The sequence below is a fragment of the Phocaeicola sp. ICN-14070 genome, assembly GCF_037892625.1.
Lineage (GTDB): Bacteria > Bacteroidota > Bacteroidia > Bacteroidales > Bacteroidaceae > Phocaeicola > Phocaeicola plebeius.
On sequence record NZ_JBBKBF010000033.1, the window covers coordinates 1 to 42,501 of the forward strand.

Sequence of the window (42,501 nt, forward strand, 5' to 3'; positions counted from 1 at the left end):
AATACCGTTTGTACCATCGGATTGCCCATACCCATACTTTCGAAAATACGTGGTGCAAAATAAAGTACGGCGTTGATACCCACTGCCTGCTGGAATACACTCAGCATGATACCGATAAAGATAACCATCCAGCCGTAAGTGAACAGCTTTTCTGTCTTTTCATGGGCAGTAGCCTTGATTTCCTGCAGAATTTCTTTTCCTTGTGACAGTCCGTTGATATGGCTTAATACAAACAGGGCTTTTTCGTCACGACCGGTCATAGCCAGGTAACGAGGTGTTTCTGGAACAAACAAGACTAAGAGAGTAAACAATCCGGCTGGAACGGCCTCACTGACAAACATCAGTCGCCATCCGGTTTCAATACTCCAGGCAGCAGCTTCCGGATTCATGATGCGGTTGACGCCATCCACTATTTCTACTACCGGATTCAGGTGATCGCCTAAGATGAGGAAGTTGACAAAATAGACTACCAACTGGCCGAAGATAATGGCAAACTGGTTCCAGGAAACTAACGTACCGCGGATACTGCTCGGGGCGATTTCAGCGATATACATCGGGCAGATGGCAGAAGCCAGTCCCACACCTACACCGCCTATGACGCGGTAAAAATTGAACGCTAACAGAAGCGAATAGGAGGGTTCTCCGTACGGAAATATCAAAAATTCCGGATAGTATGAGCCTAAAGCAGATAAAAAGAACATGACACCGGCCATCAGTAAAGAAAGCTTTCTTCCGAAACGGGAAGCAAAAAAGCCTGATAAAGCACTACCGATAATACAGCCTAAAAGGGCGCTTGAAGAGGTTATTCCATGCCAGGAGTCAGTGTAAACAAAGTCATCTGCTCCCATGAAGAAGGTTTGAAGACCTTTTTCCGCACCTGAAATAACAGCGGTATCGTAGCCGAACAGCAATCCTCCTAAAACGGCTACCAGTACGATGGAAAACAGATAGCTTCTGCTTCCTTTTTCTGTGTAATTCATGATAATAGGTTTTTAGAGAAATAAAAAACCGGCATACCCGGTCGGGAAAGAGACTTTCGCCGACGGGCATGCCGGTCGGATACTGATAAATCAGCGTATTAGCAATACATATTTACAATAGCCTCATACAGTTCTTGTTTTCCACTGGTCTGTTTCGGTTCACCTACAGTCTTAGCGTATGCTACTACATCTTCCAGTGTCAGCTTGCCTTCTTCAAATTCTTTACCTTTTCCGTTGTCGAATGAAGCGTAGCGGTCAGCCAGCATTTTCTTGTAAGGAGATTCTTCCAGCAGGCGTGCTGCATTTTCCAAAGCACGTGCCATGGCATCCATACCAGCGATGTGAGCGATGAAGATGTCTTCCAGGTCAGTAGAGTTACGACGAGTCTTCGCATCGAAGTTTGTACCACCGTTGCCCAGACCACCACCACGGATAATCTGCATCATAGCCTGAATCAGTTCATAGTTGTCGATAGGGAACTGGTCAGTATCCCATCCGTTCTGGTAGTCACCACGGTTAGCGTCGATAGAACCCAGCATGTTGTTGTCTACAGCTACTGCCAGTTCGTGTTCAAATGTGTGACCAGCCAAAGTAGCGTGGTTTACTTCGATATTTACCTTGAAGTCTTTGTCCAGACCGTGTGCTTTCAGGAAGCCGATAACAGTTTCAGTATCTACGTCGTACTGGTGCTTGCTTGGTTCCATCGGTTTCGGTTCAATCAGGAAAGTACCCTGGAAACCTTTGCTGCGTGCATAGTCACGAGCCAGTTTCAACATCTGAGCCAAGTGTTCTTTTTCACGTTTCTGGTCAGTGTTCAGCAGTGACATGTAACCTTCACGGCCACCCCAGAATACGTAGTTTGTACCGCCCAGTTCGATAGTAGCATCGATGGCGTTCTTAATCTGTACGGCAGCACGAGCTACTACATCAAAGTCAGGGTTAGTAGCTGCACCGTTCATATAACGTGCATGACCGAATACGTTAGCAGTACCCCACAACAGTTTGATACCAGTTTCAGCCTGTTTCTGTTTCAGGTAAGCTACTACTTCTTTCAGGTTAGCTTCGTATTCTTCGATAGTAGCTGCTTCGTCGCACAAGTCTACATCGTGGAAGCAGTAGTATTCGATACCGATTTTCTGCATGAATTCAAAACCTGCATCTACTTTATCTTTTGCAGCCTGTACTTTGTCAGGATTTCCTTTCCATGGGAAGCTCTTTGTTCCGCCACCGAACTGGTCGCCACCTTCAGCGCACAATGTGTGCCACCATGCCATAGCGAATTTCAACCATTCTTTCATCGGTTTGCCCAGGATGACTTTTTCTGCATCATAATAACGGAAAGCCATCGGGTTTTTGCTTTCTACACCTTCAAATTTGATTTTTCCAATACCCGGAAAGTACTCTTTTGTTGCCATAATATCTTTGTTTTATAAGTTAATGAATTGTTATATTTAATTGTTTGTTGATTTTTCGAGACATTCTTTCCAACGTGCGTATGCGTCGGCGTATGCCGCTTCGTCGGCAGCCTTCGGTTCAATGACAGCCAGTTTGTCGAGAGTGGCAAAAGCTTCCACATTGTTACGGTAGATGCCTGCACCCATTCCAGCTCCTTTGGCAGCTCCTACCGAACCGTCGGTGTCATAGAGTTCGATGGTAGCACCTGTGACTCCGGCCAGCGTGTCGCGGAATAGCGGACTCAGGAACATGTTGGCATGTCCGGCGTGAATTTTCCGTACATCCATTCCCATACCTTTCATGATGTCGATACCGTAGCGGAAGGAGAATACGATGCCTTCCTGAGCGGCACGAAGCAGGTGACTGCGGTTATGCAAGTTGAAGTTGACACCCTGAACGGAACATCCGGTTTCCTGGTTCTGCAGCATGCGTTCAGCTCCGTTGCCAAACGGAAGGATACTGATGCCGGCAGCACCGATAGGAGCCTGAGCGGCAACCTCGTTCATTTCTGCATAGCTTAGGTCGGAAGCTAATGTGCGTTTCATCCACGAATTGAGGATACCCGTACCGTTGATGCAGAGCAATACGCCCAGACGAGTCTGTGAAGCAGTATGGTTGACGTGTGCAAATGTATTGACGCGTGACTTAGGGTCGTAGTTGACACTACCGTTCACTCCGTATACCACTCCGGAAGTGCCAGCTGTAGAAGCAATTTCACCCGGATTGAATACATTCAGCGAAAGAGCGTTGTTCGGTTGGTCACCGGCGCGGTAAGTTACCGGAGTACCGGCTTTCAGTCCTAACTCGGCAGCTACTTTTTCCGTTACTTTACCCTGTTCGGAGAAAGTCGGACGGATGTCAGCCAGCAAGGATGCGTCGATACCGTAATAATCCAGTAAGAAATCAGCTACTTTGTTTTCCTTGAAATCCCAGAACATACCTTCCGACAATCCGGAAACTGTCGTGCAGATTTCTCCTGTCAGTCGCATGGCGATATAGTCACCCGGAAGCATCACCTTATAGATGCGTTCATAAACTTCCGGTTCGTTTTCCTTTACCCAAGCCAGTTTGGAAGCCGTGAAGTTGCCCGGTGAGTTCAACAAGTGTGACAAGCATTGTGCTTCTCCCAATGTCTGAAATGCTTTCTGACCGTAAGGTACAGCTCTGGAGTCACACCATATAATAGAAGGACGTAGCACCTGCTGGTTCTTGTCCACGCAGACCAGACCGTGCATCTGATAAGAAATACCGATGGCCTTGATTTCTTCTGCTTTTGCACCAGAAGCGGTGAGAACGGCTTGTGTAGCCAGTTTCAAATTATCCCACCAGCTCTGCGGGTCCTGTTCAGCCCATCCCTGTTTGACAGCGAGGATAGGCGCTTCTGTTTTCGGGAAAAAGGCAGATGCGGCACATTTTCCACTTTCTACATTGACCAGACTCGCCTTTACTGACGAGCTTCCTATGTCATAACCTAATACATACATCGTTATATAGTCTTTTAAAATTATCTTCTTGTTTTGTTGTAGATTTTCCGGTCAAACCGATAATACCTTGCGGCCCGGTGAGATACTCCCTGTTCGTATTCTTCCGTCGGCACGATGTATTCCATCATGGAAATCTTCTTATGGAAGTTGCGTACATCCAGTGCCTTGCCGTAAATCACCTCATACAGCATTCGCAGTTGCAGAGCGGTAAACTTCCGAGGAAGCAGTTCGAAGATGCATGACGGGTTGAATTCGATGTGCTGCCGGATAAACTTCATGGCTTCTGCAATAATCAGATTGTGGTCGAATGCCAGGTCCTTCACTTCTTCCAGTGCCACCCATTCTGCCTTGTATTCATCCAAGTTCTTGTTGAGGGTCTTGTCTATTTTTACCATGGCAAAGTAGGCGATAGTTACGATTCGTTCCACTTTGGCCTTTTCTGCTCTTTCCAGCCAGTGAACATCTTTGGGATTCTTGGTACGGTCCTTTGAACCGAACGCCTTGAACTGCATCAGGTCTACGTTCTTGAGTCCAGTCAAATCACGAAGCACTCGTTTGGCTGCATCATCCAAGTCCTCATCCATATAGATAAGGCTTCCGGGGAGTTTCATATCGTGGAAAACTTCTCCACTTTCTTCCCCCATTCTTTTTACGAGCAACACCTTTAGTTTCTCTCCATCGAATCCGATGACCACGCAGTCTACTGAGATGTGATTATTGGCTAATTGTTCAGTGTATTCCATAAGCATTTTTCTGTCTACACCGCAAAGGACGTTTTTTTTATTGATATATGCAATAGGTTTTTTGTGGGTTGTAAAACCTTATTGTTCAATAGGGTAAATATCTTATTTGATACAATATCGTGATGCGATGTTTTTGTAGTTCATACAATATGTGTAAAAGGTAATTTCCCGTGTAGGCTTATTGGCAAAAGTACAACAACCCGAAAAATCGAATTTTCAATATCTTACGTGAGGAATAGGAAAAGTCTCCTGCAAGGGACTTATTGTATTTTATGTTTATGTTGAAATCTCAGTGCTTTATTTTGAGGAAAGAAGGGGATAGTGGTAAGAATACTTATGTGTTAAAAAAATAAAAGCAGGAAATTTGTATCTTTGTCTTGTGCCGGGAGGATAAATACTTTTTAGTGGATGCCGGAGGAGGCAACGGCATTCTGTCGCAGTTGCAGAAAGCACATATCCCGTTGTCGGGCATTCATGAGATATTTGTGACGCATGCACACACCGACCATATACTGGGTGTGATATGGATGATTCGCATGGTGGCTCAGGCTATTCAGAAGGGAGAGTACCAGGGCGAACTGCGCATATATGGGCATGACAAGGTGGTACAGGTGCTCGATTGGATTTGCCGGATGACTTTACCCAAGAAGATTGTGGCACGCTTAGGAGAAGATATACTGTTGTGTGAGGTGAAGAGCGGAGAAAAATTTCAGGCCATCGGCCTGGAAGTGGAATGCTTTGACATCGCTTCTACAAAGGAGAAACAGTTTGGTTTCCGTACCTGTCTTCCTGATGGACAATCGCTGGTTTGCCTGGGTGATGAACCCTATAATGCATGCAACCAGATGTATGTGGAAGGAGCCGACTGGCTGCTGTGTGAGGCGTTCTGCTTGTATGAAGACCGGGAGCGGTTCAAACCCTACGAGAAGCACCATAGCACGGCTTTGGATGCCGGACGGTTAGCAGCCCAGCTTGGAGTGAAGAATCTGCTGCTGTATCACACGGAAGACAAGACACTGGCGACCCGTAAAGAGCGCTATACGGCAGAAGCAGCTTCGCAGTTTAACGGCAAGGTCTATGTGCCGGAAGATTTGGAGGAAATTTTACTACGTAGTAATGAATGAATTACTACGTAGTAGTCGGTCTGTTACTACGAGGTAACGGAGGAACTACTACGTAGTAGTTTTTTACTTGCAAATATAAAAAAGCAACCGCCATTCCTGAATAGGTAGGCGGTTGCTTTTATGTTAGAATTCTATGTCTGAACGCTTGTTGACAAGTAACTGATATTTAATATATCCTCCTGATTTGGAAGAATACTTCGTGTAGATGGCTGTGATGGCTCCTGTAGCTCCATTTTGAGGAAGGGCATCCAATGCAAAATTTGCATATCCGCTTACGCGTACAATCAGATTACCTTTTTTGTCCGTTTCGTCTGTAGCGTCATAGGTGAACAGAGAAGACCCGTAATACCTTTGGTTCTGATAGTTATAGGCATAGGTAGGAGTCAGGCCTTCATCTTTGAAATATTTGTTCGTGTAGGTTGCCTCAGTGGCATTGTTGAGGTAAACCGTTTCCAGGTATTGCGGGTAACGGTCGCCGTCAAAGTTACCTTCCTTATAGGTCAGTCCTTCAAAGCGAACGAGGCGCCCCAGATACTCATCAGTCAATGTCGTTTTGTAATTTTCCCGGGTGATGACAGGCAGGTTTTCTTCCGTGAGCTGTCCGAGCTCTCCCATAAAGATGTGTGCATCTCTTTCTACTTGGGTGTCAAGGTTCCGGTTGGCATAGTTCTTGGCAATGTCTTTTTCGCTGGGAATACCTCCTACGCTGAGCATATATCTGTAATTACCTATTGCGAGTCCTTTTAATTTTACGTAGAGAGTTTGTCCCACCTGATAGTACACGTAGTTGCTTACCATAAGCTTCAATTCGATGCCTGCTGTACCATCGTCTATATATACCGATTTATATACATTCCCAGCCTGATCGCTGGATATTACCTTTCCTTTTATGATATAGTTGTCGGTAATCTCCTTGTATTGGGCCAGCCCTACACCGGCACACATGTCTTTAAGTGCTTTTATGGTGATGATTTCCCCCCCATCGGTCGTAAAGTCAGCATCAGTCCAGACTTTGGCTGGAGCCGGTTCGTCAAAATCACTGTAGCAGCTGGTGGTGCAGAATGCCATGGCTGCCATTATTCCGTAAATCAATAATTTATATTTCATGATTATCTTTGGTTTAGTAGTATTAGAAACGGAAATATACGTTCAGGTAATAATTCGTACCGAACATGTAGAAATATTTGGCATCAAACGGTTCATACGTAAGCGTACTTTCCTCTTTGTTCTTGAGCAGACGGATTTGTTCGTAACCTCCGGTTTTAATACCCTGGTTGTTGAGCAGATTGTCTACGCTCAGGCTGAATCCGAGTGTGTAGGCACGGTTTATGTACCAGTTCTTTCCGATGCTGGCATTCATGACGTATGCTGCATCAAACTTCTCCTGACCTCTGATTGCGTTGAGCATTTCCGGATTTTCGAGCATGGGCTTTGTCAGTACGGCATCCGTACGGTAAAGCGGACTCATGGACAAGTACATGTTGTTGTAGTAATTCATGTCGAGCGACAAGAACCAGTTGTTTCTGCTGCGGTATGACAATCCGATGTTAGCCGCTGTTTGAGGAGTGCTTTCCACCCGTTTGTTTTTCCAATACACCTTTCCCTGGTTGATGATAGCTGCACTGTTGTCCTGAATCTGTACGTAGTTAGGATTGTTAGAGTAAGTGTACTGTCCCCAGCTGAGTGCTCCTTTCAATGCCAGTCCTTCATAAAGAGGAATGGAAGCAGCCACTTCCAGTCCGAAGTGCTGTTTGTTGATTCCACTCATGGCAAAGTTGGAGAACGTAGCTTCTACGTCATCGTAGTAGGAAATGACTTTGGTCTGGTCCTTGAAGGTGGTGTAGTAACCTGAGATACGTGCCTTGAAGTCACCGATACGCAGGTTGTAGGATGCGTCTACTCCGAATATCTTTTCTGCTTCCACACCAGGTGTTACGTCGTTGCGGGTACGTGGAGATACGAATGCCGACTGGAAAGAAGGTGCATCCTGCATGTAAATGATATTGGCTTCGAAGTTATGGGCCGATGAAAGCACATACCTGAAGTTTGCCTTGGCCTTATAAGTAAGGTAATTCAAGGTTTGAGAGTTTCCTTGTGAATTGTCCATGAACAATCCTTTTTTCCAGATACCGTCGCGCCACAAGAAAGCGTATCCAATTTCTCCTCCTAATTTTACCTGAAGGTTGTGTATAAGGTTGAAATCATACTGCAGCCATCCTCTTGTGTTGAACACATTTCCGTAATAGTCATAGCTGTATTTGTCGCCTTCGCGTACGATAGGTGCCTTACCGTATTTTTCGTAATAGTCCATATTGTTCTGATACGAAATGATGTCAATTCCGAGGTCTCTTTCTGCGAACTTGTCGATATCTACCCAGTAATCACCTCCTAACAGGTCTTTCACTTTGCTGTAGTATTCTGTCCGGTTGCGTCTGATATTCATACCTCCGTTCAGCTTGCTGTTGTTCTTGAACAAATGTGAGAACTGTGTGTAGAAGTTCCAGTCCATTTGGTCGGTATGTCGTTCTTCTACCATATTGATGGAACGGTGACCATCTCCATAATTAGGGTTGACCGGCTGATTGCGGTTGATCATGTACAGATTGTCCCAGTTGATGTGCCGTATGTTGTCGGTGTTCGATAGCCATGCTTCTTCAAGCCATGCACCGGTGGTCGTACCTTGGTAGTAACTTGGCAGATAGCGGTAATAATCCGGTCTTGGGTCGGGACCTCCGTACCATGTCAGTGCAGAGTAACCGTTCTTTCCGAATCGCAGTGAAGTGGCAAGGTTAAGTTGGGTCCGGTCTGTAATGTCGAAGGTGTAATTCAACAATGCAAGCGGTTCATGGTAATCGCGTACTCTGGCATTGCGTCGTTTGCCAGCTTGCCATCCCCAGTTTGGATTGTAGTAATTGTTTCCCACCAGATCGTATGCCTCCTGAGTGGATGCCTGTTGTGCACCTCTTTCCGTAGGAGCTCCCAGTAAGGTCAGGCTCAGTCTGTGCTGCGCATTGAATTGTTTTTCCACGGCAGCAAAATAGCCGAAGGCATTGTAGTAAACTCCGTTGACGTACGCATTGTTTCCTTGTCGCGTAGATATGGAGAATGCATACGACCATCCGTTGTCCTGCACGCCCGATGCATACGTAAGCATACCTCTGAAACGGTACATGGAATTAGAGTTCACTAGGCTGGCTCTGAACCCTTTTCTCATTTGTGAAGGACGTGTATTGATGTTGGTTACTCCACCAATACCGCCAATTCCCATTTCTCCCATTTGCAGTCCGGTAGTAACTTCCTGATTTCGGGTAGCATCGTTGAGGCCGCTCCATAAAGACCAGGGGGTATAACCGGTCATGGCATCGTTCAGCTGGATACCGTTCATGTACACATCCGAGAATTGTGAGTCATATCCTCTGACGTTAAACCGCATTTCACTGAACTGATAGGAGGCGATGTTGTTGAATACATCTTTTGAGGCGGAGAGAGAGGTCGGGAGAGACTGTGCGTCTTCCATTGTTTCAGTGTCAAACTCTGCGAAAATGGCATCGTCCATCGCCTGAGAACGGTTGGCCGGAATCATGATAACCTTCAGCTCGCGCATGTTTTTCCCTACTCTGACGGGAAGAGTCAGGTCTTCAAATTCGGCTGTTTCGAAATGCAGTTCATATTCACCAGGAGCTACCGTTTCAAATAAGAACTCACCTTGTTCGTTGGTGACAGCAGTGCGGTCACCCGGTGTCAGCACGATGTTTACTTTGTCTATCGTGGCCCGGGTAGTGCGTGATACGACGACACCTTTTATGCCCCCTCCGGTTTGAGAGAAAGCGCTGAGGCTCAGCATCGAAATCAGCAATATCAATAATGTTTTCTGTTTCATAAGATATAGATTTAATGTTACTTACCTATATAGATATACACGGGGAAGTGGTCGCTGAATCCTCCCTGGAAGTTATTGCCCACATACGTTCGTAGAGGATAGCCTTTGAACTGTCCCTCTTTCTGTACCATATAATGGCGTTTGAAAATGTGACCGTAGAATTTTGAATTATCGGCTTTTTTCAGTTTGAGCTGGTCTTTGTCCTCATTTATCAGGTTACCACTGACTACGATGTTGTCAAAGATGTTCCAAGCGTCTCCGTAGGCTAACGTGCCATAACCGGCTTTTAGTAAAGCGGCAAAAGGTGCATAATAGTCTGCGGGAGCAACCTCTTTCACCTTGATTTTGGCTCCTATTCCCTTTTCCCCGGATATGCTTTCATCCGTAGGGTCATCGTTAAAGTCTCCCATCATGACGACTTTGGTCGAAGGCCGGAGGGCTCTTACCGAATCGGCAATGTGTCGCATCTGGTTTCCTACGGCAATACGTCTGAGTGCAGAAGCTTCTTTTCCTCCTAACCGTGAAGGCCAGTGAGCTACCATAAAGAAGAAATCCTCCTGGTCAATCTTGCCCCACATGGTGACAATGTCTCTGGTTTTAAAATCGGGAAGAGAAGGGATGACCGTACGTATGGCCTTGGAACCTTCCAGTTTCAGTACATCCGGTCTGTACATGAATGCAGCGTCCACTCCACGTAATTCCGGAGAGTCATAATGCACAATCCGGTAGTTGGCAGGCGAAAGCTTTTGGGTAGCCACAATATCCTCCAGCACGTTGCGGTTCTCTATTTCGCACACGCCGATTACGGCAGGATAGTCTTTGTTGATGGCGGCAATGTCGAAAAATACTTTTTCAATGTTGCTGAGTTTCTTGTCATATTTATCCTTGGTCCATTTTTTAGGGCCTTCAGGGGTAAATTCATCATCCAATACGTCGGGGTCATTTTCCAGGTCAAAGAAGTTTTCCAGGTTATAGAATACTACCTTGAAAGGCTTTTGTGCATATCCTGACGCATAGAACGAAAATAAAGTAAGTAAGATAGTAAATAAGTGCTTCATACTTCGTTCATTTTAATTTAGGTTCCAGTCTATTGCATTGAAGTCATTCTTCACTTCGGCAGGAATACCGGGGAAGAATGTAAATCCGGTCAGGTTTTCAATTTCTGAAACCTTCTTGCAAATGGCTTTTGTAACCTTCGTTTCACTGTAAGCTTTGTTTTCCAGCCAGAAACCGATGGTTTGGAGGTCTGAGGCTTCACATTGGTTTACCCATTTGCCCGTCATGCCGGATTTGGTTCTTAGCAAGACTTTAAAATAGTGTGTCGGTACGTCTACTTTCACCCCGTTGTTATCGGTGGCTTTTGTATTATAGTTGGCAAAATAAGCTCCCGTCACTACGTAAAGAGTGTCCGAACAGGTATAGTTTTTTCTGATAACCTCTTCCAAATTTTGCCAGATGCCCTGATTAAGTTTTTGACCGATTTGCGGTGTTTGGTTAGTAAAATAGAATGTCTGTGCATTCATGTCCCGAGTAGAGTTTCTGTCAGCCGATGGAATTTGATGTCCCCGGTCGTATGTGGGATATTCCTTGTAGGCCTTTTTCACATAAATTTGATATTCGTTGCCTATTTCTGGGTCATATATCCATTCGTTAGTTCGGTCTAAACCACCCAAATAGCATTTGTGCAGAGGATAGGCCACCCACAAAGCCGTTTTATGCGATTTGTCGTAGCAGATGGAATAGTTACGCACAGCTGTTCCGTTTAACTCGGTAAGGTGTGTCACATACTGGTAGTTCGGGTTTTCCTTATAAGCAGGAATCTCGGCCCAGGCATTTGCAGACTGCGGCTTTGTGCCAGTTCCGGGTTCTGTTCCGGGAGATTTCTTCTGGCCGTCTTGCGTAAGTGTCAATGTGGTTGTTTCCCCATTTCCTATTTTAATGGAGATGCGGGCATTTCTGGCCTCTTCGCCGGTGTTTTCTGTGAAATACACATACAGCACGGTGATTCCGTCAATCAAGGTGCCTTCTTTGTCAGAAGTCGCACTTGACAGGGCAAACGAACACCATTCTTCTCCTTCCGTGATGTGGGCGTACCATTGGGTTCCCGGATTACCTTGCAGCTGTATGGCGGTATTCCCCTTCTGGGAAGAAACCGGAGCGGTGTCTTCCCATTGGGCTGTTCCCACAAGATTATTATTCTCTTCGTCTTTGTGACAAGAAAAGAGAAGCATGGACACTATGAATAGTGTGATGTAACGTAGTCTCATGGTTGTAGCGGGTTAAGATTATTATTCGTAGAGAAGTTCTAATTTGGTAAGTTGTGTATTATAACTATTATTCACATATAGTCTATAATTAGTATTTATAGAAGTACCAGACAGGTTATATATATATGTGAAATCTGTTGTATTATTCCATTTTTGAGCTTCTCCTCCTGTGATAAAAGAGTTATTGGTATCTGTGATACCGACCTCAACGTTAGTAGATGCCCCAGTTCTACTTATAGCTTTAACTTGTGTAAGTCTTTTATCTTTAATATTAGGGAATTCAATGTAAGCGCCAGCTTTCCCAATTAATAAATAAGATGAGTCACCACTTTTTGCTTTATAATATCCGGAACTTTCTCCCATAATAGCAATTTCTACATTGTCTATGGTGAAATTTTCTCTTTGTTGTTTCTTTTGAGTAGATGATGACGGAAAATCTGCCGGATAAGAATTGTCTAAAGTGAAATCTATGGTTAAAGTCTCTTGATTTCCTGAGGTTGGTTCGCTCACAGTTACAGGGACTTCAACTGATTGCTCAGTTCCTTCAATTTTTATGGTGAGGGTTTGTTTGACAGCTGCCTCTGTTGTATTAGGATTTGCCGTAACTGTAACAGTCGTTCCGTTTACTGTGGCTGATAAAATTCCTGACAATCCAGAAACTGTCAATGATTTACCCTCTGCATTTGCGAGTGTGACCTTTATATCTTGGTTTCCTCCCTTGTCTGTAAAGGTTATTGTTTTAGGATCAACGCTTGTTATTGCAGGTTCATTCGATACGAAGTCCTTTAAGTCCTCCAGATTACGTGGCATTAACTGAGCTTTCTCTTTGAAAACTGTTACAATACCGGTAATGGAACCTGTGCCAGCCTTGTAGGGTTGTCCTACAATGGAGGTGGCATTTTTATTGAAATAGACTGTCAGGTCACCAAAATTATAGGTTTTTGCTTCCCAGACTCCCGCTTCACTGATTGTTACATTACTTATGGTAGCAGGCATTCCCGCATATTCCGCCAATTTGTCCGTTGTTGTTTGAATAGGGACTACTGCATTGTTCTTGCTGACAACGGTTACATCACTAATTTCCCAGTCTGTGATTTGAGTGATTCCGTTGTAGTTTCCAAGTTTTACTTTGTCAGCCTTTAAGGAAACCTTCACCTTGTCTCCCAATGAGAAATTAGTCTGAATTTGCTCATTCAATGCACCATTGTATAATACAATACCTTCGTTGGCTGCTGTGGCATTCGGTGTCATGAGGTTCAGTGTACCGGCAGAAGCATTGTTAACTTTAGGGTCTCCGCACACGATGGCTTCAAACTCCATATTTTCAGTTAGTTTCGTCTGTCCACCTTTTTGCAGGTTGATAATTTTATTGATAGCTGTACCGCTTCCTTCTTCAGGAGGAGTGGTAGTTCCTTCTTCCAAGTTTACTTCCTGACCTCCATAACCGGTAGAAAGACTGATGTCGTCCAGACGGAATACAGAACTTTCGGATGCTGTGAAACGGATGTAAAGTTCAGGTACGGCTTTCTTTAGCGTAAAGTTGGCAGTAGCCAGTATCCAGTAAGGATGGTCGGCATCTCCATTATTCTTTTCATAAGTGATTTCTTGCCAGGTCGTTCCGTTGGAGCTTACAGAAACCTTGAAGGTTTCAGGGGTAAATGAATTGTCAAAACTATTTTCGTTTTTTTTAGAACGGCTGGCTCCGAATGTCAGTTTGAGGTTGGTCTGTCCTTCTGCCAAAGCAATCTTGTTAATGTCAAAAGTAGCCGGAGCGGTGCCAAAGAATACCACATTCGGTCCGGATGCACCTTCGTAAGCGTCTGTATTGGTTAGACCAGAAGAACGGATGTCAGTTTTATTTCCGGCATATTCTACAGCAGTAGCTCCATCCCCTGATTTGTTCCATCCTTGATATTCTTCAACTTTAGGTTTTTGTGATGCATCGGCATTTCCAAAAGTCTCATTGTAAATAAGTTTGGATTCTATTACGGCACCTGTTTTCACATTGACAGTTGCACTTTTCAAGATACCTGAGCGATTGCTCATGATGATGTTGATTTTTGCTTCCCCAATGGTACCTTCAGGCACACTGACTTGAATCTGGTCAGAACCTTCTCCTTGTGTCTTTGAAAGTGATATCCAATCCGCATCTTCTACGGTAGCCTTCCATTGGCGGTTGGTGGATATTTCCAGCGTTTGAACTCCACCGTTCTCAAACGTCAAGGTAGCAGGATTGACTTCCAGAAAAGGTGCCTCTGTGTCCTCATTATCGTCTACACATGCAGTAAACGATACCATCATCAGCATGAATAACAGTCCATGCCAAAACTTCAGTGAATTGACTTGTTTCATATTGTTTTTGTTTAGAAATTATGTTCCTCGGTTCGCTTGGGTTTAGTTCCTAATGTACATTGTTGTAGTCTGCAAAATAATTTAGTTTGTGTTCTTAAATAATATTTAGCCTGTCGTTTTTGTGTCAAAAAGAATAGTAGGTGTCGTAGTTGTTTTTTTAATTTTGGGTTTAATTTAAGCTTTTTCTCTGAAAGCTGAAAATATTCTGAATATTTTTACATAATGTTAGCTTTTGGAACGACAGAAAAAGCCCCCATCTTCTATCCGGGAAAATGGGGACTCTTGCAAACCTGAATAAACAGGCTTTTATTCTTTTTCTTTCAAGCTTTCATCAATGTCCTTGATTTTCTTCAGCACCAGTTCCATGTCTTTCTTCAGGCGCTCAATCTTGCGTGTGATGTCAGCCACCAGTGTATTTCCTTTCTTGGAAGAAGAACTCAGGAAGCTGAGATTGTTTTCGTAGGTTTGGATATCGTTTTTCAGTCTTTCGTAAGTGCGAACCAGGCGTTCACGGTCGCGGTAGAGATTTCCTTCCTTGTTTCCGTTAGTGCGTACACTGCTCAGGCGTTTTTCAGTAGCCGACAGGTGCAGGCGGTCGAACAGCTTGTCTACCAATGCATGGAATTCTTTATACAGACGGTCTTTTTCCTTGAAAGGAACGAAGCCGATGGCATTCCATTCTTTCATCAGGGCACGTACTTGTTCGGCAGTTGCATCGTCTGCAGTTCCGGCAGCTTCCAGGGCAGCCATACGCTTAATGGCATCTTCTTTCTTTGCCAGGTTTTCCACTTCTTCCGAGCGTTGTGAAGAAGTCGCCTTGTTTTTCCGTTCAAAGAAATAATCGCAGGCACCGATGAAACGTTTCCATACGGCATCGGAATGCTTTTTGGCCACCGGACCGATGGTCTTCCATTCTTTCTGGAGCTTGGTCAGGATTTCAGCCGTTTCTTTCCAGTCGGTACTTTCTTTCAGGGCTTCAGCCTTTTCGCAGAACGCTTTTTTCTTTTCCAGGTTAGCTGCCATTGTTTCCTTCACAGATTTGAAGAAAGCAGCTTTCCGGCGGAAGAATTCATCGCAGGCAACGCGGAAACGTTCGAAAATCTTGACGTTCATCTTTTGCGGAGCATAGCCGATGGTTTTCCATTTGGCCTGGAGGGCAAGAATTTCATTGGTTTTGTCTTCCCAGTCGGCAAAAGTAGTGAAGGTGTCATATTCCATACCTTCCACGATTTCGCAAATCACCGTCTTCTGGTCCAGGTTATTCTGTTCTTTTTCTTTCAGTTCTTCAAAATGCTGCTGGTGGCGTTTGTTGACAACCGTAGAGGCGGCTTTGAAACGGCTCCAGATTTCTTCGCGCAGGTCTTTGGCTACCGGACCGATGGCACGGAATTCCTGATGAAGCTTCTGCAGCTGGTGGAAAGCAGAAATTACGTCGGGCTCTTCGGCCAGTTTTTCTGCAGCTTCGCACAAGCGGGTCTTCTGTTCCAGGTTTTTCTTGAAGTCATATTCGCGGAATTCGTTGTTCAGCTTCACCATGTCATAGAATTTTTCGGTGTAAAGCTGGTAGGTTTTCCACAACTCGTTTACTTTTGCTACCGGAATCTGGCCTATTTCATTCCATTCCTGCTGCAATTTCTTAAATTCGTCGTATATCTTGTTGGTATCTTCCTGCGATTCGGTCAGGAACTTCATTCTTTCCAGGATACCCAGTTTCTTGGTCAGGTTTTCTTCCTTTTCCTGTTCCTGTGCAGCCGCTAAGGCATTTCTCTTCTCCTTGATGGCGTTCATGACAGCTTTGAATTCTTCTTCCGCCGGTTCTGTTTCCGGAGTGAAGTCTTCTGCCTTTCCCCCTTCGTCGATGAAAGCTTTCCGTGCCGCTTCTGATTTGGCTTTTTGTAGTTTGTAGAACGTTTGTTTAAGTGAATCGATTTCCTGCTTGTCAGTCAGGTCGTTTTTCTCGTTGATTTCCTTGAGGCGTTGCACCACTTCTTCCAGTGTCTGTTTGGGAGCGGATGTTTCCTTTTCGGTGTCTTCAACAGTAGGAACCGGTGCTTCAATGGGTTGTTCCATCGGAGTTTCGGTTAATGGGCGGTTGGTTTCATTTACTTCCATCGTATATAGATTTTAAAGAGTATAATATCCTAGTTTTTTCTTTACCATTAGTAAAGGTTCTTACAAATTAAAGAAAAAAAATCTGATTTTCATACTTTTTCAGAAAAAAACTGTAAGGAGAGAATCATTTTTAGAAATAAAAAGATGAGGAATGTGGCTTAGAAGGGCTTGTAGAGGGGGTGAAAAAAACGTCTTTGCGTTTCAAAGAAAACGCAAGGACGTTTTGATTAAAACGCAAGTGCGTTTGAAGTAAAATGTACTTGCGTTTTACCTCAAACGCACTTGCGTTTTTCTTTAACAAAAATTTAGGATAATAATACGGTGATTCCCATGTACATGAGCATACCGATAATGTCGTTGGTAATGGAGATAAACGGTCCGGTGGCAATGGCCGGATCGATTTTCAGTTTTTCCAGTGTCATGGGCACCAGGGTACCGAAAATGGAGGCAAACATGACCACGGCAAACAGGCTGATGGATACCGAATAACTGACTGTAGCCGTAGCTCCGAAACGGATGAAGTTGTAGATATACACCAGCATGGAAATGATGGTGGCGTTGATAAGGGCTACAACGGATTCTTTCAGCACCTGCTTGAAGGTGTTTTCGGCGTTCAGTGAGCTGTTGGCCAGACCTTGCACGACCAATGCGGAGGACTGGGTTCCTACGTTTCCTCCCGTTCCACCGATAAGGGGAATGTAAAGCGCCATTTCCGGATGAGCGGCAAAGGTAGAGTCAAAGTTACCCAGAATCATGGAGTTACCGATTCCACCCAGCATACCGATGAGCAGCCACGGAAGGCGTGCGGTGGTCTGGCGGAACACGTTGTCGTCTGTTTCTACGTCCTGTGACAAACCGGATGCCAACTGGTAGTCGCGTTCGGCTTGTTCACGAACCTCATCCATTACGTCGTCTACGGTGATGCGCCCTACCAGACGGCCGATGCTGTCGACCACGGGAACGGCCACCAGGTCATACTTTTCAATGGTCTGTACCACCTCTTCAATGGGCGTATCCACATGGACGGAAATCGGGTCCTTCTTCATCACGTGTTTCACCTTGGAAACCGACGGACTGGTAATCATCTTTTTCAGTGGGAATACACCGCGCAGACGTTCATCGTCGTCTACCACATATACATAATATATCTCGTCCATTTCTTCTGCCTGCAGTCGCATTTCGCGCAGGCATTCGGGCATACTCCAGTTCTCATTCACAATCACCATTTCCGTACCCATCAAACCGCCGGCGGTGTCTTCGTCGTATTTCAGCAAGTCGACAATGTCGCCTGCCTGTTCGATGTCTTCAATGTGTGAAAGCACTTCTTCCTGCTTGTCTTCGTCCATTTCACGGATGATGTCTACGGCATCGTCCGAATCCATGTAGTCGACAAAGCGCTTGGCGATGGTTTCAGGGGGAAGTATTTCGAGGAATTTCTTTCGGGCATCCTCGTCCATTTCAATCAGTACGTCGGCTGCCGTTTCGTTGTCCAGCAGCAGGTAGATGAAGCGGGCATCTTCTGCGTCCAGCTCGTTGCACAGCTCGGCGATGTCGGCCGGATGCAGGTCCTTGATGACTTCTTTTAACTGGTCGGAATCTTTCTTCTCAATCAGTTCGGTGACTAATTTAATATCTTCGCTATTCATCTTGTAAACTCCTGATGAGGGTTGTTATCGTAGTCTGTAAGTCTCGTGTGCAGGGTCACTCGGCCTTTGCGGCTGAGGAATTCAAGGCTTCTTCCACCCGGTTGGTCAGGTCGATGAAGTCTTGTACGGAAAGCTGTTCAGGCCGTTTGTTGAAGATAGGGTCGGCACTGAGCGGATTTCCTTTCTCCAGAATCGGAGATATGGAGTTGCGGAGCGTCTTGCGGCGCTGGTTGAATGTCGTCTTGACAATCTGCTTGAACAATTGCTCGTTGCATCCCAACTCCTTGGTCTCGTTGCGGGTCATGCGGATGACGGCGCTCTTCACCTTGGGAGGAGGATTGAACACATGTTCGTGTACGGTGAACAGGTATTCCACGCTGTACCAGGCTTGAATCAGTATGCTCAGAATGCCGTAGGTCTTGTTGCCCGGACGAGCCGCGATGCGTTCGGCCACTTCCTTCTGAATCATGCCCGTGCAGCAGGGAATCAAGTCCTTGTAGTCGAGCATCTTGAAGAATATCTGGCTGGAAATGTTGTAGGGATAGTTGCCGGTCAGCACAAAAGGCTGTCCGTCGAAAAGTTGCCGGAGGTCCATTTTCAGGAAATCCTGCTCGATGATATGGTCTCCTAATTGCGGAAAATTCTCACGCAGGTAAGCTACCGATTCAAAGTCCAGCTCCACCACCTTGAGCGGGCGGTCTTTTTTCAGCAGGTATTGGGTGAGAACTCCCATTCCGGGACCTACTTCGAGAACGGGAAGGGCCGGGCAGGCGTCTACCGTGTCGGCTATGTCTTGTGCCACTTGCAGGTCTTTCAGGAAGTGTTGTCCTAAAAACTTTTTAGGTTTAACTAATTTCATACCTCAGGTTTTAAATGTTCGTATTATCTTTGTGACTTGCAAAGTTAAACATAAATCTTTATATACAGACTGATTTTGGAACGAACAGGTTTAAAAAAAGTACTAAATAAGGTCTTCCAGATAGCGCTTCCGTTGGTACTCGGAGCGGCTATTCTGCTTTGGACATACCACGATTTTGATTTCCGGCGTGTGTGGAGCGTGCTGGATGGCGGCATGAATTATGGCTGGATGGCCTTTTCGCTGGTGTTTGGTGTGCTGGGACATCTGTTCCGTGGCTGGCGCTGGAATCTGACATTAGCTCCGTTAGGTGAATATCCCAAGGTGTCGAACAGTGTGTATGCGGTTTTTGTGTCGTACGCGGCCAATCTGGTCGTACCGCGTGTGGGGGAGGTTTCCCGCTGCGGTATCCTGTCGAAGTACGACGGGGTTTCTTTCTCCAAATCGCTGGGTACGGTGGTGACGGAGCGTCTCATCGATACCATCTGTGTGCTGCTGATTACCGTGGTGACGCTGTTGCTCCAGTCGCGTGTGTTTGCGGCATTCTTTGAAAAGACCGGTACGAACATGGGCTTCTTTACAGGCTTGTTTACTTCCACCAACTTTTATATCACCCTCATCTGTCTGTTCGCCTTGGGTGTGCTGGCGTTTTTTCTGATTCGCAATTTGACGGTATTTGCGAAAGTGCGCGGCATATTGAATGATGTGTGGGCCGGATGTTTGTCGCTTCGGCATGTAAAACATCCGTGGCTGTTCGCTTTTTACACCGTGGGTATCTGGGCATGCTATTTCCTGCAATTCTATGTGAGTTTCTATTGCTTTGACTTTTCTGCCTCATTGGGCTGGATGCCTGGACTGGTGATGTTTGTGGTGGGCAGTATCGCCGTGGCCGTTCCTACCCCTAACGGAGCGGGTCCGTGGCACTTTGCGGTCATTACCATGATGATGATGTATGGGGTAGGAAAGGAAGATGCCGGAATATTTGCCCTGCTGGTGCACGGTATTCAAACCTTTTTATTAATTTTGCTAGGTGTTTACGGGCTTGTAGCCTTACCACTTGTAAATAAGAAACGGACCGGGAAGTGAAATTGCTTTTCCGGAATAAAATCAAAAAATATAATATGAACGAAATTCTTTCTTTGGCTCCGCAGAATGTGTGGAAGCATTTCTATTCGTTGACGCAAATTCCTCGTCCGTCTGGACATTTGGAAAAAATTCAGGCTTTCTTGCTGGAATTCGGCAAGCAGGTAGGTGTGGAATCATTTCAGGATGAGGCTGGAAACATAATCTATCGCAAACCGGCCACTCCGGGTATGGAAGACCGGAAGTCTGTCATTCTTCAGGCTCACATGGACATGGTTCCTCAGAAAGACAAACATACACAGCATGATTTTGAAAAAGATCCTATTCCGGTTTATGTAGACGGCGAATGGGTGAAGGCTAAAGGTACCACATTAGGCTCAGACAACGGTATGGGTGTGGCAGCCATTATGGCCATTATGGAAGATAAGACCCTGAAGCACGGTCCGCTGACAGCGCTGATTACTGCCGATGAAGAAACCGGTATGTATGGTGCATTCGGCTTGAAACAGGGCACGGTGGAAGGAGAAATCCTGCTGAACCTGGATTCAGAAGAAGAAGGCGAACTTTATATTGGCTGTGCAGGTGGAGAAGACCTGACGGCTACTTTGGAATATAAGGAAGAAGAAACAGACCCGGAAGACGTGGCGCTGAAGGTGACACTGAAGGGATTGCGCGGTGGCCACTCTGGTATTCAGATTGGCTGGGGACATGCTAATGCCAACAAGTTGATGGCTCGCTTCATGAACCAGGTGATTGCTTACGATGAAGCTTGTCTGGTGTCATGGGAAGGTGGAAACATGCGCAATGCCATTCCGCGTGAATGTGAGGTAGTGATTACCGTACCGGCTTCGGAGGTAGAAGATGTGCTGGCATTCGTGGGTGAATGCGAACAGGTATGGCGTGATGAATTCGCTACCATTGAAGATAACATCAGCTTTACGGCAGAACGTGTGGACTTGCCGAAGATGATGGTGCCGGAAGAAATCCGTGATAACCTGGTGGACGCGATTTATGCATGTCCGAATGGGGTGGAACGTTTCATCCCGACTATCCCGGATACTGTGGAAACTTCTTCTAACCTGGCTATCGTGGAAATCGGCAATGGAAAGGCTGCCATTAAGGTATTGACACGCAGCTCTCGCGAATCAATGAAGGACTATCGCAATACGGCTATCGAAAGCTGTTTCTCTATGGCAGGTATGCATGTAGAACGTTCTGGCAGCTACTCTGGATGGGAACCGGATGTAAACTCTCCGATTCTGCATGCCATGAAGGAATCTTATAAGGCACAGTTTGGTGAAACACCGGAAGTGAAAGTGATTCATGCCGGATTGGAATGTGGTATCATCGGTGCGGTTGTACCGGGACTGGATATGATTTCATTTGGTCCTACTTTGCAGTGCCCGCATACACCGGAAGAACGCTGTCATGTGCCGTCAGTGAAGAAGTTCTATGATTTCTTGCTGGCTACACTGGAAAATACACCGAAAAAGTAATATCCGTTAGTGGATAAATAGATACGGAGACTGTCCGATTCCCGTAAAAGGGAAAGGGGCAGCCTCCGTTTTTTGTTTCGATTTTCTGTGGTTTTACTTCTTTTAATGAAAATCTGTGCAGTAAATCAGGGTTTTGGTTTTATCTTTATAAAGACAACCTTGTAAAACTTAAAATTGGAAATGATGAACAGACTATTCTTGATATGTGCCACGGGATTGTTGGCTTTTATGTTCCCTTTGGTGGGGATAGCTCAGAGTTACGACCGTCTTTGGAAGGAGGTAGAGGAAACCCGGAAGAAGGATTTGCCGCAGACCTTGATTTCACAGGTGAACCAGATTTATGAAAAGGCAAGAAAGGAGAAGAATGCTCCGCAGATGCTGAAAGCGTATCTTTCGCGGGTGGAATGTCAGGTAGGGCTGACACCGGACAGTTTGCAGCGTGAACTTTGTCGACTGAATGCATGGGCTGCAGAGGAGAACGATCCTTTGCAGAAAGCCGTGTTGTCGTTTCTGTCAGGATACTATAAGTTGGAATCCGCTCCTCAGCAAGTGGACAGTGCATTGTATGAGTTTGACCGGGCAGTAAAGGATAAGGAGGTTTTGCTGGGCGTAGCTACGACCGATTTTCGTCCGATGGCTGAACAGGGCAAATGGAGCCAGCGCTATTTCGGTGACAATATGTACGATTTGCTGTTGCGCCAGTCCATCTTTCAACTTCTATGGAATGGGGGAGGAAGCAAGGCCGTACAGTTGGCAGTGTTCGACAAGTATGAAAAGTTGATTGCACAATACGAGGCGGCAGGAAATCGTGACGCGGAATTATTGACACGTCTGGAGCGATTGATGTATTGGCAGCGTAATGGATGGAGGTATCCACAACAGCTGTCGGACGAACAGGTGTTGGAGCAGTTGCAGGCGTGGGCAAAAGCCTATGCCGGAGTAGATGCCTGTGCGGCGTTGTATGTGTCATGGGCCGATTTCTATCATCAGAAACAAGATTTCGTGTCCGAAATGAAGGTGATAGAAGAAGGAATAAAACGGTATCCATCTTCGGAATTCACGGCCGATTTGAAGGATAAGCAGCGCATAGTGTGCATGCCGTCGCTCTCGGTGCAGGTAACTCACCCTTATCCGCAGACGGAAGCGGAACTTCGTGTCACCAGCAAGAACCTGAAAGGAGCGACGTTGGAATGGTATAGGCTGAACCTGAAGGCTTCTTCTTCTGTGTTTGCACAGAATCTGGAGCATGCGGACCTGATAAAGAAGTATGGTACACTGGTGGATGAAGTGCGGTTGGACTTGCCGGATACTCCTACGTACAAGGATACGGTTTCTGTGCTGACCAGCCGGATGCCCGAGACGGGAATTTATATATTGAAATCAATCCCCGACGGCTATCAGGATAAAATAGGATACGATGTAGTGCATCTGTCTGCAATGCAGGTGGTTTCTTTCCCGATGGAAGGAAGGCAGACGGAGTGTCATGTGGTGGACCGTAAGACCGGAAAGCCGGTCGCAGGAGCAGAATTGGTGTTTTATTCCATTCCTGTGCCAGGCAATTATACCTTATATAAGACATTTAAGACCGATAAGCAAGGCAAGGTAGTAGTGCCGGACATGAAAGAATCATTGTGGATGCATGCGTGTGCAGGTAAGGATGAGTTTATGCAGGTGGCATACTGGTCCAGAAGGGTGTTGCCGACGGTCAATGACAGCAAGAAGAAGGTGGACCGCATGGATTTGTTTACCGACCGTGCTCTGTACCGCAAGGGGCAGACGGTGTACGTGTCCGGTGTGGCTTATACGCAGGAAGGCGATAGTGTAGAGGTACGCAAAGATGCGGCCATCTGGCTGGCTTTGCGGGATGCTAATAACCGGGAGATAGCTCGGAAAGAATTGACTACGGATGACTTTGGCGCATTTTCAGCAGAGTTCCAATTACCTTCGGAAACATTGGCCGGCATGTTCCGTATAGAATCGGATAAGGCTTCCTGTTATATCCGAGTGGAAGAATACAAGCGTCCGACGTTTGAAGTCACCTGGAAGGAAGTGCAGGAAGCTTACACGATGGGGGATTCCTTGCAACTGGAAGGTACGGCGAAAAAGTTTTCCGGTGCACCGGTGCAGGGCGGTAAGGTGCGTTATACCTTGACCCGTTCAAAGGCCTGGTTCTGGCGGAACATGGCAGGAGAGCAACAGTTGGCAGAGGGTGAACTGATGACTTCAGCCGACGGAACGTTTGCGGTGAAGGTTTGTCTGGAACGTCCGGATACGGAAGTCTCCTTAGGCTGGGACGGATTCTATCGTTATCAGGTGAAGGTGGATGTGACGGATGCGGCCGGTGAAACGCAGGAAGGTGTACTGGTGCTTCCGGTGGGTGAACATGCCATCGGATTACAGATAAAGGGATTGGCTGGAAAAGTGGCTCGTGAGAAACTGGATAAGATGCAGGTGCAGGCCTTGAACATGCAGCAACAGCCGGTGGAATTGGATGTGGTCGGCTCACTTTATGCATTGGATGAGGCCGGAAAGAAGCAGCAAACAGTATGGGTGGATACGGTGAAATCCGGACAACCTTTCCTGCCGGAAGCATGGAAGAAGTTGGCTTCCGGAAAATACTTGCTGGAGGTAACCGCCAGTGATGAGCACGGGCGTCCTTGTCGTGCAGAACAGGAGTTTGTACTTTTTTCGTTAAAAGACCGGGTTCCTCCGGTAAAGACTGTGGAATGGTTCTATCAGGACGGTACACAGTTGGAGGAAACGCAGCCGGTGACCTTGTATGTGGGTAGCAGTGAAAAGAATGTACATTTGTTCTATCATGTGTACAGTGGCAACCGGATGCTGGTGTCTGACTCGTTTGTGCTGAACGAGGAAATCCGTTCGTTTGATTATACGTGGCTGCCGGAATACGGCGATGGAATCACTGTCAGCTTTGGATTTATGAAAGACGGTATCTGGTATTCCAAGCAAGTCGCTTTGAAACGTCCGGTACCAGAGAAAAAACTGACATTGAAGTGGGAAGTCTTTCGTGACCGTTTGCGTCCGGGCACAGAAGAAACCTGGACCATGCAGATTCTGGATGCGGCAGGCAAACCGGTGGATGCCCGTCTGCTAGCTACCTTGTATGATGCCTCACTCGACCGTCTGTGGGATAATCCGTGGAATTTCCAGTTGGGCTTCAGCCGGTATACTCCTTCAGTCATGCCGTTTATTCAGTCAGTGAACAGCATCGCGATGGCTTATTCGCCTTTCTATACTTATTCATTGTCTTTTGTATATACTCCTGACAACTCGCAGTTGTACAGTCGTCTGTGGGTTCCTTCTTTGCGTCAGTTTAGAATTTTCTCTCGAAACGGTCTGATGGTACGCGGGGTAGGAATCATGATGAAGGCTGCGGCCGCAGCCCCCAATACCGTGCTGACGGATGAGGCTTTGAATGCGCAGGCGGGATTCACGCAAGACGATGGAGTGGCAGAAGTAGAACTTCAGTCTGAAACGGTTTCTTTGGAAACGGAACAGACGATGACTTTGCGTGAGAATTTTGCAGAAACGGCTTTCTTCTATCCTGATTTGCGTACAGATTCAACCGGAACCGTGCGATTGGTATTTACCGTACCGGACGCGTTGACGCAATGGAAATTCAGAGGACTGGCACATACCCGCCACATGGATTACGGACTTCTGCAGGCAGAAACCCGGACCGAAAAACCGTTTATGATTCAGCCTAATTTGCCTCGTTTCCTTCGTAGAGGGGATGAAGCTTCACTGGCAGCTTCTTTGATGAATCTGTCGATGGAAGAGGTGAAAGGGACGGTACGTCTGGAATTGGTGAATCCGATGGATGAAAGTGTGGTGTATCAGGCTGTGCAGGATTTTCAGGTGAAGGCAGGAGAAACGGGTAGTGTACGTTTTACTTTCCCTGTAAATATGGATGGTGAGGTCTTGATTTGCCGGATAAAAGCAGAGGCTGGCGAGTTTAGTGACGGAGAACAGCATTATCTTCCTGTGCTGACTGACAAGCAATGGATGACGGAAACCTTGTCCTTGCAGGTGAAAGGCGGGGAATCTCAGGAAGTGAACCTGAAGGATTTGTTTAACGGACAGAGCAAAACGGCCCAGAACCGGCAGCTGACCATCGAACTGACTTCTACTCCGATATGGTATGCCGTACAGTCACTTCCGGTAGTAGGAAATCCGCAGCAGGACGATGCGTTCTCCTGGGCTTCGGCTTACTACGCCAATGCGGTGGCACGGAAAATTGTGGAACTGAATCCGCAGATTCAGCCTGTGTTTGAAGCTTGGAAAAAGCAAGGAGTAAAGAAAGAAACTTTGTGGAGTGAACTGGAGAAAAACCAGGAACTGAAAAGCTTGTTGCTGGCCGAAACGCCTTGGCTGGCTCAGGCGGCAGATGAACAGGAGCAGAGACAACGGATGGGATTGTTGTTCGACCTGAATACGATGAATTACCGCATGGAGCAGACCGTAGAAAAATTGAAGGCCTTGCAAAAAGGGGATGGAAGCTGGAGTTGGTTCAACGGCATGCAGGGAAGCCGGTTGGTTACTACGCAGGTGGTGGAACTGCTGGCCCGACTGAAATCCATGCATATCATGGCGGATGCGCAAGTGGCCGGAATGTATTTGAAAGGCTTGAATTACCTGGAAAATGCCTTCTGTCAGGAATATGAGAACCTGAAGAAAAACGAGGCTCGTAAGAAAAGCCCGCAATGGCCAAGTGAGCTGGCGGTGAGGTATCTGTATATTGCATCACTGGATGCGGTGGCAGGAGAAAAGGTGAACAAGGCGGCAAAGGAATACATGACCTCTAAACTGGAAAACCGTTCTGCTACTTATTCCATTTATGAGAAGGCATTGATTGCCCGGATTCTGCAGGCACAGGGAAAACATACGCAGGCAGAAATACTGGTACGTTCGATTAAGGAATATACGGTAGTGACACCGGAAATGGGACGTTATTTTGATACGCCGAAAGCCGGATACGCATGGAACGGTTACCGCATTCCGACGCAGGTGGCTGCCATGGAGGCTATTCAGCACGTGGAGAAGGATGAAGAGATGCTGGAGGAAATGAAACGCTGGTTGCTGAAACAAAAGCAGGTGCAGTGCTGGAATACGCCATTGGCTACGGCGGATGCGGTGTATGCCTTGCTGGCAGATGGCATGGCGTTGACAGAAGCCGGACAGATGCAGGCGGTGGCAGGCAATGTCACACTGGAAACTCCGAAAGACGGACTGGGCTGTATCAGTCATACGTTAAGTGGAGCGGAGGCAGAGATGAAGACGCTGACCGTAAGTCATACGGGAAAAGCTGCCGGATGGGGGGCTGTGTATGCACAATATCTGGAAGATATGGACCGTGTGAAGGCATTTGAAGGAAAGGGCCTGCAAGTTTCACGTGAGTATATATATAAAGGTAAGGCCTTGTCTGTCAAAGAAAAGTTGCAGGTTGGCGATAAGCTGACGGTGCGCCTGACTCTCCGTGCCGACCGGGATATGGATTTTGTATGCCTGAAAGACGAACGTGCGGCTTGTATGGAACCAGTGCGGCAAATCTCAGGCTACGAATGGTCCGATGGCTTGGGACGGTATCGGGTAAGTGGTGATGCGGCGACTACCTTCTTTATGGATCATTTGCGGAAAGGAACCTACGTCATTGAATATGAAGTGCATGTAGACCGTTCGGGAGTATATCAGGCAGGTACATCGGAAATACAGTCACTATACGCTCCTGAGTTTGGCAGTCATACGGAAGGATATACATTATATATCGAATAAAATCACGTCCGGGCCGGGATTCCGGTTCGGACGTTTTTACAAAGTTCTGAGGTTATGGAGAAAATAAATTTTCAGACTTGATTTTGCTTGTTTCCGTTTTCTCCCTATCTTTGTTTCCGTAATTTAGAAAGAATAAAATCAATGAAACGAATATATACCCTTCTTTTTTTGTGTGTTGTCGCTTGCATGTCCTTATGGGCTCAGCCTAAAATATCCTTTGATATGACTACTAAGGACTTGGGCTACGTGTTGTGGCGCACTCCGGCAACCGTGACTTATCAGTTTACCAATACGGGAGACAAGCCGTTGGTTATTTCCAATGTGACGACTTCCTGTGGATGTGCCAAGGCACAATGGACAGAAGAACCTGTACCTGCCGGAGGAAAAGGAAAGATTACGGTGGTGTTCGATGCGGAAGCCATCGGGCATTTCTATAAAGACGTGGGTGTGTATTGCAATGCAGCTTCTCTGCCCATTTATCTGGACTTTAACGGAGAGGTGACAGCCGATGCCAAGAACTATTCCTTTACGCATCCTTATGCCATCGGTGCCATTCGTTTGAATCAGGAAGAACTTGATTTTAAATCGGTCAATAAGGGAGACCGTCCGGTCATTGAGTTGTTGGTGGCCAATACTTCCAACAAGGCTTATTCACCTGTGCTGATGCATCTTCCTCCTTATCTGGAGGCTAAAGCAGTACCCGAAAAACTGGGACGTGGAAAGACCGGAAAGATTCTGGTGATACTGGATTCTGAGAAATTGCCGAAATTAGGTATTACACGTGCTTCTGTCTATTTGTCCCGCTTCCCGGGTGATAAAGTCGGCAGTGAGAATGAAATACCTGTATCTGTGGCTCTGTTGCCTGACTTCTCCAAGCTGACCGAACAGCAGAAAAACAATCCTCCTCAGATTACGTTGTCGGCTAAGGAGCTGGAATTTGTGGATTTGAAACCCAACCAAAAGAAATCACAGACGATTGTCATTTCAAATACAGGTCGCTCTGACCTGAATATTCAGGATATGCAGGTGTTCAGCATGGCTTTGGCCGTGAAACTGAAAAAGAGAGTGCTGAAACCGGGTGAATCGACCAAGATGAAGATTACTGTGCTGGCACAGAACCTTCACCGTGTGAAAGGTACACCCCGTGTCCTGATGATTACCGATGATCCTAACCAACCGATGATTACCATCCGTGTGAAAGCCCGGCTGAAATCGTCCGAAAAATAAAAACTTTTATGGAACACCCCGAAAACAACGAAGCTTATAAGGGGTTAACTGTGAACCAGGGAGTGGAACAACCCTCCATTGTTAATCCTTATCTGAATCTGAGAAAGAAACCCAAACGTCGTCAGTATTCTGCTGCCGAGTATGTGGAAGGTATTGTGAAAGGCGATGTGACCATGCTGAGCCAGGCGGTCACGCTGGTAGAAAGTGTCAAGCCGGAACATCAGGTGCTGGCACAGGAGGTCATTGAAAAATGCCTTCCTTATTCGGGTAATTCTATCCGTATCGGTATCAGCGGAGTGCCCGGTGCCGGAAAGAGTACGTCGATTGATGTATTCGGACTGCATGTGCTCGAAGAAAAAGGAGGAAAGTTGGCAGTTTTAGCCATAGACCCCAGCAGTGAACGTTCCAAAGGAAGTATCTTGGGGGACAAGACCCGAATGGAAAAATTGTCGGTACATCCTAAATCCTTTATTCGTCCCAGTCCTTCGGCTGGCTCATTGGGCGGTGTGGCCCGTAAGACCCGTGAAACCATCATCTTGTGTGAAGCTGCCGGATTTGATAAAATTTTTGTCGAGACCGTGGGAGTAGGTCAGAGTGAAACAGCCGTACATTCCATGGTAGACTTCTTCCTGCTGATTCAACTGGCCGGTACGGGCGATGAGTTGCAGGGTATCAAGCGCGGTATCATGGAGATGGCCGATGGTATCATTATCAACAAGGCTGACGGAAACAATGTAGAGAAGGCACAGTTGGCTGCTACACATTTCCGTAATGCGCTCCATCTTTTCCCGGCTCCTGAATCCGGATGGACTCCTCAGGTGCTGACGTATTCCGGATTTTATAATATCGGTGTCAAGGAAATCTGGGATATGGTGTATGCCTACATCGACTTCGTCCGCAAGAACGGTTATTTTGAACACCGTCGTAACGAGCAGGCCAAATACTGGATGTATGAAACCATCAATGAGCATTTGCGCGACAGCTTCTATCAGAATCCGGAAATCGCTTCCTTGCTTCCCTTGCAGGAAAAAGATGTACTGGAAGGACGGGCAACGTCTTTCTCGGCAGCCAGAAAACTACTGGAAATGTATTTCTCCGGGTTGAAGCAGGAGTGATGAATAAATATTCAAAACGGCTTGTTCCTATTGGACTAATTAAAAATAAGGAAGAAAAATAAGGGTGATATGCCTTGTGAAATGAATTAATATGTAACTTTGCGAACTAATTTTCAAGAAATGATGCAAAGTGAAATTAAACCTATTATAGAGGTAAAGGGTGTATCAAAGTTTTTTGGTGAAAAAACAGCCTTGGATAATATCAATTTATCCATCAAAAAGGGAGAGTTTGTAACCATCTTGGGCCCTTCGGGATGTGGTAAGACGACCTTGCTGCGCCTGATAGCGGGATTTCAGACCGCTTCGGAAGGGGTGATTCGTATTGCAGGGGAGGAGATTACCCAGACTCCTCCTCACAAGCGTCCTGTCAATACAGTTTTCCAGAAATATGCCTTATTCCCTCATCTGAATGTGTATGACAATATCGCTTTTGGCTTGAAACTGAAAAAGATGCCAAAGGATACGGTACTTAAAAAAGTGAAGGCTGCCTTGAAAATGGTGGGCATGACCGATTATGAGTACCGCGATGTCAACTCGCTTTCGGGTGGACAGCAGCAGCGTGTGGCCATTGCCCGTGCCATTGTGAACGAGCCGGAAGTATTGTTGCTGGACGAGCCGCTGGCTGCGCTTGACCTGAAAATGCGTAAGGACATGCAGATGGAGCTGAAGGAAATGCACAAGACGCTGGGCATTACCTTTGTGTACGTGACGCACGACCAGGAAGAAGCCCTGACATTGAGTGATACCATCGTGGTGATGAGTGAGGGACGTATCCAGCAGATTGGTACCCCTACCGACATCTACAATGAGCCGATTAACTCGTTCGTGGCCGACTTTATCGGAGAAAGTAATATCCTGAACGGAGTCATGGTGAAAGATAAGTTGGTACATTTCTGTGATCGTGACTTTGAATGTGTGGACGAAGGATTCGGCGAAAACACACCGGTGGATGTGGTGATTCGTCCGGAGGATTTGTATATATTCCCGGTGTCGGATATGGCACAGCTTCGTGGTACCGTACAGTCCTGTATTTTTAAAGGAGTACACTATGAAATGGTGGTATTGTGCCACGGCTATGAGTTTGTGGTGCAGGATTATCACGCTTTCGAGGCCGGAACCGAAGTGGGTATGCTGGTCAAGCCGTTTGATATTCACATCATGAAGAAAGAGCGTATCTGCAATACTTTTGAAGGCAAGCTTATCGATGAAACTCATGTGGAATTCTTGGGATGTGAGTTTGAGTGTGCACCGGTAGACCTTCAGAGAGTGCCATTAGGCGATGTGCTGGTAGACGTGGATTTCGGAAAAATCAACTTGCTGGACAATGCAGAAGACGGCATGCTGACTGGAGAAGTCAAGTTTATTTTGTACAAAGGAAACCATTACCACCTGACGGTATGGTCAGACTGGGATGAGAATGTGTTTGTCGATACGAACGATGTGTGGGATGATGGAGACCGTGTGGGCATTTCTATTGCTCCTGAAGATATTCGGGTACGTGTAAAACAGGAGGAACGATGAATAAACTGCGTTTGTTTTTTCTTTCACGCCGAAGCTGGACACTTCCTTATCTCATTTTCTCTATCATTTTTGTGATTGTTCCACTTCTGCTGATTGTGGTATATGCATTTACCGATGATGCAGGTCGTATGACACTTGAAAACTTCCGGAAATTCCTGGCCCATCCGGAAGCAGTCAATACCTTTATTTATTCCATCGGTATAGCCATACTGACTACGATAGGTTGTATCGTACTGGGTTATCCGGCGGCCTGGATTCTGAGCCGCAGTAATTCAAGCTATTCGCGTACGCTGATTCTGCTGTTTATCTTGCCGATGTGGGTCAACATCTTGATACGTACGCTGGCTACCGTAGCCTTGTTCGACTTTGCCAGTCTGCCTTTAGGAGAAGGAGCGTTGATATTCGGAATGATTTACAACTTCATCCCTTTCATGATTTATCCGATTTACAATACCCTTCAGAAGATGGACCCGAGTTATGTGGAAGCAGCACAGGATTTGGGGGCCAATTCTTTCCAGGTATTCTGGAAGGTGGTATTCCCTTTGTCCATGCCTGGAGTAGTGAGCGGCATCATGATGGTGTTCATGCCGACCATCTCTACCTTTGCCATTGCAGAATTGCTGACCATGAACAACATCAAGTTGTTTGGTACGACTATTCAGGAGAATATCAACAACAGTATGTGGAACTATGGAGCAGCCCTTTCCTTGATTATGCTGTTCCTGATTGCGGCCACTTCACTCTTTAGTTCTGATGAAAAGAGTGATTCAGAGAAAGGAGGACAGGTATGGTAAAGAAAGTGCTGATGCAAACCTATCTTTGGGTATTGCTGCTGTTGCTGTATGCTCCGATATTGATTATTGTGATTTATTCCTTCACTGATGCAAAGGTATTGGGCAACTGGACCGGCTTTTCGCTCAACCTGTACCGCTCCTTGTGTAACACCGGAGCACATCATTCCCTGATGAATGCGCTGATAAATACAATAGCCATTGCCTTTATTGCTGCGACGGTATCGACCTTGTTGGGAAGTGTGGCTGCCATCGGAATCTATAACCTGAAGGCCCGCAGCCGGAAAGCCATGGGATTCATCAATACCATTCCTATATTGAACGGAGATATTATTACCGGTATTTCCTTGTTCCTGCTGTTTGTGTCATTAGGCATTACCCAGGGATTTACCACCGTAGTGCTGGCACATATCACCTTCTGTACTCCGTACGTGGTGCTGAGTGTGTTGCCGCGCCTGAAACAGATGAATCCGAACCTATATGAGGCCGCACTCGATTTGGGAGCTACTCCTATGCAGGCTTTGTGGAAAGTGATTATTCCGGAAATCCGTCCGGGAATGGTAAGCGGATTCTTGCTGGCACTGACCATTTCCATCGACGATTTTGCGGTAACGGTGTTTACCATCGGAAATCAGGGACTGGAAACGCTTTCTACCTATATTTATGCCGATGCCCGCAAGGGTGGGCTTACGCCGGAGCTTCGTCCGCTGTCGGCTGTGATTTTTGTGGTGATACTGGTGCTGCTGATTATTATTAACCGTAGAGCTGACAAAGCAAAGAATAAATGAAACAGAAAATGAAAAGGTGGAACTGGTGGGTAGCTTTGTGCGTGTGCTGTCTGTTGACAGGGTGCTACAATGCTGATGAATCGCGCGAAAATGTGCTCAAGGTGTATAACTGGGCAGACTACATAGGTGAAGGCGTACTGGAAGATTTTCAGGAATATTATAAGGAACAGACGGGAGAAGATATCCGCATCGTGTATCAGACGTTTGACATCAACGAAATCATGCTGACAAAGATTGAGAAAGGGCATGAAGACTTTGATGTGGTGTGTCCTTCCGAGTATATCATCGAACGAATGCTGCACAAAGGCTTGTTGCAGCCTATTGATACGGCTTTTGCTCATTCACCCAATTACATGAACGGAGTGGCACCCTATATCCGTCAGCAGATAGATAAACTGACGGTGAAAGGCGATTTGCCGGCCAGCCGTTATGCCGTGTGCTATATGTGGGGTACGGCCGGACTGCTTTACAACAAGCAGTTTGTTTCCGAAAAAGACCTGAAGTCATGGGGATGCTTGTGGGAGAAACGCTTTTCCGGCAAGATTCTGATGAAGGATGCCTATCGCGATTTGTATGGCATGGCTTTGCTGTATGCGCATCGCGAGGATTTGAAAGACAGTACCCGCAGTGTGGCTGACCTGATGAACGACTATTCACCGGCTTCCATGGACTCGGTGGAAAAATATCTGAAACTGTTGAAGCCGAATGTGGCCGGATGGGAAGCAGACTTTGGTAAGGAAATGATGACCAAAGGCAAGGCCTGGATGAACATGACCTGGAGCGGAGATGCACAGTGGGCCATGGAAGAAGCGGCAACGGTAGGAGTGGACCTTGCCTATACCATTCCGGAAGAAGGCAGCAATGTGTGGTACGACGGATGGGTAATTCCTAAGTATGCCAAGAATCCTAAGGCAGCCAGCTATTTTATCAACTTCCTTTGTAGGCCGGACATCGCTTTGCGTAACATGGAAGAGAACGGGTATGTGAGTGCCATTGCTGCCCCGGAAATTCTGGAAGCTTGTATTGATTCTACCCTGGATAAGGAAGTCGATGCCAGCTATTTCTTCGGTCTGGAAGCACAGAAGGTGAAGCTGCGTAACACACAGTATCCCGACAAGTCTGTGATAGCCCGTTGCGCCATGATACGTGACTTTGGAGACAAGACCGTAGATGTGCTGGAAATTTGGTCGCGCGTGAAAGGCGACAACCTGAATAGTGGGATTGTGATTCTGATTCTTTTGGTGGTAGTAGGACTGAGTGCCTGGCAGATTCGCTGCCGCTGGATACGTTATAAACGTCATGCACGTACGCACCGCAGAAATCGCCGGAGAAAATAAAAGAAGAAAATACAGTATACAAAAATCCCCCTTCAAAAGACGTTTAAATGCTTTTTGAAGGGGGATTCTTTATATGGAATTGTTCTGTTAGATTGACAACTCGTTCAATACGCTAACCAGTTCGCGGTCGATAGGCTTGTCGTTCTTGATAGCCTTGGCAAACGGAACGTACACAATCTGGTCGTTTTCGATACCAATCATGACGTTGCGCTGACCTTCCATCAGGGCCTGGATGCTGGCTACTCCCATACGGCTGGCAATGATACGGTCGTGTGCGGTCGGGCGTCCACCACGCTGCAAGTGTCCTAAAATAGTCACACGTACGTCGTACTGCGGATATTCGTTCTTCACACGTTCTGCATAGTGCATGGCTCCACCGGTGATTTCACTTTCAGCTACCAGCACGATAGAACTGCTCTTTGATTTACGGAAACCGTTGTTGATAAATTCTTCCAACTGGTCCACTTCCGTATTGAATTCCGGAATGATGGCAGCTTCGGCACCCGCAGCAATGGCACCGTTCAATGCCAGGAAGCCGGCGTCGCGTCCCATTACTTCCACAAAGAACAAACGTTCGTGTGAAGTAGCGGTATCACGTATTTTATCTACTGCATCCAGAATCGTATTCAGGGCAGTGTCATATCCGATGGTTGTGTCCGTACCATACAAGTCGTTGTCGATGGTTCCGGGCAGTCCGATACAAGGTACATCAAATTCCTGAGCCAGCAGGCGGGCACCGGTCAACGAACCGTCACCACCGATGACTACCAGTGCATCGATACCTTCGCGTTTCATAGTTTCATAAGCTATCTGACGGCCTTCCGGTGTACGGAATTCCTGACAGCGAGCTGTTTTCAGGATGGTACCTCCTAATTGTATGATATTGCTGACATTTTCAGTCTTGAATTCCTTGATTTCTCCTGTAATCAATCCTTTATACCCACGGTAGATACCTTTAACTTGTAATCCGTTGTAGATGGCAGAGCGGGTGACTGCACGGATTGCGGCGTTCATGCCGGGAGCATCTCCTCCGGATGTAAGAATACCAATACATTTAATAGTTCCCATAATTGTTAGTTGTTAGTTTGATTTTTATGAAGCAAAAGTACAAATATGAATTTATATTGTAACTGATTTTCTTCTTTATTATTCGTCCATTATAACTTTTTTACACGCTTCCATCAGCCATTTAGGGGTAGAGGTGGCTCCACAGATTCCAATGGAATGTGCATGTGACAATAAGGCCTTGTCAATCTCTTCCGGTTTGTCAATCTGGTAAGAGTTAGGGTTGACTTTCTTGCATTCCTGAAAGAGGATTTTTCCGTTGGAACTCTTATGTCCGCAAACGAAGAAAATCAGGTCGTGACTGGCAGCAAATTCCCGGATATGCGGCATGCGGTTGGCTACCTGACGGCAGATGGTATCGAAGTACTGGAAGGAGGCTTCCGGTGAAATGTGGGTCTCGATGTAGGACACTATCTGGCGGAATTCGTCGAGCGACTTGGTTGTCTGCGAATACAGGCGGATGTCTTTGTTCATGTCCAGTTTGCTGACTTCTTCCAGCTTCTCGATGACGATGGCTTTGCCTTCGGTTTGGCCCACCAGTCCCAACACTTCTGCATGGCCGTTTTTCCCGTAAATAACAATCTGTCTGTCTTTGTCGTGGGGAGTGGTGTCGTACTCCTGCTTGATTCTTTTTTGCAGGCGCAGCACTACCGGACAGGTGGCATCAATGATTTCGATGTGGTTTTTCCGGGCCAGTTCGTAAGTCTCAGGAGGTTCTCCATGTGCTCTCAGCAAGACCTTTACATTCTTCAAGCGGGCAAACTCTTCGTGGTTGATGGTAATCAATCCCATTTCCTTCAGTCGCTCGCACTCCTGCCCGTTGTGTACAATATCCCCCAGGCAATACAGAGGTACACCCTTTGCCAGTTCTTCTTCTGCTTTTGAAATGGCGGTCGTCACTCCAAAGCAGAATCCTGAGTCCTTATCTATTTCAATGTGATGCATGTGCAGCTTTTTCAAATTGTTCTTTCAGCCATTGTTTTTGTTCGGCAATGGTCAGGTGGCTGTTGTCCAGTAAAATCGCGTCGTCAGCCTTGCGCAGGGGACTTACTGCCCGGTTCTGGTCGATGCGGTCGCGTTCTTCTACGTTGTGAAGAATTTCTTCGAACGAAGCATCCTGACCTTTGGCTTTCAGTTCCTCGTAACGGCGCTGTGCACGGATTTCGGCAGAGGCTGTCACGAAAATCTTCAGTTCCGCATTCGGGAATACGGCTGTTCCGATGTCTCTTCCGTCCATCACGATTCCTTTTTCCTTGCCCATTTCCTGCTGTTGCTGAACTAAGGCCTTGCGCACAAAGTCGAGTGCTGCCACCGGACTGACATGCGAGGAGACTTCCATGGTGCGGATACGCTCTTCCACGTTCTTCCCGTTGAGGAAGGTCATGGGGCGCTGGGTTTCCGGGTTGAGCTGGAAGGAAATCTGGATTTGTCCCATTTGCTGGCGGAGCACTTCTTCCTGAATGCTTCCGTCGGCATTAAACAATCCGTTTTCCAGACAATACAGTGTAACGGCTCGGTACATGGCGCCGCTGTCTATATAGATGTATCCGATTTCTTTGGCTAAGTCTTTAGCCATGGTACTTTTCCCGCAGGAAGAGAATCCGTCGATGGCAATAATAATTTTTTTCATGTTTCGGCTTCGATAAAATAGATTTCGCATTGACAAAGATAGTGTAAATCCTTTGTATATCGGATGTTTTGGATAAAGTTTTTGGCGTCTCTTCCTTATAATATAAGGTAGAAATTCGTTTGGGATTCCAGAGATGAAAAAACGTTGTAGCAATGATTCGGACACCTGTTTGTGTTTTTTACGTTTCCTTTCCGGAAAACCTATGTTTCTCATGGCGGAAACGTAGGTTTTCCCTGCGTGAACCCTACGTTTCCGCCATGAGAAACATAGAACACGCAAGGCGATATGCTGATTATTTCAAGTGCGGAATAAAAAATATGCATTGTTTTACATTATTTTTATGTTGGGGTGTCGGAGTTTCGGGGAATTATGCTACCTTTGCCACGTATAGAGTATTAACCTTTAATAAACACATTTATGGAAGTCAAGAAATCGCCGAAAGCGGACCTCGAGGGCAAAAAGACCACGTGGTTATTGGTAGGTTTCGTACTGATCTTGGCAGCGATGTTTGTAGCGTTCGAATGGACAGAACGTGACAAGCAGGTCACTACCGATACCGGTATCACCGAACCAATCTTTGAAGAGGAAATGATTCCTATCACTGAACAGGAAGAACAGAAGCAGGCACCTCCTCCTCCTGAAGCTCCGAAAGTGGAAGAAGTTCTTCAGATTGCAGAAAATGATGCAAACGTAGAAGAATCTACTATCCAGTCAAGTGAAGAAAACAACCAGGCTGTGGAAATCAAGTATGTACCGGTTGAAGTAGAAGAAGAAGAACCGGAAGAACAGCAGATTTTCCAGGTGGTAGAAGAAATGCCGGAATTCCCGGGTGGTATGGCTGAATGTTTGAAGTTCATCGGTAAGAACATCAAGTATCCGACTATCGCACAGGAAAACGGTGTACAGGGACGTGTAATCATCCAGTTTGTGGTTAACCAGGATGGTTCTATCGTTGACCCGGTGGTTATGCGTAGTGTAGACCCGTACTTGGATAAGGAAGCACTCCGTGTGATCAAGATGATGCCGAAATGGAAACCAGGTAAGCAGCGTGGTAAAGCTGTACGTGTAAAATATACCGTGCCTGTAACCTTTAAGTTGCAGTAATCTATTGACCGTTATAATAAAGTGAAGGCTGCATTTTTGCAGCCTTTCTTTTTTCTCTTATCTTAAATTACATTTCCATGAAACAACAGACAAGCGAACAATTGTTACAGCAGATTCACGAATATATCGGAAACCTTTCTTATATGCGGGAGCCGATGGGACTTTATGATCCGATTGAGTATGTATTGGGGTTGGGCGGAAAGCGTTTGCGTCCGGTGCTGATGCTATTGGCTTATAATTTATATAAGGAAGATGTGACCCGTATCTTTTCACAGGCAGCAGGCATTGAAACCTACCATAACTTTACTTTGCTGCATGATGACCTGATGGATAAGGCGGATATGCGCCGCAACAAGCCTACGGTACATAAAAAATGGGATGAGAATACGGCTATTCTTTCCGGAGATGCAATGCTGATTCTTGCTTATCAGTTCATGATGAAGGAATGTTCGCTTGAATGTGTGGAACGCGTGATGGAAGTGTTTGGCCGTACCGCCCTTGAGGTATGCGAAGGACAGCAGTGGGACATGGAGTTCGAGCATCGTCTGGATGTGACGGTCGACGAGTATATCGAAATGATTCGTCTGAAGACTTCCGTGTTGCTTGCGGCAGCCTTGAAAATTGGTGCCATCTTGGGAGGTGCTCCGGAAAAGGATGCGCAGTTGCTCTATGATTTTGGCATTAAGATGGGACTGGCTTTCCAGTTGCAGGATGATTACCTGGATGTGTATGGTGATCCGGCTGTCTTTGGAAAGAAGATTGGAGGAGATATTCTTTGCAATAAGAAGACCTTTATGCTGATTACCGCCTTGAATCTGGCTGAAGGAGAAGACAAGGAAACATTACTGAACTGGCTTCGTGCTACGGACTACGTGGCTGAAGAAAAAATCCAGTCGGTTACAGCTCTATATAATAAGGTAGGAGTTCCTGAACTTTGTCAGGCTCGCATTGATGCCTATTATAAGGAAGGACTGGAGTTGCTGGATAAGGTAAACGTGGAATCCTCTCTTAAAGAAGAACTGAAGAAGTTTGTTTGTCATTTAATGGACCGTAAATTGTAAAGATATGAACGCCCTGATTGATACTCATACCCATCTTTATACTGAAGAATTTGATGCCGACCGTGAACTGGCGGTGATTCGTGCAGTCGAAGCAGGAGTGACTCGCTTGTTTATGCCTAACATTGATGATACGACGGTCGAGGCTATGCTTAAGCTGTGTGAGGCGCACGATTGCTGCTATCCGATGATTGGTTTTCATCCCACATCGGTAGATGCCGGTTGGAAGGAACGTCTGGAAAAAGTGAAAGGGTATCTGACTTCTTCTTCTCATCGCTTTTATGGAATCGGTGAGGTGGGTATTGACTTGTATTGGGACAAGACCTTCCGTGAGGAGCAGATGATTGTCTTTGAAGAACAGGTGAAGTGGGCACTGGAATACGACCTGCCTCTGATTATACATTGCCGGGAAGCTTATCCGGAACTGCTGGAGGTATTGTCGGGTTACAAGCATACAGCCTTGCGGGGAATCTTCCACAGTTTCACGGGTACTAGTGAAGATGCAGAACGGCTGTTGGAGTACGAATCTTTTATGCTAGGTATAAACGGAGTGGTTACTTTCAAAAAAAGTACTCTTCCCGAAGTCTTGAAGAATGTGCCTTTGAAGCGCGTCGTGCTCGAAACCGACTCACCTTATTTGGCTCCTGTGCCTTATCGTGGCAAACGGAATGAAAGTGCAAATCTGGTAAAGGTGGCAGAATGTCTTTCGGTAATCTATGGAGTACCTTTGTCGGAAATCGCCTCCCAGACTACAGAAAATGCTTTAAAAGTCTTCACAAATGCGGAGAAAAGTTTTTAAAGTTTATTAATTTCGACTTCAAAAGTAAACTTTTGTAGGCTTGATGTTATGTAAGACGAAAAAAAAGAATACATTTGTGACTGAAATCAGCGCGGGGTATAAAAATAACTGAAATATCTCCCCGACTGATGGTAAAAAGGAGAGGTGCTCGAGTGGTTGAAGAGGCACGCCTGGAAAGCGTGTATACGCCAAAAGCGTATCACGGGTTCGAATCCCGTTCTCTCCGCGAAAAAAGAGAAAAACAATTAACAAACTATTAATTAATTAATCTTAAAAATTAGACACACAATGAAAAAGTTATTTGCAATTCTTGCAGTGATGGGAGTCCTCTCATTTGGAATGACTCAGACAGCTATGGCTCAGGATTCTACAGCTACAGCAGCTCCGGCTCAGACAGAACAAGTAGCAGCAGCTGATGAAGCAGCAGCACCTGCAGTTGTTGAAGAAGGTGGTTTACACAAAGAATTAAAGACTAAGTTTATCGAAGGTGACGCAGGCTTCATGTCTTTGGTTGCTATCGCATTGGTACTTGGTTTGGCTTTCTGTATTGAACGTATTATTTACTTGAGCTTGGCTGAAGTTGACGTAAAGAAATTGATGGCTAAAGTTGAAGCTGCTTTGGAAAAAGGTGATGTAGAAGGTGCTAAGACAATCTGCCGTAATACTCGTGGTCCTGTTGCTTCTATCTGCTATCAGGGTTTGATGAGAATCGACGAAGGTTTGGACGTAGTTGAACGTTCAGTTGTTTCTTACGGTGGTGTTCAGGCTGGTTACCTTGAAAAAGGATGCTCTTGGATCACATTGTTCATCGCTATGGCTCCGTCTTTGGGATTCTTGGGTACTGTAATCGGTATGGTTATGGCATTCGACCAAATCCAGCAGGCTGGTGATATTTCTCCGACAGTTGTAGCAGGTGGTATGAAAGTGGCCTTGATTACTACTATCTTCGGTTTGATCGTTGCTTTGATTCTTCAGGTATTCTATAACTATATCTTGTCTAAGATTGAAGCTATTACAAGCCAGATGGAAGATTCTTCTATCACATTGCTTGATATGATCATGAAGTACAACTTGAAATACAAAAAATAATAAGAACAATGGCTAAATTATCATACAAGGTATCATACTACGTATTCTATGTATGCATCGCACTGATCTTGGTAGTGCTGGGCATGTTCTACGGAGTAGGATACAGCGAAACAAATGCAGCTGGTTTGGTTGAACCGGCTAACACTCCGGCCCTGATGTACCTGATGTACGGTATGTTTGCGGTAACTGTAGTGGCTACACTTATAGGAGCTATCGCACAGTTTGGTGGAGCTTTGAAAGACAATCCGAAAGGTGCTATCAAGTCTTTGATTGGACTGATTCTTTTAATCGTATTGCTGATCGTTACTTATAATATCGGTTCTTCTGAAACTGTAATTATGGGTGGTGGTACAGAATATACCAATGTAACCATGTTGAAGGTAACAGACATGTTGCTGTACTCTACTTATGTATTGTTCGGCTTGGCTGCTATCGGTACATTGATTAACTTGTCTGGAATTTTGAAGAAATAATATCATCATTGAAGTTTAATTAAAATATAAGGAGTAAGTCAAATGGCAAAAAAGAAAAGATCAGTGCCCGGAATTAACTCAAGTTCTACGGCCGATATTGCCTTCATGTTGCTTATTTTCTTCCTTATTACAACATCAATGGATACTGACCGTGGTTTGGCGAGACGTTTGCCGCCTCCGCCTGAAAACAAGGAGCAGAAAGATGATATTATTGTAAAGGAAAGAAACGTTCTTCAGGTTCGTTTGAACAAAGACGACCAGTTGATGGTTGGTGGAGAATGGTCTGATATCAGACAGTTGAGACAAAAGGCAAAAGAATTCATTGCCAATCCGAATAACGATGAGAACTTGCCTGAAAAGCATGCAAAACATCTTCCGTTCTTCGGTGACGTAATGATTACAGAAAAGCATGTAATCTCTGTACAGAATGACGTGGGTACTAGCTACGATGCTTATATTCAGGTTCAGAACGAATTGGTAGCAGCTTACAATGAGTTGCGTAACGAATTGGCTCAGTCTCAGTTCGGTAAAACATTCGCTGAATGTTCTGAAGATGAACAGAAAGCTATCACAGACTATTATCCGCAGAAGATTTCTGAAGCAGAACCTAAAAAATATGGAGGAAAATAATCATGGGAAAATTTAATAAGACTGGTAAGCGTGGCATGCCGGAGTTGAATACCTCTTCTTTGCCTGACCTTATCTTTACCATGTTGTTCTTCTTCATGATTGTAACAACCATGCGTGAAGTTACATTGAAGGTTCAGTTCAAGGTTCCTCAGGCTACAGAGTTGGAAAAATTGGAAAAGAAATCTTTGGTGTCTTTCATCTACATCGGTAAACCGATGCCGGAGTTCCAGAAAAAGATGGGTACTACCGACCGTATTCAGTTGAACGATAAATTCGCTGAATCTTCAGAAGTTCAGGACTACATCTATCAGGAACGTGAAAACATGAAAGAGGAAGATAAACCGTTTATGACTGTTTCCCTGAAGGTGGATGCAAAAACCAAGATGGGTATCGTAACAGAAGTAAAACAGGCTCTTCGTCAGGCATACGCACTGAAGATTAACTATTCAGCTACTCAGCGTCAGTAATAGTTTTATAAAATATGAAAAAGGCTGTCTCTTATGAGGCGGCCTTTTTTTGTGTATCTATTCTATGTGCTAGTTTGAGTTGGATGATACTTGGCTGAAGAGTAGAGATGGCAGGAGTATCGGGGCTGACTATTTG

General features: G+C 45.9%; 32 protein-coding genes and 1 tRNA gene. 18 read left to right on the top strand and 15 right to left on the bottom strand.

Going from position 1 to position 42,501, the window contains the following annotated elements; translation table 11 throughout:
* The 4 genes from WKT20_RS10150 to WKT20_RS10165 form a co-directional block, all read right to left on the bottom strand.
* Window positions 1-980: MFS transporter (locus tag WKT20_RS10150; protein ID WP_340417314.1), on the bottom strand; the 980-nt coding region annotated here is incomplete at its 3' end.
* 98 nt (window positions 981-1,078) lie between these two features.
* On the bottom strand, window positions 1,079-2,395 hold the full coding sequence (xylA, locus tag WKT20_RS10155; RefSeq protein WP_022054239.1) for a xylose isomerase: 1,317 nt from the start codon (window positions 2,393-2,395) through the stop codon (window positions 1,079-1,081).
* 36 nt (window positions 2,396-2,431) lie between these two features.
* Window positions 2,432-3,919, bottom strand: coding sequence for a xylulokinase (locus WKT20_RS10160; RefSeq protein WP_304228413.1), 1,488 nt, complete (start codon window positions 3,917-3,919; stop codon window positions 2,432-2,434).
* A gap of 20 nt (window positions 3,920-3,939) precedes the next feature.
* Entirely contained in the window at window positions 3,940-4,668 is a 729-nt protein-coding gene (locus tag WKT20_RS10165; RefSeq protein ID WP_370859895.1) for an NUDIX hydrolase, read from the bottom strand.
* Window positions 4,669-5,024: 356 nt separating this feature from the next.
* Here WKT20_RS10165 and WKT20_RS10170 point away from each other — a divergent pair, with 356 nt between their 5' ends.
* A complete protein-coding gene (locus WKT20_RS10170; RefSeq protein WP_340417324.1) occupies window positions 5,025-5,786 on the top strand; it encodes an MBL fold metallo-hydrolase in 762 nt (253 codons plus the stop codon).
* Between the two features lie 123 nt (window positions 5,787-5,909).
* Here WKT20_RS10170 and WKT20_RS10175 read toward each other — a convergent pair whose 3' ends face one another.
* The 8 genes from WKT20_RS10175 to rsmA form a co-directional block, all read right to left on the bottom strand.
* Entirely contained in the window at window positions 5,910-6,893 is a 984-nt protein-coding gene (locus WKT20_RS10175; protein WP_340417315.1) for a DUF5689 domain-containing protein, read from the bottom strand.
* A gap of 22 nt (window positions 6,894-6,915) precedes the next feature.
* On the bottom strand, window positions 6,916-9,666 hold the full coding sequence (locus WKT20_RS10180) for a carboxypeptidase-like regulatory domain-containing protein (RefSeq protein WP_340417316.1): 2,751 nt from the start codon (window positions 9,664-9,666) through the stop codon (window positions 6,916-6,918).
* 17 nt (window positions 9,667-9,683) lie between these two features.
* The gene (locus WKT20_RS10185) at window positions 9,684-10,724 is read right to left on the bottom strand and encodes an endonuclease/exonuclease/phosphatase family protein (protein ID WP_340417317.1); all 1,041 of its coding nucleotides are present in this window, start codon (window positions 10,722-10,724) and stop codon (window positions 9,684-9,686) included.
* A gap of 12 nt (window positions 10,725-10,736) precedes the next feature.
* Window positions 10,737-11,933, bottom strand: coding sequence for a DNA/RNA non-specific endonuclease (locus tag WKT20_RS10190; RefSeq protein WP_340417318.1), 1,197 nt, complete (start codon window positions 11,931-11,933; stop codon window positions 10,737-10,739).
* A gap of 21 nt (window positions 11,934-11,954) precedes the next feature.
* On the bottom strand, window positions 11,955-14,285 hold the full coding sequence (locus WKT20_RS10195) for a DUF5689 domain-containing protein (protein ID WP_340417319.1): 2,331 nt from the start codon (window positions 14,283-14,285) through the stop codon (window positions 11,955-11,957).
* Between the two features lie 306 nt (window positions 14,286-14,591).
* A complete protein-coding gene (locus WKT20_RS10200; RefSeq protein ID WP_304250010.1) occupies window positions 14,592-16,397 on the bottom strand; it encodes a DUF349 domain-containing protein in 1,806 nt (601 codons plus the stop codon).
* Between the two features lie 305 nt (window positions 16,398-16,702).
* On the bottom strand, window positions 16,703-18,043 hold the full coding sequence (mgtE, locus tag WKT20_RS10205; protein ID WP_007563392.1) for a magnesium transporter: 1,341 nt from the start codon (window positions 18,041-18,043) through the stop codon (window positions 16,703-16,705).
* A gap of 55 nt (window positions 18,044-18,098) precedes the next feature.
* Window positions 18,099-18,902: a 16S rRNA (adenine(1518)-N(6)/adenine(1519)-N(6))-dimethyltransferase RsmA gene (rsmA, locus tag WKT20_RS10210; protein ID WP_117747968.1), complete on the bottom strand. Its 804-nt coding sequence runs from the start codon at window positions 18,900-18,902 to the stop codon at window positions 18,099-18,101.
* A 75-nt stretch (window positions 18,903-18,977) separates the two neighbouring features.
* On the opposite strand from rsmA, the gene WKT20_RS10215 reads away from it, so the two are divergent.
* The 9 genes from WKT20_RS10215 (at window position 18,978) to WKT20_RS10255 (ending at window position 34,050) form a co-directional block, all read left to right on the top strand.
* Complete coding sequence (locus WKT20_RS10215) at window positions 18,978-19,985, top strand: lysylphosphatidylglycerol synthase transmembrane domain-containing protein (protein WP_117747969.1); 1,008 nt, start codon at window positions 18,978-18,980, stop codon at window positions 19,983-19,985.
* A 35-nt stretch (window positions 19,986-20,020) separates the two neighbouring features.
* Window positions 20,021-21,478, top strand: coding sequence for an aminoacyl-histidine dipeptidase (locus WKT20_RS10220; RefSeq protein ID WP_040313324.1), 1,458 nt, complete (start codon window positions 20,021-20,023; stop codon window positions 21,476-21,478).
* A 183-nt stretch (window positions 21,479-21,661) separates the two neighbouring features.
* Window positions 21,662-27,271, top strand: a complete 5,610-nt coding sequence (locus WKT20_RS10225) for an alpha-2-macroglobulin family protein (RefSeq protein ID WP_340417320.1) — start codon at window positions 21,662-21,664, stop codon at window positions 27,269-27,271.
* A gap of 141 nt (window positions 27,272-27,412) precedes the next feature.
* The gene (locus tag WKT20_RS10230) at window positions 27,413-28,498 is read left to right on the top strand and encodes a DUF1573 domain-containing protein (RefSeq protein ID WP_117747971.1); all 1,086 of its coding nucleotides are present in this window, start codon (window positions 27,413-27,415) and stop codon (window positions 28,496-28,498) included.
* 8 nt (window positions 28,499-28,506) lie between these two features.
* Window positions 28,507-29,613, top strand: a complete 1,107-nt coding sequence (gene meaB, locus WKT20_RS10235; protein WP_117700779.1) for a methylmalonyl Co-A mutase-associated GTPase MeaB — start codon at window positions 28,507-28,509, stop codon at window positions 29,611-29,613.
* A gap of 120 nt (window positions 29,614-29,733) precedes the next feature.
* Window positions 29,734-31,134, top strand: coding sequence for a polyamine ABC transporter ATP-binding protein (potA, locus tag WKT20_RS10240; RefSeq protein WP_117747972.1), 1,401 nt, complete (start codon window positions 29,734-29,736; stop codon window positions 31,132-31,134).
* Window positions 31,131-31,928 carry an ABC transporter permease gene (locus tag WKT20_RS10245; protein ID WP_117673654.1) on the top strand — a complete coding sequence of 266 codons (798 nt, stop codon included), beginning with the start codon at window positions 31,131-31,133 and terminating at the stop codon, window positions 31,926-31,928. The genes potA and WKT20_RS10245 overlap by 4 nt, the downstream gene beginning before the upstream one ends.
* Complete coding sequence (locus WKT20_RS10250; RefSeq protein WP_007563382.1) at window positions 31,922-32,713, top strand: ABC transporter permease; 792 nt, start codon at window positions 31,922-31,924, stop codon at window positions 32,711-32,713. The genes WKT20_RS10245 and WKT20_RS10250 overlap by 7 nt, the downstream gene beginning before the upstream one ends.
* Window positions 32,710-34,050: an ABC transporter substrate-binding protein gene (locus tag WKT20_RS10255; protein WP_445323276.1), complete on the top strand. Its 1,341-nt coding sequence runs from the start codon at window positions 32,710-32,712 to the stop codon at window positions 34,048-34,050. The genes WKT20_RS10250 and WKT20_RS10255 overlap by 4 nt, the downstream gene beginning before the upstream one ends.
* An 87-nt stretch (window positions 34,051-34,137) precedes the next feature.
* Here the strand turns inward: WKT20_RS10255 and pfkA are convergent, their stop codons facing one another.
* From pfkA to cmk, 3 genes are all read right to left on the bottom strand, one after another.
* Complete coding sequence (gene pfkA / locus WKT20_RS10260; protein WP_007563379.1) at window positions 34,138-35,118, bottom strand: 6-phosphofructokinase; 981 nt, start codon at window positions 35,116-35,118, stop codon at window positions 34,138-34,140.
* A 78-nt stretch (window positions 35,119-35,196) separates the two neighbouring features.
* On the bottom strand, window positions 35,197-36,060 hold the full coding sequence (locus WKT20_RS10265; protein ID WP_340417322.1) for a 4-hydroxy-3-methylbut-2-enyl diphosphate reductase: 864 nt from the start codon (window positions 36,058-36,060) through the stop codon (window positions 35,197-35,199).
* Window positions 36,047-36,745, bottom strand: coding sequence for a (d)CMP kinase (gene cmk / locus WKT20_RS10270; RefSeq protein WP_340417323.1), 699 nt, complete (start codon window positions 36,743-36,745; stop codon window positions 36,047-36,049). The genes WKT20_RS10265 and cmk overlap by 14 nt, the downstream gene beginning before the upstream one ends.
* Before the next feature lie 417 nt (window positions 36,746-37,162).
* Here cmk and WKT20_RS10275 point away from each other — a divergent pair, with 417 nt between their 5' ends.
* The 8 genes from WKT20_RS10275 to WKT20_RS10310 all read left to right on the top strand — a co-directional run bounded on the left by WKT20_RS10275 (window position 37,163) and on the right by WKT20_RS10310 (window position 42,365).
* A complete protein-coding gene (locus WKT20_RS10275; protein WP_007563373.1) occupies window positions 37,163-37,849 on the top strand; it encodes an energy transducer TonB in 687 nt (228 codons plus the stop codon).
* A gap of 77 nt (window positions 37,850-37,926) precedes the next feature.
* The gene (locus WKT20_RS10280; RefSeq protein WP_117747975.1) at window positions 37,927-38,910 is read left to right on the top strand and encodes a polyprenyl synthetase family protein; all 984 of its coding nucleotides are present in this window, start codon (window positions 37,927-37,929) and stop codon (window positions 38,908-38,910) included.
* A gap of 4 nt (window positions 38,911-38,914) precedes the next feature.
* Window positions 38,915-39,706, top strand: coding sequence for a TatD family hydrolase (locus tag WKT20_RS10285; RefSeq protein ID WP_304211445.1), 792 nt, complete (start codon window positions 38,915-38,917; stop codon window positions 39,704-39,706).
* Between the two features lie 138 nt (window positions 39,707-39,844).
* Window positions 39,845-39,932: transfer RNA gene (locus WKT20_RS10290), tRNA-Ser, on the top strand.
* Between the two features lie 62 nt (window positions 39,933-39,994).
* Complete coding sequence (locus tag WKT20_RS10295) at window positions 39,995-40,795, top strand: MotA/TolQ/ExbB proton channel family protein (protein WP_117700771.1); 801 nt, start codon at window positions 39,995-39,997, stop codon at window positions 40,793-40,795.
* A gap of 8 nt (window positions 40,796-40,803) precedes the next feature.
* The gene (locus tag WKT20_RS10300; RefSeq protein ID WP_117700770.1) at window positions 40,804-41,268 is read left to right on the top strand and encodes a hypothetical protein; all 465 of its coding nucleotides are present in this window, start codon (window positions 40,804-40,806) and stop codon (window positions 41,266-41,268) included.
* Between the two features lie 42 nt (window positions 41,269-41,310).
* Window positions 41,311-41,898, top strand: coding sequence for an ExbD/TolR family protein (locus WKT20_RS10305; RefSeq protein ID WP_007563363.1), 588 nt, complete (start codon window positions 41,311-41,313; stop codon window positions 41,896-41,898).
* A 2-nt stretch (window positions 41,899-41,900) separates the two neighbouring features.
* On the top strand, window positions 41,901-42,365 hold the full coding sequence (locus WKT20_RS10310; RefSeq protein WP_007563361.1) for an ExbD/TolR family protein: 465 nt from the start codon (window positions 41,901-41,903) through the stop codon (window positions 42,363-42,365).
* Window positions 42,366-42,501: the final 136 nt, after the last annotated feature.

Excerpts from the sequence above, each read along its gene's own strand:
- xylA (WP_022054239.1), bottom strand. The coding sequence starts at position 2,395 with ATGGCAACAAAAGAGTACTTTCCGGGTATTGGAAAAATCAAATTTGAA.
- WKT20_RS10160 (WP_304228413.1), bottom strand. The coding sequence starts at position 3,919 with ATGTATGTATTAGGTTATGACATAGGAAGCTCGTCAGTAAAGGCGAGT.
- WKT20_RS10165 (WP_370859895.1), bottom strand. The coding sequence starts at position 4,668 with ATGCTTATGGAATACACTGAACAATTAGCCAATAATCACATCTCAGTA.
- WKT20_RS10175 (WP_340417315.1), bottom strand. The coding sequence starts at position 6,893 with ATGAAATATAAATTATTGATTTACGGAATAATGGCAGCCATGGCATTC.
- WKT20_RS10180 (WP_340417316.1), bottom strand. The coding sequence starts at position 9,666 with ATGAAACAGAAAACATTATTGATATTGCTGATTTCGATGCTGAGCCTC.
- WKT20_RS10185 (WP_340417317.1), bottom strand. The coding sequence starts at position 10,724 with ATGAAGCACTTATTTACTATCTTACTTACTTTATTTTCGTTCTATGCG.
- WKT20_RS10190 (WP_340417318.1), bottom strand. The coding sequence starts at position 11,933 with ATGAGACTACGTTACATCACACTATTCATAGTGTCCATGCTTCTCTTT.
- WKT20_RS10195 (WP_340417319.1), bottom strand. The coding sequence starts at position 14,285 with ATGAAACAAGTCAATTCACTGAAGTTTTGGCATGGACTGTTATTCATG.
- WKT20_RS10200 (WP_304250010.1), bottom strand. The coding sequence starts at position 16,397 with ATGGAAGTAAATGAAACCAACCGCCCATTAACCGAAACTCCGATGGAA.
- mgtE (WP_007563392.1), bottom strand. The coding sequence starts at position 18,043 with ATGAATAGCGAAGATATTAAATTAGTCACCGAACTGATTGAGAAGAAA.
- rsmA (WP_117747968.1), bottom strand. The coding sequence starts at position 18,902 with ATGAAATTAGTTAAACCTAAAAAGTTTTTAGGACAACACTTCCTGAAA.
- WKT20_RS10220 (WP_040313324.1), top strand. The coding sequence starts at position 20,021 with ATGAACGAAATTCTTTCTTTGGCTCCGCAGAATGTGTGGAAGCATTTC.
- WKT20_RS10225 (WP_340417320.1), top strand. The coding sequence starts at position 21,662 with ATGAACAGACTATTCTTGATATGTGCCACGGGATTGTTGGCTTTTATG.
- WKT20_RS10230 (WP_117747971.1), top strand. The coding sequence starts at position 27,413 with ATGAAACGAATATATACCCTTCTTTTTTTGTGTGTTGTCGCTTGCATG.
- meaB (WP_117700779.1), top strand. The coding sequence starts at position 28,507 with ATGGAACACCCCGAAAACAACGAAGCTTATAAGGGGTTAACTGTGAAC.
- potA (WP_117747972.1), top strand. The coding sequence starts at position 29,734 with ATGATGCAAAGTGAAATTAAACCTATTATAGAGGTAAAGGGTGTATCA.
- WKT20_RS10245 (WP_117673654.1), top strand. The coding sequence starts at position 31,131 with ATGAATAAACTGCGTTTGTTTTTTCTTTCACGCCGAAGCTGGACACTT.
- WKT20_RS10250 (WP_007563382.1), top strand. The coding sequence starts at position 31,922 with ATGGTAAAGAAAGTGCTGATGCAAACCTATCTTTGGGTATTGCTGCTG.
- WKT20_RS10255 (WP_445323276.1), top strand. The coding sequence starts at position 32,710 with ATGAAACAGAAAATGAAAAGGTGGAACTGGTGGGTAGCTTTGTGCGTG.
- pfkA (WP_007563379.1), bottom strand. The coding sequence starts at position 35,118 with ATGGGAACTATTAAATGTATTGGTATTCTTACATCCGGAGGAGATGCT.
- WKT20_RS10265 (WP_340417322.1), bottom strand. The coding sequence starts at position 36,060 with ATGCATCACATTGAAATAGATAAGGACTCAGGATTCTGCTTTGGAGTG.
- cmk (WP_340417323.1), bottom strand. The coding sequence starts at position 36,745 with ATGAAAAAAATTATTATTGCCATCGACGGATTCTCTTCCTGCGGGAAA.
- WKT20_RS10275 (WP_007563373.1), top strand. The coding sequence starts at position 37,163 with ATGGAAGTCAAGAAATCGCCGAAAGCGGACCTCGAGGGCAAAAAGACC.
- WKT20_RS10280 (WP_117747975.1), top strand. The coding sequence starts at position 37,927 with ATGAAACAACAGACAAGCGAACAATTGTTACAGCAGATTCACGAATAT.
- WKT20_RS10285 (WP_304211445.1), top strand. The coding sequence starts at position 38,915 with ATGAACGCCCTGATTGATACTCATACCCATCTTTATACTGAAGAATTT.
- WKT20_RS10295 (WP_117700771.1), top strand. The coding sequence starts at position 39,995 with ATGAAAAAGTTATTTGCAATTCTTGCAGTGATGGGAGTCCTCTCATTT.
- WKT20_RS10300 (WP_117700770.1), top strand. The coding sequence starts at position 40,804 with ATGGCTAAATTATCATACAAGGTATCATACTACGTATTCTATGTATGC.
- WKT20_RS10305 (WP_007563363.1), top strand. The coding sequence starts at position 41,311 with ATGGCAAAAAAGAAAAGATCAGTGCCCGGAATTAACTCAAGTTCTACG.
- WKT20_RS10310 (WP_007563361.1), top strand. The coding sequence starts at position 41,901 with ATGGGAAAATTTAATAAGACTGGTAAGCGTGGCATGCCGGAGTTGAAT.